Below are 45,786 nucleotides of genomic sequence, written 5' to 3'. Positions count from 1 at the left end.
ACCACCACGAGCGCGGCGGCGCCGACCGCCGGCGCCGCCGTCGTGCCCGTGACCGCGACGTCGACCGTGGGCTCGAGGGCCGTCGACACCGTCGTGCTCACCCAGGTCGGCGAGGCCGTCGCGAGCGTGAGCCCGCCGACCGCCACCACCGACCACACCGCCCGCGACCTCGCGCGCAACGGCCCACGGCCCGGCGTCGTCGCGGCGTCGCCGTCGTGCGTGGTCCGTGCTGCGTCGTCCATGTCTTCCTGTCCGTCCTGCCTGTCCGTCCTGCCGGTCCGTGCTGCTCGTCGTGCCCGTCGTGCCGGTCGTGCCGCGCTCAGAGCCCCCGGAACCGCGCGGCGAGCTGCACCGCGCGCACCGCGGCGGCCGCCTTGTTGCGCGACTCCTCGTACTCGAGCGCGGGCACGGAGTCGGCGACGATGCCGCCGCCGGCCTGCACCCACGCCCGGCCGTCGCGGATGCACGCGGTGCGGATCGCGATGGCCATGTCCATGTTGCCGCCGAAGTCGAAGTAGCCGACGGTGCCCCCGTAGATCCCGCGGGACGCGGGCTCCAGCTCGTCGATCAGGGCGATGGCCCGCGGCTTCGGCGCCCCCGAGAGGGTGCCGGCGGGGAACGTCGCGCGCAGCGTGTCGAGCGCCGTCGCCCCCGCACGCAGGCGGCCGACGACGGTGGAGCACAGGTGCATGATGTGGCTGAACCGGCGCGTGGCCATGAACTCGACCACCTCGACCGACGTCGGCTCGCAGACCTTGACGAGGTCGTTGCGCGACAGGTCGACGAGCATGAGGTGCTCGGCGCGCTCCTTGGGGTCGGCGAGCAGCTCCTCGCCGAGGGCCACGTCCTCCTCGACGGTCGCCCCGCGCGGGCGCGACCCGGCGATCGGGTACGTGGTCACGTGACCGTCGGTCACCTTCACCAGCGTCTCCGGGCTGGAGCCGACGACGGAGAAGTCGCGCCCGTCGGGGCCGGTGAGCCGGAAGTAGTACATGTACGGGCTGGGGTTGATGGTGCGCAGCGCGCGGTACACGTCCAGCGGCGCGGCCGGGCAGTCCAGGCCGAGGCGCTGGGACAGCACCACCTGGAACACCTCCCCGTCGCGGATCGCCTCCTGGCCCGCCCGCACCGCGGCCTCGAACTCGTCCCGGCTGGACCGGAACTCGAGGGCCGGCTCGGCCACCTCGTCGGCGGGCCGCAGCACGGTGGGCACCGCCGGGGCCGGGTCGGCCAGCCGCGCCTGCATCGCGTCGAGCCGGGCGACGGCGTCGGCGTGCGCCTCGTCGACCCGCTCGTCGGTGCCGTCGCCGTTGATGGCGTTGGCGATGAGCCACGCGCTGCCCGTGTGGTGGTCGACCGCCACGAGATCCGTCGCGAGGCTCAGCGCGACCTCCGGCACCCCGAGCTCGTCGGGCGCGTTCGCGGGCAGCGTGGGCTCCCAGTGGCGCACCACGTCCCAGCCGAGCGCGCCCGTGAGACCGCCCGTGAGCGGCGGCAGCCCCTCGATCGGCGGCGTGCGCAGCGCCTCGAGCGCCGCGCCGAGCACGTCGACGACGTCGCCCTCGCGCGGGATGCCGGCCGGGACGTCGCCGTGCCAGACGGCGCGCCCGTCGGACGCGGTCAGGGTGGCGCGCGAGTCGACGCCCACGAACGACCAGCGCGACCAGCCACCCGACGACTCGGCCGACTCGAGCACGAAGGTGCCCGGCCGGTCCTGCGCGAGCGTCCGGTACAGGCCGACGGGCGTGACGTCGTCCGCCAGCACCCGCCGGACCACGGGGATCACCCGGCGGTCGGTGGCCAGCGCGCGGAACGTGCCGAGACCCGGCCACGTCGCGCCCCACGCCAGGTCCTGCTCCGACGGGCCCGCCACGGGGGCGGTGCGCGGGGCGGGGTGGGGCTGCGCGACGGTGGGCGTGGTCACCGGTCCTCCTGGGGATCGTCGGGCTGGGCTGGTCGGGGCTGGTCGGGGCTGGTTCGTGCGTCGCCGGTGGCGGGGTCAGGCGGCCGGCGCGTCAGGGCCGACGACGGCCCCCAGGTCGCCGCCCGCCTCGAAGCAGGTGCGGGTGCCGGTGTGGCAGGCGGCGCCCACCTGGTGGACGCGCACGAGCAGGGCGTCGCCGTCGCAGTCCAGCGCGACGGACCGGACGAGCTGCACGTGCCCGGACGTGTCGCCCTTGCGCCAGTACTCCTCGCGCGACCGGCTCCAGAACGTCACGCGGCCCTCGGTGAGGGTGCGGCGCAGGGCCTCGTCGTCCATCCAGCCGAGCATGAGCACCTCGCCGGTGTCGTGCTGCTGCACGACGGCAGCGACGAGGCCGTGCTCGTCGCGCTTGAGCCGCTCGGCGATCGCCGGGTCGAGCGCAGGCACGGTGGCATCGGTCAGATCGGGCACCCGTGCATCTTCCCACGCCCCACGGGGCCGCGGGACGGCCGTCCGCACCCCGCGCGCACCGTCGGCACCATCGTCGCCCTCGGCACCCACGGCGGCGTCAGCGGGTCTGCGCCACCCAGCTCGCGTGCATCCGCGCGTAGACGCCACCGGCGGCCGCCAGCTCGGCGTGCCCGCCGACCTCGACCACGCGCCCGTCGTCGACCACGACGACGACGTCGCTGGCCTCCGCGGTCGAGAGCCGGTGGGCGATGGTGATGGTCGACCGGCCGGAGGTCAGCGAGTCCAGCGCCCGCGCGATCCGCACCTCGGCGGCGGGGTCGACGGCCGAGGTGGCCTCGTCCAGCACCAGCAGGTCGGGGGCCGCCAGGTAGGCGCGCGCGATGGCGACCAGCTGCCGCTCCCCCGCGCTCAGCGCCTCGCCCCGCTGCCCGACCGGCGTGTCGAGGCCCTGCGGCAGGCCGGCCACCCAGTCGGTGAGACCGAGCGCGTCCACCGCCTCGGTGACGCGCGCCCTCGCCTCGGCGGGGTCGGACGGCGGGTCCGGCCGCAGCCCGTAGGCGACGTTCTGCGCCACCGTGCCGTCGAAGAGGAAGCCCTCCTGGGGCACGAGCACGACGCGCTCGCGCAACGAGGCGAGCGTGAGGCGGCGCAGGTCGACGCCGTCGAGCAGCACCTGGCCGTCCGTCGGGTCCATGAGGCGGGCGACCAGCTTGGCGACGGTGGTCTTGCCCGAGCCCGTGCGCCCGACGACGGCGACCTTGCGGCGCGCGGGCAGCTCCAGGTCCACCCCGTGCAGCACCTCGGGCCCGTCGGGATAGGCGAACCGCACCCCGCGGAGCGTCACCGCGGCCGGGCCGCGCGGGCTCGCCGTGGCGTCGTCGGCCTCCGCGACGTCGAGGGGCGTCTCGAGCACGGCGAGCACGCGCCGCCAGCCGGCGACGGCGTTCTGCAGCTCGTTGAGGATCTCCGTGGCCTGCTGCACGGGGCCGGTGAAGAGCTGCACGAGGAACAGGAACGCGACCACCTGGCCCGCCGTCAGCCCGCCGCCGACGCCGAGCAGGGTGCCGACCACGACGACGACGGCGAGCACCAGGTTGGCGACCAGCACGCCGCTCGAGAACACCGACGAGACGAGGAGCTGGGCGCGGGCCTGGGTGGCGCGCGTCCGCTCGACGGCGGCGTCGACCCGGCGCCCGGTCCGAGCGGCCACGCCGTAGGCCCGGACCGTCTCGGCGCCCACGACGGCCTCGGAGATCGCGCCGAGCATCGCTCCGACGGCCTGCCGCACCGCCGCGTACGCGCGGTTCACCGTGCCCTGCGCACGGCGCAGCACGAGGAACAGCGGCACGAAGCACGCCCAGACCACCAGGGTGAGCTGCCACGAGTACACCGCCATGAGCACGGTGGCCACGAGCACCTGCAGCGTGGACACGAGGAGCTGGATCCCGCCCCACTGCACGAACAGCGAGATCGTGTCGACGTCGGAGGTCACGCGGGACACCAGCGCGCCGCGGCGCTCGGTGCCCTGCGCGAGCGTGGACAGGTCGTGCACGTGCCGGAACGCCTGCACCCGCAGCGCGGCCAGCCCGGCCTCGGTGCGGCGGAAGAGCCGGACGTTGACCACGGCGGTGCACAGCCCCGCGACGACGACGGCTCCCGCCGCGAGCCCGGTCAGCAGGGCCACCCGCCCGGGGTCCGGGCCTCCGGTGGCGAGGATGCCGTCGTCGATCGTGCGCTGCACCGCGACCGGCACCACGACCCGGCCCGCGGCCGCGAGCACGGCGAGCGCGAGCGTGAGCCACAGGCCGTCGACGATCTGCGGCGAGATCTGCACGCCCCGTCGGAGCGTGGCGAGGACGCCCAGCTCGCTGGCGGCGGCGATGCGCGTCGCGCTCACGGTCGTCCCTCCTGGTCCTGCTGCGTCCCCTCCTGCTGCGTCCCCTCCTGCTGCTCGACCGGGCTCGCCCCCGCGGCCGCCTCGTCCGCGAGTTCGCGCGCCCGGCGCGCGGTCTCGCGCTCGTAGGCCGTGGCCAGCGCGCGGTACCCGGGGTCGCGGGCCAGCAGGTCCGCGTGCGGCCCGACGTCCACGACGCGGCCGCCCTCGAGGTGCACGACGACGTCCGCGAGGGCCACCGACGACATGCGGTAGGCGACCATCACGACGGTCGTGCCGCCGTCCTGGGCGGCGGCGCCGGCCGACGCGAGCGAGCCGAGGATCTCCGCCTCGACCCGCGGGTCGACCGCCGACGTGGCGTCGTCGAGGACGAGCAGGCGGGGTCGCCGGACCAGCGCCCTCGCGACGGCCAGCCGCTGCCGCTGCCCGCCGGACAGGTTGGCGCCGCGCTCGCCCAGGGGCGCGTCGAGGCCCCCGGGCAGCGCGCGCACGACGTCGTCCACCCGGGCGACGCGCAGCGCCTCCCAGACCTCTTCGTCGTCGGGCGCGCCGTCGTCGCCGGGGTCGGCGAGCGTCACGTTGGCGCGGACGGTGTCCTCGAAGACGAACGTCTGCTGCGTCACGAGGGCCACCTGCGCGGGGATCTCGCCCGCCGCGAGGTCGCGGACGTCCGCGCCGTCGAGCAGCACCCGGCCGCGGCTCGGGTCGCTGAGGCGCGCGAGCAGGGACACGAGGGTCGTCTTGCCGGCCCCCGTGCTCCCCACGACGGCGACCGTGCTCCCCGGGGTGACGTCGAGGTCCACGCCGTCCAGCAGGGTGGCGGTCGTGTCGGCCGCGGGAACGTCGACCCCGACAGCCTCGAGCCGCACGGCCAGGCCGCCCGCCGCGCGAGGCAGGGCCCGGGCGCCGGGGACCAGCGTCGAGGGGGCGTCGAGGATGCCGGCGATGCGGTCGTAGCCGACCAGGGCGCGCGGCAGCTCGCCGAGCACCCATCCGAACGCGCGCACCGGCACGGCCATCACCGTGAGCAGGTAAGCCGCCATCACGACGTCGCCCGCGTCCACCGCCCCCGACGACGCGCGCCACGTGCCCACGCCCAGCACGGCCAGGGTGCCGAGGGAGGGCAGCAGCTCGATGACCGGGTCGAAGACGGCCCGCACGGTGCCGACGCGGACGTTCGCGGCCCGCAGCGCGTCGGTGCGCTCGGCGAAGCGCCGTTCCTCCCGGTCGGCGGTGCCGAGCGACGTGACGAGGAGGGCGCCCTCGAACGACTCGTGGGCGACGTCCGCGACCTCGGCGCGCAGCTGCTGCGCCCGCGTGACGGCGGGCGTCATGTGCCGCTGGAAGACGACGTTCGCGGCGATCGCGGCGGGCACGACCAGGAGGGCGGCCACCGCCAGCCACACGTCCACCGCCAGGAGCATCCCCGCGGCGACCGCGATCATCACCACGACGCCGAGGGCGAAGGGCAGGGGGTTGAAGACGCCGGTCGCGGCCTCGACGTCGGCGCTCGCCGCGGACAGCAGGCGACCCGCCGGGTGCGCGCGGTGCCAGGAGACCGGCAGGCGCAGGTACTGCCGGGAGAGCCCGCGCCGGTGGTGCGCCTGGATCGCGGCGAACCCGTAGCCGGCCCAGATGCGCCGCCCGGCGACGCCGAGGGCGAGCGTGAGGGCCACCGCGGCGAGCACGAGACCCGCCACCCAGATGCGCGAGCGCGCGTCGGGGTCGCCCGCGATCGCGGGGACGACGACGGCGTCGGTCGCCCAGCCGACGGCGCGGCTCACCGCGACGGTGGCGGCGCCGAACACCGCGGACGCGCCCACGGCCAGCACGTACAGCCGAGGCTCGGAGCGCATCCCGCGCCACACGAGCGTCGCCGAGCGGCGCAGCCGCGATCCCGTGAGGGTCGTGCGGCCGGCCCCGCCCCGGTGGTCGCGGCCGGCGCCGGAGGCGGGTCTGCCGCTCGTCAACGGCATCGACAGCCGCTCACTGCCGCACCTCGATGCCGGCCTCGGCCAGCGCCGCCTTCACCTGGCCGACCGTCAGCGTGCCGAAGTGGAAGACGCTCGCGGCGAGCACGGCGTCGGCGCCGGCCCGCGCGGCGGCGACGAAGTGCTCCGGCACCCCGGCGCCGCCGGACGCCACGAGCGGCACGTCGACCTTCTCCCGCACGGCGGCGAGCATCTCGAGGTCGAAGCCCGAGGTGGTGCCGTCGGCGTCCATGGAGTTGAGCAGGATCTCGCCCGCGCCGAGGTGCGCCGCCCGCGCAGCCCACTCGACGGCGTCGATGCCGGTGCCCCGGCGGCCGCCGTGGGTCGTGACCTCGTAGCCCGAGGCGGTGACCGTCTCCCCGGTGACGCGGCGGGCGTCCACGGACAGGGTGAGCACCTGGCGCCCGAAGCGCGCGGCGATCTCCGCGACCAGCTCGGGTCGCGCGGTGGCGGCGGTGTTGACGCCGACCTTGTCCGCACCGGCGCGCAGCAGCCGGTCGACGTCGTCCGTGGACCGCACGCCGCCGCCCACCGTGAGCGGCACGAACACCTGGTCGGCGGTGCGGCGCACCACGTCGACCATGGTGGCGCGGTCCCCCGAGGAGGCGGACACGTCGAGGAACGTCACCTCGTCGGCGCCCTCGCGGTCGTACCGGGAGGCCAGCTCCACGGGGTCGCCCGCGTCACGCAGGTTCGTGAAGTTGACCCCCTTGACCACCCGTCCGTCGTCGACGTCGAGGCACGGGATCACGCGGACCGCCACGGACATGCGGGACTCACCCTTCCTTTGCTGCTGTCGTCGCTGCTCTCGCCGGTCAGTCGCCGGTCGGCTTCTCCGGTGCGTCCTTCTCCGGGTCGCCGCCGTCGTCGCCCTTGCCCTGGCCGGTGGACTCGTCGTCGGTCACCTGGAAGTGCGCGTCCAGGATGTCCACGACGTAGACCAGGGTCTCGTCGGCGAGGTCGCTGCTGGTGCCACCGTAGCCGAGGCTGGGGGGCACCACGAGCAGCACCTGCGAGCCCACGGTCTGCTCGATGAGCCCCTGGTCGAGCCCGTCGACGAGCTGGCCGATGCCGATCGTCGCGGACTGCGGCCGCGTCCCGGCGGTCCACGTGGTGTCGAACTGCCGCCCGTCGCTCCACCGCACCGCGGTGAACCGCATCGTGACGACCTGTCCCACCTGAACCTGCGGCCCCGTGCCCCGCACGAGCGGCTGCACCTGCAGGTCGGCGGGCGGGTCGACCTTCCTCGGCACGGTCACGGTCGGCGTGCCGTCGTCGCCGCGCTCGACGGTCGGGAGCCCCTTCGCCGCGAGCACCTCGGCTCCGGCCGCGTGCGTCGGCAGCACGTCGACGACGAGGATCACGGGCACCCCGCGGTCCTCCTCGAGCAGGAGCATGCGCGCCCCCACCTTCTGGCCCCGCAGCGTCTCGTAGAGGTTGGAGCCGAGCGACTCCGGCGACATCGTGTACCACCCGGGCGCGTCGATGTATGTGCTCGAGATGACGGTGCCGTCGCGCCCGTCCTCGGCGTACATGTTCAGCAGCACGGGCTCGCCGTCCGTCACGGGTTCGCCGGACCCGGGCCACACCGTCCGCGCCCCGGCCTGCACCACGTCGTACGGCCGCTCGTACTCCAGGGAAGGCGGCTCCCCCACCGCCCCCGACACCTGCACGGGCGCGGCCGACGGCCCCGCGGACGGCCGCTTGCCCAGGTCGTCCAGGAGCGACGACCCGCAGCCGCCGAGCAGGAGCGCGCCACCGAGCAGCAGCGAGATCAGCAGGGTCAGACGGCGGAGCACCGCGTCATCTTGCCATGCGTCCCCCGCCGGAGCGCAGGCCGTCCGCTCCGCGCACCGCCGCAAGCACCACCACAAAGACGTTCCGCTGTGCGCGGCCGCGAGCCGAGAGCCCGCCGTGCCCGGCTGACCCCTTCGCGCGGACGTATCCCTCCCGAAGTGGAGGGCGCCCTGGCGCCCGTGAACGCGTCCGCGCGAAGGGATCAGCCGGTCACGGCGGCACCAGCCGAATCTGGCACCCGCTCACATCGACTCGATCAACCGATCCACGCGCTCGTCGACGCTCTTGAACGGGTCCTTGCACAGCACGGTGCGCTGCGCCTGGTCGTTGAGCTTCAGGTGCACCCAGTCCACCGTGTAGTCGCGGCGCGCCTCCTGCGCGGCGCGGACGAAGTCGCCGCGGAGCTTGGCGCGCGTGGTCGGCGGCGGCACCGCGGTGGACTCGAAGACCTCCAGGTCGGTGACGACTCGCTCCACCATCCCGCGGGCGGCGAGCAGGTTGTACAGCCCCTCGGTCCGGGAGATGTCGTGGTAGGCGAGGTCGAGCCGCGCGATGCGCGGGTCGTCGAGCGGCAGGTCGTGCTTGGCCTGGTACCGCTCGATGAGCCTGAGCTTGATCACCCAGTCGAGCTCGCGGTCCACGAGCGACAGGTCGCCGGACTCCAGCGCCCGCAGCCCGCGCTCCCACAGGTCGAGGACCTGCTTGACGACGGGGGTGGCGCCGGCGTGCGCGTCCACGTGCTCGCGCACGCGGTGGAAGTACTCCCACTGGATGTCGACGGCGGTGGCGGTGCGCCCGTTGGCGAGCTGCACGGGGTGCAGGCCGGTGCGGTCGTGGCTGATCTCGCGGATCGCGCGGATGGGGTTCTCGAGGGTGAGGTCGCGCATCGGCACGCCCGCCTCGACGAGGCGCAGCACGAGGTCGGTCGCGCCGACCTTGAGCATCGTCGTCGGCTCCGCCATCGACGAGTCGCCGACGATGACGTGCAGGCGCCGGTAGCTCTCCGCGTCGGCGTGCGGCTCGTCGCGCGTGTTGATGATCGGCCGCGACCGGGTGGTGGCGCTGGAGACGGCCTCCCAGATGTGGTCGGCACGCTGCGAGAGGCAGTAGACGGCGCCGCGCGGGGTGGCGAGGACCTTGCCCGCCCCGGTGAGCACCTGGCGGGTGATGAGGAACGGCACCAGCACCTCGGACAGGCGGGAGAAGTCGCCCTGCCGGCGCACGAGGTAGTTCTCGTGGCAGCCGTAGGAGTTGCCCGCAGAGTCGGTGTTGTTCTTGAACAGGTGCACCTTGCCGGACAGGCCCTCGTGCTCCAGCCGCTGCTGCGCGTCGGCGACCAGGCCCTCGAGGATGCGCTCGCCGCCCCGGTCGTACGCCACGAGCTGGTGCACGTCGTCGCACTCCGCCGTCGCGTACTCGGGGTGCGAGCCCACGTCGAGGTAGAGGCGCGAGCCGTTGCGCAGGAAGACGTTCGAGCTGCGCCCCCACGCCACGACCTTGCGGAACAGGTAGCGGGCCACCTCGTCCGCGGAGAGCCCGCGCCCGTCGTCCGCCGCGCACGTCACCCCGTACTCGGTCTCCAGACCGAAGATCCTGCGGTCCACGACGTCTCCCCTCGCTCGGCCCTGTCGTCCGACGTCTCAGTCGCCGGCCTGCTCGAGCAGACCGGCCAGCGTCGCGCCCTGCAGCCGGCGGAACGCCCGCCGCCGGCCCGCGCGCTCCAGCACCGCCACCTCGAGGCCGGCGGGCGCGATCTCGCGCTCCTCCCCCTCGGCGGCGACGGACCCGTCCGACCCCACCGCGCCGAGGGTGCGCACGGCGAGCGCGAGCACCTGCGGGAGGGTCATCCCCTCGTGCCAGGCGTCCGCGACCCGTGCGCCCAGCTGCTCCGCCTGGCCACCCATCACGACGTGCCCGTGCTCGTCGGCGACGGACCCGTCGTAGGACAGCCGGTAGATCTGGTCGGCGGCCGGCGTGTCGCCGACCTCCGCCACGACCAGCTCGACCTCGAGCGGCTTCGACTCGGTGGTGAACACCGTGCCGAGCGTCTGCGCGTACGCGTTGGCGAGCCCGCGCGCCGTGACGTCGGTGCGGTCGTAGGAGTACCCGCGCAGGTCGGCGTAGCGCACGCCCGCGACCCGCAGGTTCTCGAACTCGTTGTACTTGCCCACCGCGGCGAACGCGATGCGGTCGTAGATCTCCGAGATCTTGTGCAGCGCCCGCGACGGGTTCTCCGTGGCGAACGCGATGCCGCCGGAGTAGGCGAGCACGACGACGGACCGTCCGCGGGCGATGCCCTTGCGGGCGAAGTCCGCCCGGTCCTTCATCAGCTGCTCGGGCGAGACGTAGAACGGCATCGTCATGCGCGCGCACCCCCTTGGTCCCCGGTCCGGGCGCCGCCGGCGGGGCGGTCGCCGTGGGCGGCCCGGTGGGCGGCCCCGCGCTCGTCGACAATCCGTCCGACCGTCGCGGACAGGTCGTCGTCGGCCACCCGGCGGACGCCGTCGGCGGTCACCACGTGGACCACGGGCCAGATCTGGCGCACGGGGTCCGGGCCGCCGGTGGCGCTGTCGTCATCGGCCGCGTCGTAGAGCGCCTCGACCGCGACGCCGACCGCCGCGTCGGCGTCGAGCCCGGGCCGCCACAGCTTCTTCAGCGCGCCGCGGGCGAACACCGAGCCGGAGCCGACGGTGTGGTGGTCGTGCTCCTCGTACCGCCCGCCGGTGACGTCGTAGCTGAACAGCCGCCCGTACCCGCGGTCGAGGTCGTAGCCCGCGAAGAGCGGCACGACGGCGAGCCCCTGCAGGGCGAGGGGCAGGTTGCCGCGGATCATCGTGGACAGGCGGTTGGCCTTGCCGTCGAGGGAGAGCAGGGAGCCCTCGATCTTCTCGTAGTGCTCCAGCTCGAGCTGGAAGAGGCGCACGAGCTCGATCGCCACGCCCGCCGACCCCGCGATGCCGACCACCGAGTAGGCGTCGGCGGCGAAGACCTTCTCCATCTCGCGGCTGGCGATGAGGTTGCCCGCGGTGGCCCGGCGGTCGCCGGCCATGATCACGCCGCGGCCGCCGTCGTCGGTGCCGAAAGTCAGCGCGACGATGGTGGTGGCGTGCGGCGCGAGCCCGTCGGCGGGCGCGCCCGTGCCCCCGACGTCGCGACGCCCGGGCAGCAGGTCGGGCGCGTGGCCCGCGAGGAAGTCCACGAACGAGGACGAGCCGGGGCGCAGGAACGCGTCCGGCAGCCGCCCGGAGGTGTCAGCGTGGGTCATGGGCGCTCACTGACCGCCCTTCTGCACGAAGCCGCGGACGAACGACTCGGCGTTCGTCTCGAGGACCTCGTCGATCTCCTCCAGCAGGGCGTCCACCTCGGCGTCGCGCTCGGTCGCCGCCGGGGCGACCGGGGCGGGGGTGTCCGCGTCGTCGTCGGGCGTGCGGTCCTCGTGCTGCGGGTTGATCCGTTCCTGACCGGCCATGGTCCGCCTCCTTCGCTGCTGCGGGGCTCCCGACAAGGAGCTCCGGGAGAGTCTCGCGACGCCAGCCTATGCGCTGCGACCGACACCGCGCGGCGACGTCCACGCCGGTTGCGCCCAGGGCTGAACGACTCCACCCCCGCGCGACGCGAGATCGGCCCGCGGGGCGTCGTCGCCGGTCAGCCCGCTCTCAGCCCTCGCCGCGCAGGCCCTTGAGCAGCGCCGCGGCGTCGGGGCTGGCGTCCAGGAGGGCGCCGATGTGCGCGCGCGTGCCGCGCGACGGGTCGAGCATCGGCACCCGCTGCAGGGCGGCGGCCCCCGGGACGTCGAAGATCACCGAGTCCCAGCTCGCCGCGGACACCTGGTCCGCGTACCGGGCCATCACCTCGCCGCGGAACCACGCCCGCGTGTCCGCCGGCGCGTGGTGCACCGCGTCCGTCACCCGCTCCTCGTCCACGAGCCGCTCGACGGCGCCCGACGCGACGAGCCGGTGGTAGATGCCGCGCTCGGGCCGCACGTCCGTCCACTGCAGGTCCAGCGTGTGCAGCCGCGGGTGGTCCCAGCCGAGGCCGTCCCGCGACCGCATCCGCTCCAGGAGCCGCCGCTTCGCGACCCACTCCACCTCGCGCGCGCACGTGGCCGGGTCCGTGCCCAGGCGGCGGAGGACCGAGCGCCAGCGGTCCAGCACCTGTGCGGTCTCGTCCTCGCCCGACGCGTCGCCCGACGACCCGCCCGAGGAGCCGAGCGCGGCGACCGACCGGGCCACGACGTCGGCGTACGCCTCCTGGATCTCCAGCGCCGTGAGCCGGCGGCCGTCGGCGAGCTCGAGCCGTGCGGTGAGGGTGAGGTCGCGCGACACGCGCTGCACGTCCGCGACCGGGTCGGCGAGCCGCAGGGCGGCGAGCTCCTCCCGGGCGGCCACGCCGGCCTCGGCCAGCTCGTCGAGGTGCTCGAGCACCCACAGCACGAGCGAGGTGGTGCCGAGCTTGAGGAAGGTCGCGACCTCGAACAGGTTGGCGTCGCCGATGATGAGGTGCAGGCGGCGCCACCGCGTGCGGTCGGCGTGCGGCTCGTCGCGCGTGTTGACGATCGGGCGGCGCAGCGTCGTCTCGAGGCCCACCTCGGCCTCGATGTAGTCGGCGCGCTGGGAGAGCTGGAAGCCCGCCTCGGCCCCCGCCGGCCCGAGGCCCACCCGTCCGGAGCCCGCGAACACCTGCCGGGTGACGAGGAACGGCGTCAGCAGCTCGACGAGCGTGCCGAACGGCAGCGCCCGGTCCACCAGGTAGTTCTCGTGCGTGCCGTAGCTGGCGCCCTTGCCGTCCACGTTGTTCTTGTAGAGCACCACCTCGCCGCCGGGCACCTCCGCCAGCGAGCGCACGGCCGCGAGCATGACCCGCTCGCCCGCGACGTCCCACAGGACGCCGTCGCGCGGCCCGGTCACCTCGGGCGACGAGTACTCGGGGTGCGCGTGGTCCACGTAGAGGCGCGCGCCGTTGGTGAGGATGCAGTTCGCGGCGCTCGGGTCGTCGTAGTCCTCGACCGACGGCCGCTCGACCTCCTCCGGCTCCTGCCGGGCGGCGCGCGCCCGGCCGCGCCCGGCGCCGGGGGTCCCGGCCGCGGACGCCACCTGTGCCGACGCGGGGGTGCTGCCGGTCGTCCCCGGGCCGGACGCCGTCGGGCCCGACGGCGCGGGGCGCGACGGGTCGTCGGTGAGGAGCGAGGGGTGCGCCGAGGCGCGCTGGAGGTGGAACCCGCGCGCATCCTGCAGCGGGTCCTCGTCGTCGTAGTCCCAGCGGGCCGGCGGGCGGGCGCCCGCCCGCGCCACCAGGGCGCGGTACGTCATCACCACCTGCGAGCTCATGAGCATCGGGTTGGCCATCGGCCGCCCCGGTGCCAGCACGCCGTACTCGGTCTCGATCCCCATCACGCGACGAACACTCACGCCACCACCCTAGGTGGACCCGCACGAGATCGAGGTACCCGTCTCGAGGCTGGCGCACGGCGGGTCGGACTCGGGACGGATACCTCGGTCTCGTGGACGACGCGGGACTACAGGTACTGCCCCGTGCTGGTGACCGTGTCGATGGTGCGCGGCGCGCCGTCGCCGCCCTTCTTCTGGACGATCGTGCGGATGAAGACGATGCGCTCGCCCTTCTTGCCGCTAATGCGCGCCCAGTCGTCGGGGTTGGTGGTGTTCGGCAGGTCCTCGTTCTCCTTGAACTCGTCGACGCACGCCGACAGGAGGTGCTCCACCCGGATGCCGCGCTGCCCGGTGGCCAGGAAGTCCTTGATCGCCGACTTCTTCGCCCGGTCCACGACGTTCTGGATCATCGCGCCGGAGTTGAAGTCCTTGAAGTACAGGGTCTCCTTGTCGCCCGACGCGTACGTGACCTCGAGGAACTGGTTCTCCTCGTCCTCGGAGTACATCCGCTCCACCACGCTGCGGATCATCGCCCCGATGGCCTCGGTCTGGCTGCCGCCGTGCTCGGCCAGGTCGTCGGGGTGGATGGGCAGCTGGGGGGTGAGGTACTTGCCGAAGATCTCGGTGGCACCCTCGGCGTCGGGGCGCTCGATCTTGATCTTCACGTCCAGGCGGCCGGGCCGCAGGATCGCGGGGTCGATCATGTCCTCGCGGTTGGACGCGCCGATGACGATGACGTTGTCGAGCCGCTCGACGCCGTCGATCTCGGCCAGCAGCTGGGGCACGATCGTCGTCTCGACGTCGGACGACAGGCCGGTGCCGCGGGTGCGGAACAGCGACTCCATCTCGTCGAAGAACACGACCACGGGGGCGCCCTGCGTCGCCTTCTCGCGAGCCCGGGCGAAGATCAGCCGGATGTGCCGCTCCGTCTCGCCCACGTACTTGTTGAGCAGCTCCGGGCCCTTGACGTTGAGGAAGTAGCTCTTCGCGCCCGCGTCGCCGCCGGACGACGCGACCATCCCCGCGAGCGAGCTCGCGACGGCCTTGGCGATGAGCGTCTTGCCGCACCCGGGCGGGCCGTACAGGAGCACGCCCTTGGGCGGGCGCAGCCCGTGCTCGCGGAAGAGGTCGGGGTGGGAGAAGGGCAGCTCGACGGCGTCGCGGATCTGCTCGATCTGCGGCCCCAGCCCGCCGATGTCCTCGTAGGCGATGTCGGGCACCTCCTCGAGGACGAGCTCCTCGACCTCCGACTTCGGCACCACCTCGTAGACGAACCCGCTGCGCACGTCGACCGTGAGCGCGTCGCCCACCCGCAGCTCGGCGTCGGCGACCGACCCGGCGAGGCGCACGACGCGCTCCTCGTCGGCCCGCCCGACGACGAGCACCCGCTCGGCGTCGAGCACCTCCTTGACCGTCACCAGCTCGCCGGTGCGCTCGTAGCCGCCGACCTCGACCACCGTCATGGCCTCGTTGAGCTTGACCTCCTGGCCGGGCCGCAGCTCGGCGACGTCGAGGCCCGGGCTCGCCTGCACGTGCATCTTGCGGCCGGCCGACGAGATGTCGACCGAGCCGTCGTCGTGCGCGGCGAGGAACGTCGCGTACGTCCCCGGGGGCTTGGCGAGCTCGTCGATCTGGCCCTTGAGCTCGACGATCTGGTCACGGGCGGCGCGGAGCGCCTCGGCGAGCCGCTCGTTCTTGGCGGCGAGGAGGGCGAGCTGTGCGTCGTGGCTCGGTCCGGTGGGCAGCGCCGGCTGCTCCGGTCGAGGCTCCGGGCGGACAGGGTTGTCGGACATCGCATCCCCTCTCGTGCGGCCCGGGTGACCACCTCCCCGGACGGGAAGGCGCCCCCGGAGTACAGCACCCTAGACATCAACGCGGGCCTGCGGGGGTTCATTTCACGGAGCGGTCGCGAGGTTCACACGACCGAGACCTCCCGGTGACCTGCCGCGACCGGTCCCGCGCCCCGGACGCCGTCGTCCCCGGCCCGGCCGGCGTCAGCCCTGCGCGTCGTCGGGGGCGACGCCGAGGTCGCGGCGGACGCGACGGATCTTCTTGTCCGACACGGCGCGCTCGCCCAGCTCCTCCTCGGACCACTCGGCGTCCGGGGCGGGGTAGGACCCCTTGGCCGGACGTCGGGTCCGCTCGGGCGGCGTGACCCCGTCCGCGAGCCGCCGGGCCGTGACGAGGAACCCTGTGTGCCCGATCATCCGGTGCTGCGGGCGGACCGCGAGGCCCTCGAGGTGCCAGCCGCGCACCATGGACTCCCACGCCTGCGGCTCGGCGAACCGGCCGTCGGCCCGCAGGTCCTCGGCCGTGCGGGACAGCTGGGTGGCGGTGGCGACGTAGCAGATCAGCACGCCGCCCGGCACCAGCGCGCGGGCGACGGGGTCGACGTTCTCCCAGGGCGCGAGCATGTCGAGCACGACGCGGTCGACGCTGCCCGGCTCCGCCACGGTGGGCAGCACGTCCGCGAGGTCCCCGACCGACAGGCGCCACGCCGGGTGCTCGCCGCCGAAGAACGACTCGACGTTGCCGCGCGCGATCGCCGCGAAGTCCTCGCGGCGCTCGATGGAGTGCAGCTCGCCTGCGTCGCCCACGGCGCGCAGCAGCGACATGGTCAGCGCCCCGGAGCCGACGCCGGCCTCGACGACGCGCGCGCCCGGGAAGATGTCCGCCATCTGCACGATCTGCCCGGCGTCCTTGGGGTAGACGACGGCGGCGCCACGCGGCATGGACAGCACGTAGTCGCTCAGCAAGGGCCGCAGGGCGAGGTACTCGATGCCCGCCGTGTTGGTCACGACCCAGCCCTCGGGGCGGCCGATGAGGTCCTCGTGGCGGAAGTAGCCCTTGTGCGTGTGGAACGTGCCGCCGGGCTTGAGCGTGATGGTGTGCAGCCGACCCTTGGGGTCCGTGAGCTGCACCCGGTCGCCCTCGCGCAGGGGCCCGCGGCGCAGGTCCGCACCCGTGGCGCGGCCGGTCGGGTCGGCGGTCGGGCGGTTCTCGGGCACGGTGGCGTCGGCGGAGGTCACGACCGGCGAGTCTACCGGCCCGGCTCCCGGCACCTCATCGGCGAAGCGCGGCCGCGACCCGGGCGACGTCGAGCACGCCGGTCAGGCGGCCGGCGTCCACGACCGGCACCACCCGCGCCCCCGACGAGCCGCGGGCGAGGCCGTCGAGGAGGTCGTCGCCCTCGAGGTCGGGGCTCACCGCCGAGCCCGGCGGGAACGGCACGACGACGGCCTCCACCGGCGTGGTCGCGGCCTGGTCCGCGGGCACGTTCGCGACCGCGGCCGGGTCCACCCAGCCCACGGGCTCCCCGGCGGGCTCGACGACGGCCACGACGGTGCCCGGGTGCCGCGCGGCCGCGTCGGAGACGCCGGCGACCGTGGTGGTGACCGGCACCACGACGGCCGGCACCGCCAGGCCCCGAGCGGACAGGCCCGCGACCCGGGCCCTCGTCTGCGCGCCCTTGATCGCGTCCCCCGCCCCGGACCACAGGAACGCGCCGATGAGCGCCGCCCACGCGACCGTCACCCAGGACGGCCTCCGCCCCTCGAGCAACGGCCACAGCAGCGCCACGACCAGCACGCCGACCGCGACCACCCGCCCGACCCAGCCCGCCGCGAGCGTGCCCCGCGTGCGCGAGCCCGTCGCGCCCCAGACCGCGGACTCGAGGATCTGCCCACCGTCCAGCGGCAGCCCCGGCACCAGGTTGAACAACCCGACGAACGCGTTCGAGAACGCCCCGGCCAGGAGCAGGGCCGAGGCGACGGACGACACCGGCTGCACCAGGTACACGACCCAGAACGCGGCCGCCAGCACGAGGTTGGTCAGCGGGCCGACCACGGCCACGAGGGCGCCGTCGAGCGGGCGCCCGCCCGACCCCGTGTAGGCGGTGTGGCCGCCCCACAGGGTCAGCGCGACCTCGGTGACGCGGTGCCCGCGCGACCGCGCGACGAGGGCGTGCGCCACCTCGTGCAGGAACACGGACCCGAAGAGCAGCAGCACGAACGCGGCCGCGACGACGAGCACCGCCGCCGTCCCCAGCTGGGGCGCGAACCACGTCCGCACCGAGGGCGCGAACACGAGGGTGAGGACGACGGCGCCGAGGAACCACGACGGGGTGACGAGGACGGGCGCGCCCGCGATGCGGCCGACCACCCATCCCCGGGAGCGAGAGGTCACCCCGTCAGGCTATCCGGCCAGCCTGACCGTCGGCCGCTCGTCGCCGCTCGTGGGCCGCTCCTCGGAGGGCCTGTCACCGTCCGCCCATAGGGTGGCGCGCATGACCACGACCGCCGCTCCCGACCCGTCCCTGACGGTGCCGCGGGTCCCGGCGCTGTCCCCCTCGCGCGCGGCCGACTTCATGCGCTGCCCCCTGCTGTTCCGGTTCCGCGTGGTCGACCGGCTGCCCGAGCCCCCGGCCTCCGCCGCCGCACGGGGCACGCTGGTGCACGCGGTGCTCGAGCGGCTCTACGACGCGCCGCGCGGGGAGCGCACGCCGGAGGCGGCGGCCGCCCTGCTGCCGGTCGAGTGGGATCGCCTCGTCGAGGCGGAGCCGCGGTACGCGACGCTGTTCGACGAGGGCGGCGACGCGGCCGGCACCACGCCGTCGGAGTGGCTCGGCCGGGCGCGGCGGCTCGTCGGCACCTACTTCACGCTGGAGGACCCGAACCGGTTGGAGCCCGCGTCCCGCGAGCTGCGAGTCGAGACGTCGCTCGACGACGGGCCGGTGCTGCGCGGGATCGTCGACCGGCTCGACGTGGCGCCCGACGGCGCGCTGCGGGTGGTCGACTACAAGACGGGCCGCGCGCCCGGGCCGGGCTTCGAGGGCTCCGCCCTGTTCCAGATGCGGTTCTACGGCCTGGTGCTCTGGCGCGAGCGCGGCGAGGTGCCGCGCATGCTGCAGCTGCTCTACCTGGGCGACGGCCAGGTGCTGCGTGCCGAGCCGGCCGAGCGGGAGCTCGAGGCCACGGAGACCAAGGTGCGCGCGCTGTGGTCCGCGATCCAGGACGCCGCCCGGACCGGCGACTGGCGGCCCCGCCGCGGACGCCTGTGCGGGTTCTGCGCCCACCAGGCGCTGTGCCCCGCGTTCGGCGGCACGCCGCCCGTGATCCCGGCCGACGCGCTGCGCGAACGGCTCGGGGTGGACGCCGAGGCGGTCAGAGCGTGAGGTCCACGACCTCACCCGCGCCGATGCGTGCGAGCGTCGCCACGTCGACCTTCTCGAGCGAGGCGGCGCGGCTGAGCCCGTCCAGGTGCGGCACGGGCACGACCGCCTCGACGCCCAGGGTCGCGACGCCGGCCGCGCGCGCCGAGGCGATGCCGGTGGGCGAGTCCTCGATCGCCACGCAGGCGCCCGCGTCGACGCCGAGTCGCTCCGCCGCGACCAGGTAGGGCTCGGGGTCCGGCTTGCCGCGGGTGACCTGGTCGCCGGTGACGAGCGTCGCGAACGCGCCGGCGGGACCGCGCGAGACGACCTCCTCGGCGAGGGCGCCGTAGCTCATCGTCACCAGCGCGCACGGCACGCCCGCCTCGGCGAGGGTCGTGAGGAGCTCCAGCGCGCCCGGCTGCCACGGCACCCGCTCGCGCACCTGCTCGACGACCTGCCCGAGCAGGCGGTCGACGATCGCGTCCACCGGCAGGTCGACCCCTCCCTGGTCGCGCAGGATCGTCGCGGAGACGGTCAGCGCGTTCCCGACGAGCTGCAGCGCCTGCTCGTGCGTCCAGGTGCCGCCGTGCTCCGCGACCAGCTCCTGCTCGGCCCGGATCCAGTACGGCTCGGTGTCCACGAGGGTGCCGTCCATGTCCCACAGGACGGCCGCGGGCAGGGTCGGGGAGTCGGTCTGCGGGGCGGGGGCGAGGGTCTCGGGCACCCGTCCATCGTACGGACCTCGCACCGCGACCCGACCCGTCGGGCCGCGTGAGACGGGACACCCGGACGGGCCGCGCCGCAGCCCACGCTGTATACGCTGGACGGATGACGACCGAGCCGGAGACCACCGGGCGCCACGCCGCACGGCAGACCGTGATGATCGCCGCGTTCGAGGGGTGGAACGACGCCGGCAGCGCCGCCACCGCCGCCCTCAGCCACCTCGCCCACGTGTGGGACGCCCGTCAGGTCCGCGAGCTCGACCCCGAGGACTACCACGACTTCCAGGTGAACCGGCCCGTCATCGAGACCGGGCCGGACGGGGAGCGCTCGATCACCTGGCCGACCACCACGGTGTCGGTCGCGGACCTGCCGGACCGCACGGTGGTGCTCGTGCACGGCATCGAGCCGTCGTTCCGATGGCGCTCCTACTGCGCCGAGCTGCTGGACCTTGCGGCCGAGCTCGGCGTCCGCACCGTCGTGACCCTCGGCGCCCTGCTGGCCGACGTGCCGCACACCCGCCCCATCCCGATGACCGCGACGACGGAGAGCTCGGGCCTGCAGGCGGTGCTGGACGTCGAGCCCAGCACCTACGAGGGCCCGACGGGCATCGTGGGCGTGCTGCAGCACGAGGCCGACCGGCGCGGGTTCCAGGCGGTGTCCCTGTGGGCCGCCGTGCCCCACTACGTGGCCAACCCGCCGTCGCCCAAGGCCACGCTCGCGATCCTCACCCGTGTCGAGGAGCTCGTCGCCGCCCCGGTGCCGCTCGGCGACCTGCCGGAGGACGCCGAGGCCTGGCAGCACGGCGTCGACGAGCTCGCGTCGGACGACGCCGAGATCGCCGAGTACGTGCAGCAGCTCGAGGAGGCGAAGGACACCGCGGACCTGCCCGAGGCGTCGGGCGAGGCCATCGCGCGGGAGTTCGAGCGCTACCTGCGACGGCGCGACGTCGGCGGCGACAAGGGCACCGACAAGGGTGGGGAGAAGGGCCCCGACAAGGGCTGACGCCCCGGCGTCCCCGTCAGAGGCGGACGCCGAGCAGCGCGTTCACCGCGCGCGCCAGCACGCCGGGCGCGCCCTCGTGGTCGTCGGTCGTGTCGCGGCCGGGCGCGAGCGCGGCGTCGGCCCAGGCGTCCACGGCGGCGAGCGCGGCAGGGCCGTCGAGGTCGTCCGCGAGCGCCGCGCGCAGGGCGGCCAGCGCCGCGGACGCGTCGGGGCCGCCGTTGCCGGAGACGGCGGCGCGCCACCGGTCGAGCCGGGCGACGCCGGCCTCGAGGTCGCCGTCGGTCCACTCCCACTCCGTGCGGTAGTGGTGCGCCAGGAGTGCGAGGCGGATCGCCATCGGGTCGACGCCCGCGCGGCGCAGCGCGGAGACGAACACGAGGTTCCCGCGCGACTTGCTCATCTTCTCGCCCTGGTAGGCGACCAGCCCGGCGTGCACGTGCACGCCCGCCCCGCCGCCGCCCAGCAGCCGGTCGTGCGAGGTGGACATCTCGTGGTGTGGGAAGAGGAGGTCCGCTCCCCCGCCCTGCAGGTCGAACGGCAGGCCCAGCCCGTCGCGGGCGATGACCGCGCACTCGACGTGCCAGCCGGGCCGCCCGGTGCCGAGCGACGCGCCGTCCCACGCCGGCTCGCCCACGCGCTCGCGCCGCCACAGCAGCGGGTCCAGCGGGTTCTTCTTGCCCTCGCGATCGGGGTCGCCGCCGCGCTCGGCGAACAGGGCCCCCATGACCTCCGGGTCGAGGCGGGACACCTGGCCGAAGTCCGGGTCGGCGGACAGGTCGGCGTACACGTCGCCGAGACAGGGGTCGTCCCCGCCGGCGCCCGGCTCGACGGGAACCCGGTAGGCCGCGCCCTCCTCGAGCAGCCGCTCGACGGCGGCCACGACGGCGGGCACGGACTCGACGGCGCCGGTCCACGTGGCGGGCGGCACCATGCCGAGCGCGGTCATGTCCTCGCGGAAGAGCGCGACCTGGTCGGCGGCGAGGTCGCGCCAGTCGACACCGGTGGCGTTGGCGCGCTCCAGCAGCGGGTCGTCCACGTCGGTGACGTTCGAGACGAACGTCACGTCCTTGCCCGCGTCGAGCCACGCCCGGTGCAGCAGGTCGAAGGCCAGGTAGGTGTTCGCGTGCCCCAGGTGGGTCGCGTCGTACGGGGTGATCCCGCAGACGTAGTAGCGGGCGGTGCCGCCCGGGGCCGGGTCCACGAGCCGCCCGGTCGTGCTGTCGTGCACCCGGACGGGGGTGCGGCGGCCGTCGGCCGGTTCGGGGAGCTCGGGGATCTGCGGGGCGGGCCAGGAACGCACGGCCCCAGGCTACCGGGCCTCGCGGCAGGTCAGCCCCACGGCCGGGTCGCACCGCGCCGCGCCGCACGTCCGTCAGACGACGATCCCGCCGTTCGCGGTGAGCACGCCGGTCAGCAGCAGGACCACGACCACGGCGGCGAGGCCGAGGCGGTACCAGACGAACGGCATGAACGAGTGCGTGGTGATGAGCTTGAGGAACCCGATGATCACGACGTACCCGACGACGAACGCGACGAGCGTCGCGACGAGGGTCGCGCCGGCGCCCGGCGACCCGGGGGCCGGGTCCTCCCCCACGGACTTGGCGAGCTGGTAGAAGCCCGACATCAGCACCGCGGGGATGGCCAGCAGGAACGAGTAGTCCGCGGCGGCCTTGCGGGTGAAGCCCATGAGGAGCCCGGCGGTGATGGTGCCCCCGGAGCGCGACACGCCCGGGATGAGCGCGAGCGCCTGCGCGAAGCCGAAGGCGATCGCGCGCTTCGGGGTGAGCTCGTCGAGCCGGCGGGTGCGCCGGCCGACCTTGTCCGCCCAGCCGAGCAGCAGGCCGAACACGACGAGCGTCGTCACGGTGATCCAGAGATTGCGCAGGTAGGTCTCGATCTGGTCCTGGAAGAGGAGGCCGAGCACGCCGATCGGGATCGAGCCGAGCGCGATGTACCAGGCCATGCGGGCCTGGTCGTCGTGCGCGCCCATCCGCGAGCGCCAGTCGCTGCCGTGCGTGCCCACGAGGGACTTCCACCAGGCGACGCAGATGTCGCGGATCGTGCGGCGGTAGTAGAGCAGCACCGCGGCCTCGGTGCCGATCTGGGTGATCGCGGTGAACGCGGCTCCGGGATCCGTCCCGCCGAGCAGCTCGCCCACGATGCGCAGGTGCGCGCTCGAGGAGATCGGCAGGAACTCGGTCAGGCCCTGGACCAGGCCGAGCAGGATCGCTTCCCAGGCATTCACGGGCGGTCACACTACCCGGAGCTGCAGGGTTTGCCGGTAGCCTGACCCGCCATGGAGCGTCGTCAGGTGGGCCGCACGGGCCTGCGCGTGTCCGAGCTCGGCCTGGGGACGATGACCTGGGGTCGCGACACCGACGACCTGGACGCCGCGGAGCAGCTGCGCGACTTCGTCGACGCGGGCGGCACGCTCGTCGACACCGCCGCGACGTACGGCGACGGCGACGCGGAGCGCGTCATCGGGTCCCTGCTGGACGGCAAGGTCGCGCGCGACGACGTGGTGCTGTGCACCAAGGGCGGGGTGCGCGCGGGCCGGTCGGGCGCCCGCGTCGACGCCTCGCGGGCGGGCCTGCTCGCCGACCTCGACGCGTCGCTGGGGCGTCTCGGCACCGACCACGTCGACCTGTTCCTCGTGGCCTGCCCCGACCCGGCGACGCCGCTCGCCGAGACGGTCTCGGCGCTGCGGCTCGCGGTGTCCTCCGGCCGGGCGCGGTACGTGGGCCTGTCCAACCATCCGGGCTGGGCGTCCGCGCGGGCCGCGACCCTGCTCGAGGCGGACGGCACCGGGCTCAGCGCCCTCGAGCTCGAGTACTCGCTGCTGCAGCGCGGCGCGGAGCGCGACGTCGCCCCCGCCGCCGACGTGCTCGGGCTCGGGCTGCTGGCCTGGTCACCGCTCGGTCGCGGCGTGCTCACCGGCAAGTACCGGCGGTCGATCCCGGCGGACTCGCGCGCGGCGTCGGCGCACCTCGCCGCGTTCGTCGACCCGTACCTGGACGGCGCCGCGTCGTCGGTCGTGGAGGCGGTGGCCACCGCCGCCGACGGGCTCGGGCGTGCGCCGCTCGAGGTGGCTCTCGCCTGGCTGCTGGCCCGCGACGCGGTCGCGAGCGCGATCGTCGGGGCGCGGACGCCGGCCCAGCTGCGGGCCTCCCTCGCCGCCACCGACCTCGACCTGCCGGGCGAGGTCCACGCCGCGCTCGACGACGTGTCCGCCCCCGAGATCGGCTACCCCGAGCGTTGGTAGGCCTGCCCCGGGGCGTCGGCCGGGCGGTCGGCGGGCGTCCCCGCTAGGTCGGGTCCCTCGAGGTCGGTGTCCAGCTCGGCGTCGAGGTCGTCGTCCCCCTCGTCGTCATCGTCCTCGTCGTCCTCGTCGTCGTCCGCGTCGTCGTCCCCGTCGTCGAGGAAGAAGGGCGTGACCTCGGAGTAGACCTGGGCCAGCGCGTCCTCGTAGACCTCGAACGCGTCGGCCAGGACCTCGTAGGCGTCGTCGACCGCGGGGTCGTCGTCACCCCGGCGGGTCGACACCGCGTGGTAGTGGGCCTCCAGCGCGGCGACGAAGCGGTCCAGCGCGGCACGCGGGTCTGCGGTCATGCTCTGACCGTAGCGCCCCACGGGGCACAATGGGCAGACGAAAACCGCCCGCCAGCACTTCGGGAGGACAGCGGATGGCTTCGATCCCGTCGACGTCGCAGGCAGACGCGCGCCCCGGCGCGACGTCCGCCTGGCGCAAGCACGGACAGTACGAGTACCGCGTGCTGACCATCGACCGGGGCACCAGCGTCCCGGACGCGCGCAAGATGCTCACCGACGAGGCCGAGTACGGCCGGTGGGAGCTCGCGCGCACGCGCCTGTACATGGGCGGCGAGCGCCGGGTGTGGTTGCGCCGCAAGATCATCAAGGTCAGCGCCACGTTCTGACGGGTCGACCATCCCGAGCAGACGTCCCGAGCAGGCCTTGCCCAGCAGACATGGTCGACACGTTCCGCAAGTCGCGCCCGCACGCGCCGCCGGGGTTCTTCGCCACCGAGGCGGCGGGGTTGCGCTGGCTCGCCGTGCCGGGCGGCCCACGGGTCGCCCGGGTGCAGGGGCACGGACCGGAGCACCTCGACCTGGAGCGGGTCGACCCGGTCCGCCCCACGCCCGACGCCGCGCGCGACCTGGGCCGACGCCTCGCCGTCCTGCACGGGGCGGGCGCCGCCGGGTTCGGCGTCCTCCCGCCCGGCGCGGAGCGCGGGTACTTCGGCCCGCTCGACGACCCGCTGCCGCTGGCCGCGGGCGCCTGGGGCGACTGGCCCGCGTTCTACGCGCACGCCCGGCTCCGTCCCGTCGTGGCGCAGGGCCGCGAGCGCGGCGTGCTCACCACGGAGGACGCGGCCGCCGTCGAGCGGGTGTGCGGCCGCCTCGGCGTCCTCGCGGGCCCCGCGGCGCGGGAGGCGCCCGCCCGCGTGCACGGCGACCTGTGGTCCGGGAACGTGCTGTGGTCGCGGGGACCGGGCGGCTCGGCCGAGGCGGTCCTCATCGACCCTGCCGCCCACGGCGGGCACCGCGAGGCCGACCTCGCGATGCTCGCGCTCTTCGGCGCGCCGCACCTGGACGAGGTCCTCGCGGGCTACGAGTCCGCGTGGCCGCTCGCCCCCGGGTGGCGGGAGCGGCTGCCACTGCACCAGCTGTACCCGCTCGCCGTGCACGCCGTGCTCTTCGGCAGCGGGTACGTCGAGCAGACCCGCAGCCTGCTCGCCCGCCTGGGCGGCTGACGACGGCGGCCGGCGCGGCCGGGTCAGCAGTCGCGCAGGAGCCGGTCCAGCACGCGCGTGCCGAAGCGCAGCGAGTCGACCGGCACGCGCTCGTCGACCCCGTGGAACATCCCGGAGAAGTCGAGGTCGGCGGGCAGGCGCAGCGGGGCGAACCCGTAGCCGGTGATGCCGAGGCGGGACAGGGACTTGTTGTCGGTGCCGCCCGACAGCGTGTACGGCAGCACCGCGGCCCCCGGGTCCTCCGCGAGGAGCGAGGCGACCATCGAGTCCACGAGGTCGCCCGAGAACGGCACCTCGAGTGCGGTGTCCTGGTGGATCGGCTCGACCCGCACGGTGGGCCCGGCCAGCTCGCGCACCGTCGCCATCCCCTCCTCCTCGTGCCCGGGCAGGAGGCGCACGTCGACGGTGGCCTCGGCGCGGCCGGGGATGACGTTCACCTTGTAGCCCGCGTCCAGCTGTGTCGGGTTGGACGTGTGCCGCACCGTGGCGCCCACGAACCTCGCCGCCGGGCCCAGCGCCGCGACGAGCGCGTCCACGGCGGCCGGGTCCTCGCCGTCGAACGGGAGGCCCGTGAGGTCGGACACCCCGCGCAGCAGCCTCTCCACGGTCGGGGTGAGCGTGTACGGCCACGGGTGCTGCCCGATCCGCGCGACCGCCGCGGCGAGCTCGGTCACGGCGTTCTCGGCGTTGACCTGGGAGCCGTGCCCGGCGCGCCCGTCGGCGACGAGCCGCAGCCACGCGAGGCCCTTCTCCGCCGTCTGCAGCAGGTAGGCGCGCCGCCCGTCGACCTCCACCGAGAAGCCGCCCACCTCGCTGATCGCCTCGGTGGCGCCCTCGAAGAGCTCGGGCCGGTGCCGCACGGCCCACTGCGCGCCGCGCACGCCGCCCGCCTCCTCGTCGGCGAAGAACGCGACCACGACGTCCCGCGCGGGGCGCCGGCCCTCGCGGACCATCTGGCGCACGACGGCGAGGATCATCGCGTCCATGTCCTTCATGTCGACGGCGCCGCGCCCCCACAGGAGGCCGTCGATCTCCTCGCCGCCGAACGGGTCGACCGACCAGTCGGCGGCCGCGGCGGGCACCACGTCGGTGTGCCCGTGCAGCACGAGCGCGGGCCGGCCCGGGTCGGCGCCCTCGAGCCGCGTCACGACCGACGTGCGGCCGGGCTCCGACTCGAACAGCTCCACCTCGAGCCCCACCTCGGTGAGCAGCCCCGCGACGAGCTCCGCCGCGCGCCGCTCCCCCGGCCCCTCGCCGTCGCCGTAGTTGGACGTGTCGATCCGCAGCAGGTCGCGGCAGATGCCCACGACCTCCTGCTCGGCGGTGGGGTGCGGGGCGGCGGGCGTCGTGGGCGGGGTGCTCGGGCGCGGGGCGAGGGGCTGGGACGTCACCCGCACACCGTACCGGCGCCCGCGGGCGGGACGTCGAGCCGGGGTGACGTCGTCCGCGGTCTGGACCACCGTCCGTGCCGGCCCGGTCGTGCCCGACGGCGTGGACGATCCCGGGACGCTCGCCGGGCGGCTACGACCGCCGCTCGGTGAGCGTCCCGTCCGCGGCCAGCACCAGCTCGGCGTCGAGGCCGAGTCGGCCCAGGAACGACCGGTCGTGGCTCACCACCAGCAGCGCGCCGCGGTACGCGGCCAGGGCCTGCACGAGCTGGTCCGTGCTGGCGATGTCGAGGTTGTTGGTCGGCTCGTCGAGCACGAGCAGCTGTGCGGGCGGGTCGGCGAGCAGCAGCCGCGCCAGGGCCACGCGGAACCGCTCGCCGCCGGACAGCGTCGCGACCGGCCGGCCGACCTGGTCGCCGCGCACGAGGAACCGCGCGAGCCGGTTGCGCAGCTCCCCGGGCGCCACGTCCGGCGCGCCGGCGCGGACCGCGTCGAGCACGGTCTGGTCGTCGTCGAGCACGTCGAGCCGCTGCGGCAGGTAGGCGACCCGCTCGGTGAGCGCCTCGGCGTCCGCGCCCGTCCCGTCGCCGGAGGCGGAGCCCGCCCCGGCGAGCCGCTCCAGCAGGGTCGTCTTGCCGACGCCGTTGGGACCGGTCAGCGCCACCCGCTCCGGCCCGGCGAGCACGACCTCGCGCCCGTCCGTGCCGCGCAGGACCGCGAGGCGCCGGCCCGCGGGCACGTCCGGGTCGGGCAGGTCGACGACCATCCGGGCGTCGTCGCGCACCGCGAGCTCGGCGGCCTCGACGGCCGCCCGGGCGTCGGCCTCCTTCCCGGCGGCCTGGCCGCGCCGGGCGGCCTGCGACTTCTCGGCGGAGTTGCGCCGGTCGTTGATCTGCGCCTTGACGTAGCGCCGTTCGGCGACGTCCGTGCGGCCGCGGCGCTCGGAGTGTGCGATGCGCTCCTCGGCCTTGATCCGCTCCCGCTTCTCGCGGCGCAGCACCTGCTCCGCGTCCCGCAGGGCGGCGCGCGCCGCCTCCTGCTGCGCGGCCAGGTGCGCCTCGAACTGCGCGTAGGTGCCGCCGTAGGTGGTGAGGGAGCCGGTGCGCAGCTCCGCGGTCTCGTCGACGAGCTCGAGCAGCTCCCGGTCGTGCGAGACGACGACGAGCGCGCCGCGCCACGTGCGCACGATCTCGTGCAGCCGCTCGCGGGCGGCGCCGTCGAGATTGTTGGTCGGCTCGTCCAGGAGCGCCACGTCCGCGCCGCGCAGGCGCACCCCGGTGACGGCGACGAGCATCGCCTCGCCGCCCGAGAGGGTGCCGACCGGGCGGTCGAGCACGCCGTCGCCGGACGGCAGCCCCGTGCCGGCGAGCTCGGCGTGGGCCCGCTCCTCGACGTCCCAGCCGTCGCCGACGACGTCGAACAGCGCGGCGAGCCGGTCCTCGGGCACGGTGCCGTCGGTGATCGCGCGCACGGCGTCGACGACGTCGCGCACGCCCAGCAGGTCCGCGACCGTGGCGTCCGTGTCGAGGGTGAGGCGCTGCGGCAGGTAGTCCGCCACGCCCGAGACGCCGATCGTGCCGGACGTCGGCCGCAGCCGGCCCGCGACGAGGCGCAGCAGGGTGGACTTGCCCGCGCCGTTGAGGCCGACGAGGCCGGTACGGCCGCGGGAGAAGGCGCCGGACACGCCGGCGATCGGGGTGGCCCCGTCGGGCCAGGAGAAGGTGACGTCGCGCAGGACGACGGAGGGGTGGGGAGCAGGCACGGAGGACTCCAGCGGGTGCGGGGGTACGGCGGACGGCGGGTGCGTCGACGCCGCTCCCCCGGGCCGTTCGTGCGGCCGGCGGGGAGCCTCGGGGTCGACGCGTCAGGCGGTCGTCCGGATGCCCGTCATCGCCGTGCTGCGCCTCTCGTCCTGGAGCCGTCCCCTCTCACGCGCGGCGGGAGCCGCGGGGACGGCGACGACGATGTCACGTCGCCGTGCCCCACGGCAACCGGAAACGCCGCAGGCCGCGGGTCGGGTCAGGCCGCCGTGGCCTCGGCCGGCCACGGCTCGCTCGGCTCGCGCGGGTCGCCGGGCACGTACGACGCGACCCACGAGTCCTGCAGCACGCCGCGCTGCGCGCCGAAGCGGCGCAGCAGCCCCTCGTAGCGGAAGCCGAGCTTCCACGCGACGCGGCGCGACGCCCAGTTGCCGACGTTCGCGCGCCAGCGCACCACGCCGAGGCCGAGACCCTCCGGGTCGACGGCCCAGTCGACGACGAGCCGCGACGCCTCCGTCGTCAGGCCGCGTCCGCGCGCGTCCGGGGCGCACCAGAAGCCCAGCTCGCCGGCCGGCTGCACGCCGGGGCCGCCCTCCCGCGACACCCCCACCATGCCCAGCACCGGGCCGTCGACGTCGCCGGGCTCGCGCACCGCCCAGGTGAAGTCCTTCTCCTGTGCCCAGCCGTCGGCGACGAAGGTCCCGACGAAGCCCGCCGCGTCGTCCCGCGTGTACGGCGAGGGCACCGTGGTCCACCGCGCGATGGCGGGGTCGGCGCAGACCTCGGCGATGCGGTCGACGTCGGCGGCGGTGGGGACGGACAGGCGGACGCGGTCGGTGGCGAGGACGAACGGCTCCATCGCGGCATCGTGGCACGCCGCGCCGCGTGCTTCACGCTATTTGTCCGGGGTCTCCTCGGGCCGGTCGGCCGGCCCGTGGTCGCCGGGCGCGGCGTCGGCGCGGGGCCTGTCGACGACGGGCGCGACGGCGAGCGGCCGCTCCCTCGGCCCGGGCGGCTCGTCCTCCAGCTCCGGGTGCGGCCGGTCCCCGCGCAGGGTCGAGAAGACCGTCCACGCGACCGCCATGAGCGGGACCGCGATGATCGCGCCGAGGATGCCGGCCAGCACGGTGCCGGCGGTGACGCCGAGGCCGATGACCAGCGGGTGCAGGGCCACCTGCTTGCCCATGATGAGCGGCTGCAGCACGTGCCCCTCGAGCTGCCCGATGAGCGCGATGCCGATCGTGACGATGAGCGCGGTGACGATGCCGTTGGCCGCGAGCGCGACGACGGCCGCGATGATCATCGCCAGCGGCGCACCGATCAGCGGGATGAAGGCGCCGATGAAGACCAGCACGGCCAGCGGGGCCGCGAGCGGCACCCCGAGGATGGTCAGCAGGACGAACGCCAGGACGCCGTCGACGAAGGCGATGATCACGGTGCCGCGCGCGTAGCCCGAGAAGCTGTACCAGCCGGCGCCCGCCGCGGCCTGCCACCGGTTGCGGTGCTGCTCCGGGATCTGGCCGAGGAACCAGTGCCACATCTTGCCGCCGGACGCGACGAAGAAGACCGTGCAGAAGATCGCGAGGGCGAAGACGGCGAAGCCCTCGAACACCGAGCCCGCGCTCTGCGCGGCCTGGCTGACGAGCGAGTCGGCGTTGTCGGTGAGCCACTGCCGGCCCTGGTCGATCCACTCGTTGATCTGGTCGACCGTGACCGACAGGCCGAACGGCCCGCTCTCGAGGTACTGGAGGATCTGCTGCACGCCGGTGTCGAACTGGCCGGCGAGCTGCTCCCACTGCCCCGCCACCGACGCGACCACGTACGTGATGAGGCCCCCCAGCACCAGGAACGCGCTGAGGATCGCGAGCGCGGTGGCCAGCGGGCGCGGCATGACCTTGCCGTAGAAGTCCGCGACAGGGTTGAGCACCGAGGCGAACACCAGCCCCAGGAAGACGGCCACGAAGACCAGCTGCACCTGCACCGTCGCCCAGAACACGAGCGCGACCGCCGCGGTCAGGGCGATGAGCCGCCACGACCAGCCGGCCGACGTCCGCAGCCAGGCCGGCACGTTCTCCGTCGCCCGTTTCGCCACCCGTGGACCCCTCTCGTCGGCGTGTCACCCAGTGTGCCGCAGGACCTGGCACGACGCCGGGACACGGCGCGTGTCGCCGGCGCGGGTAGGATGAGCGTCAGACTTCCGGCGCGAGAGCGCCGGCGGGATCCGAATGAGACAGCGGATCGAGACGCCCCGTCGCTCCACACGGCGGGGCGTCTTGCTGTCCGGCGGCGCCCGGGCTCAGACGACCGTCTCGGTCACGGCGCCGTCCGGCGAGATCAGGACGAGGCGCGCGTCGGTCCGGGCCATGAGCCCGAGCAGGCCGGGCTGACGGGTCTCCACCACGATCACCGCGCCGCCCGACGGCGTGGTGCGCGCCACGGCGACCTCGACGACGCGCTCGACGCGGTGGCGTTCCGCGCCCGTGCCCGCGTCGAGCAGCACCAGCCGGGACGACGGGTCCTCGACGTCCGCGCCCACCAGCGCGGCGATCACGCCGCTGCCGGGTGCGAGCGGCGTCGCCGCCGAGCGCGGCCGCCCGACGTCGCACACGTCGGGCACGACCAGGCCCGACGCCGAGCTCGTGAGCACGCCGGCGCGGTGCACGCCCAAGGGGTAGACCGCGCCCCGCGGCTCGCCGTCGACCCGGAGCTGCCGCTGCGGCGTGCCCGCGGGCCTGCCCACCGGTGCCAGGAGCTCGTACGTGACCCCGCCGAGGGTGACGCCGGTGGCGGGTTCGACGCTCGGGTCCGACGCGGCGTCGGCCGACCCGACGTAGCAGCCCCACCGCTCGGCCTGGCGGGGCGTGAGCGGGGCCGCCGTCGTCCCGTCCAGCGGGACGGCGCGCACCAGGTCGGGACGCTCCTCGGGGAACCCGTCGTGCACCGAGACGTAGACGACCCCCTCGGTCGGGTCCACCGCGTCGCCGTCCTGCCACCAGTTCAGCTCGCCGTGCGGCAGGTCGAGCCCGGCGACGTCGTCGCCCTCGGCCACGACCGACCCGTGGCGCAGGTCCAGGACCCGCAGCCGCTGGTCGTCCCAGACGACGACGTGCTCGTCGCCCGCGCCCAGCGGGCGGGGCCGCCACCCAGCCGCACGGCGCCAGAGCCGCTCCCCGGTCGCGGTGTCGTACGCGGCCACCTCGGACTCGCCGAGGGTGTCGTAGGCGACGACGGCGACGTCGTGCCCGTCGAGCGTGCCGAATGCGATCGACGGGCGCGGCCACACGAGGTCGCCCCCGAGCCCGCCGCGGAACGGGCCGAACACCAGGAACGCGACGCCCGCGCCCAGCGCGAGCACGCCCAGCGTGGCCAGCAGGCCCCGCGCGTTCACCACGCGCTCGCGCGTCAGCACGACCTCCTCGACCGGCTTCACGATGCCCTCACCGCCACAGCCCCTGCGTACCCAGCACGGTGCGCACGCCGCCGACGACGAGCATCTCGAGACGGTCCTCGGCCCCCGGGTCGGGCGCGCGGGTCTCGACGACGACGCCCGACGGCGACACCGCGCACGGTCCGGACACCTCCTCGCACGGGTGGTCCGGGTCGTACCCGGTGGCGACGTCGTGGAGCTCCCGCCCGTCGGGCGCGGCGGCCTGCGGCGAGGTGTCGAGCACCAGCGACCAGCGCTCGCGCACCTCGGCGTCGACGGGGGCTGCGGCGTCCGTCCCCACGGGGAGGCCCACCACCTCCCCGTCCGCGGTGAGCGCGACGACCTGGTCCGTCGCGGCGTCGTACCCGTAGGCACCCTGCGACTCGAGCACCGGGGAGCCCAGCCCGGCGATCCCGTCGGGCCCGGCCACCCGGGCGCCGTCCGCGGCGTCGAGGATCACGAGGCCGCCCGCCACCATGACGTAGACCCGGCCGCCGCCCACGGCGAGGGGCGCCGTCGGGCCCTGCGGCCACCAGCGGTCGACGCTCACGTCCCAGAGCGGCTCGCCCGTCGCCGTCGAGACGGCGGTCGCGCGGCGGTCGTAGCCGGACCGGATCCAGTGCGGCAGCGCGAGCGGGTTGCGGTCCCCCTGCCGCTCGTAGGTGACGAGGGCGACCTCGGCCCCGTCCACCTCGCCGAACACGATCCGCTCGTCGACCCTGCTGGCCAACGGGTTGCTGAGCATCGCCCAGGTCAGCAGCCCGTAGAACAGCGCGATCGAGCTGCCCACCAGCGCCAGCGGCACCAGCACGTCCTTGGTGCGCCACCAGCGCGGGCGGTCGCCTCGACGTGTCGTCATCGGTCCCTCCTCACTCCTGGGTCGTCGGCCCGTCGGTGCGGGCCGGACCGCGGGTCAGAATGGCGTCGGCGTCTCGTACGAGAGGAGCTCGCCGAGCGGCTCGGGCTCGCGGTCGCCGCCGAGGGCGGCCGCGAGGTCGGGGAGCACGGCGCGGTCCCGCTCGGAGTGCCCGTCGAAGCAGATCGTCTCGCCGTCCCGGAAGGTCACCCACAGCTGTGGCCGGTCCCGCAGCTCCCCCTCCCACGCCTCCTGCCAGACCACGTAGCGCGCCTGCGCGTTCTCGTACGGCCAGGAGTAGCTGCCGCCGCGGTGGCGGATCGCGACGGCACCGCGCTCGAACAGGTGGACCGTCGCGTGCGGGTGGCTGAACGACGCCAGCAGCCCCGGGATCCCCAGCCACAGCGCGAGGCCGAGGAAGGCGAGCCCGGCGGCAGCGGACGCGATCGTCCCGACCACCGACCCGGCCGTGCTCGGCCCCGCTCCCGGGCTGCTCCACGGCGAGGCGGCCCACGCCATCGCGAGGAACGGCACGGGCGCGACGACGAGCGCGACGAGGGCCACGTTCATGGCACGGTCGTGCGACCGGTTCACCGGGTACGCGGCCCGGTGCTCGCCGAACCCGCGCTGCCCGGCGATGGCCAGCGCCGTCCGGCTCGGGGCGGTGTGCGACGTCATGGCCCGACGCTAGGGGGCCCCCGGTGGCCTCCCGGTCACGGCTTTCGCGTCACCTGTGACCGGGAGGGTCGCGCCCCGGTCCTAGCGTCGGCGAGTCGGTGACGCACCGAGAGGCGGACCGACCGACGAACCACGCGAGAGAGGACACCGGTCATGGGACTGTTCGGCAGGAGGAAGTCCGACGAGGAGCGCGTCGAGGACGCGATGCGGACGGCCGAGAGGATCGGCCAGGGCCGCGGCCTCACGGGCGGGCTGACGCGGCTCGTCATCGGCGCCGAGAACGCCGGCAAGATCCGGGACGCGGTGGAGGCCACCCGCACCGGTCAGGCGGCGATGGCGGGACCGGCGGTGGTGCCGGCGGGCTCGGACCTCCGCACGGCGACGGTCGTCGCGATCAGCGACACGGGGCAGACGGTCAACGGCAACCCGATCGTGATCCTCGAGCTCGGGCTGGAGGGTCGGTCGGTCACGCTGCGCACCATGGTGTCGCGCCTGCAGGTCCCGCGTGCCGGGGGCACCGTGCACGTGATGCGCAACCCGGCCGACGGCGCGCTGCTGTACGGGGGCCTCGCGTCCTGACCGGACCGGGCCGGCCGCGGCGGGCTCCCGCGCGAGCAGCGCCGTTAGGGTTTCGCTGTGACTGCGCAGACGGTACCGCGGGCCCGGGTGCTCGCCGAGGCGTGGCGCGAGCTCGGGGACGGCGTGGCTCCGCTGAGCAACGCGGCGGGTCTGCCCCTGGCGCGCACGACGAAGCTGGTCCTGGACCCGCTGGTCGTGCGCCCCGTGCAGCGGGCGCACCTGGGGCGGGCCCTGCTCGACGCCCCGGCCGCCCGGGACCTGCGGGAGCTGGTCCTGGCGGCGGGCGACGACCTGCGGGCGGCGGCCGCCTGGTTCGTGCTCATGAAGCAGGAGCGCCGGGCGCGCGGCATCACGACGGGCAACCCGCAGGACCTGTACTTCCAGCGCGCGTACGAGCTCGCGCACCGGCACGGGTACCCGGGGCAGGACGCTGCGACGGTGGCCGGCACGGAGGTCGACGACGTGCACGACGACGACCGCGTGACGGCCGCCGACCTCAAGGAGTACCTGACGACGCCGACCGTGGCCGACGCGGTGCGGCGCGTGATCGACGAGGCGTGGGAGCAGCGCGTGCCCGCCCCGGCGGCGGAGCCCGGCGCAGGGCCGGGCCCCGGCGAGCGGGTCACCGCGCTGCTCGAGGTCTGCGCCGTGGACGGGCGGGCCGAGCTCGCCGCCCTCGTCGCGGCCCAGGACGGTGCGGCGGCCGGGGCGAGGCTGCACACGCCGGGTGCCGCCCGAGCCCTGGGCATGTCGGAGCACGCCACCCCGCGTCCGCCCCAGGTGGGCGCGCACGCGTCGAAGTCCGCGCTGCCGGCGCCGTTCGACCGGTCGGTGCTCGAGCGGCTGTTCGGCGCGATCGCGGCCCTTCAGGTGGACGGGTCGGCGAGCCTGCACGAGGTCGTGACGACCGAGGCCCGGCGCAGCGCCGCGCCGTGGCAGCTGTCCGAGGAGGCGGACCGCGTGGTGATGACGGCGGGCGCCGCGGCCGGGCTGCTCGACGGCGGCACCGACGCCGCCCGCCGCCTCGAGGGCCGCTGGCGGCGCGAGGCGTTCGTCCGGCAGGCGCTGCGCCTGCCCGACGGCTCCGGCCCGGCCGACGGCGTCCGCGAGGCGTTCCTGCGTCGGCTGTGGGTCCGGCTGCAGGGGCGCGAGCTGCGCGGGGCGCCCCTGGCCGCCGACGGCGTGTGGGACCTGCTCGACGGTGCCATGCGTTCGGTGGTGCTCGACCGGCGCGACCGCCTCAAGGCGGGACTGGCCCGGACGGGCGCGAACCGGTCCGCACCGAACCGGTCCGCCCCGAACCCGCGCGGCTCCACCCCGCAGCCGCACCCGGCGCAGGGCGGCGTCGCGTGATCGCCCCGTGGCGCACCGCCGTCTTCGAGGGGGCGGGCGCCCTGCTGTGGTGGGACCTCGGCACCGGTGCGAGCGGCGTCGACGTGTGGGACGCGCCGCGTGCCGCCGCGTGGCTGGACGCGGTGCCGCGCCAGACGCTGCGACGTGCCGCCCTCGACGCGTGGCGCGAGGCCTGGTGGCCGGCGTCGCGCGTCGCCGGCGTCCCGCCCCTCGACCCGCGGGTGCTCGCGGCCCGGCGGGCGACGACCCTCGCGGCGCTCGACGGGGTCACCGACGACGACACGGCGGTCGAGCGCGTGCTGCGGGAGCTCGCCGCGCAGGTCGCGCGCCTCGGTCCGCTGGAGCACGCGGCGCCGCCCGCCGGCGCGGGGGACGAGCCGGCGGCGCTGGCCGAGCAGGTCCGGGAGCTGGCCGACGACTACGGTGTGGCCCTCGACGCGACGGTGGCTCCCCCCGAGCCGGCGCAGGAGGACTACGCGCTGGCCGCGCGCGGTGGGCCCGCCGACGGCGGCGCCCCGCTCCTCGAGGGCAGCGACCCCGTGGACCCGGGTGCCGTCCCGCAGGGCGTCGTGGACCCGTGGGCGCGGGTCACGTGGCGGGTGCGGCTGTCGATGACCCTCGAGGTCACCGTGCCCGCCGCGCCGGGGGCCGGCACCCGGCTCCCGGTCGCGCCGTCCGCGGTCGCGCTCCCGGCGGAGGGCGACGCCGCGCAGGTCGCGCCGGACGACGGGGCGGGACGGCTCCTGGTGCCGCTGCAGCTCCGGGGCGACGTCTGGCGCGGCGAGGCCCCCGTCGGCCCGACGGTCCTGACGCGGCGTCCGCGGCTCGGGCTGCGGGTGCCCGGCTTCACCCCCGTCCCGGGCGTGGACGCGGCGCAGCTGGTCGCGATCGCGCGCGAGGTGGGGCCGTGAGCGACGACGTGAACGCGCTGGCCGCGCGGATGACCGAGGCGTACGAGCGCGGCGGCTACGCGGCCGCCGAGCCGTACGCCGAGCGGATCCTCGCGAAGGTCGACCGCTGGTACCTGCGCTCCCACCCCGACGCGCTGTATCTGCGCGCCCACGTCCGGCACGCGCTGTCCCAGGCCGCGAACGACCGGGGCGACCACGCGGCCGCCCGCCGGCACGTCGCCGACGGGCTCAAGGCGGCGGCCGCCGTGGCCCGGCTGCGCGACGGCCGCGCCGCGTTCGAGACCGTCATGCTGCTCATGGCGCGTGCCGAGCTGCACCTGGGCGCGGGCGACGGCGCGGCGGCGGTCGCCGACTACGACGCCGCCCTCGAGGTCGACGACCCGCTGGGCCACCCGATGTGGGCCGAGGCGCAGGTCCACCTGCGCCTCGGGCGCGGCTGGACGCGGCAGCACGCCGGCGAGCTCGACCTGGCCGAGGCCGACGTCCGCGCGGGCCTCGACCTCGCCTCGGAGCACGAGCCCCGGCTCGTGTCGCTGTGCCTGGACCGCCTCGCGATGATCCGCCGCCTGGCCGGTGCGACGGGCGCCGCGGAGCATCACGTCCTGGCCGCCGAGGCGGTCGCCGCCACCCAGCCCCTGGACGCCGCCCGCCGTGGCGAGCGCGCCCGCCACGCGGCGTCGCTGGCCCTGGAGAAGGGCGACGCCGACAGCGCCGAACGGCACCTCGACGAGGCGGAGCAGGCGTTCGGTGAGGTGGGGAACCGGCGCCAGGCGGCGGGCCTCGCCGCCGCACGCGCCGAGGTGCTGCGCCTGCGCCACGACACCGACGGCGCGATCCGCGAGGCCCGTCGCGCCGCCGAACGCTGTCGCGCCGACGGCGAGCAGGTCGGCGAGGTGGAGGCGTTCACGGTGCTGGGCCTCGCGCTCGACGACGCCGGACGGCCCGAGGACGCCCTCGCGGCGCACGACCGCGCCCGGGCCCTCGTGACGGAGCCGGTCGAGCTGGTCCGTGTCGACGTGCGCCGCGCGGTGGCCGCGTACAACGCCTTCGTGCGCCGCGCGAACGAGCTCCGTGCGGGCGGCACGGGCGACGGCGCCAGCGGCGGCACCGAAACCGCCGCGGCGCTGGAACGGGCCGTCGACATCGCCGTCCCGTGCGCGCTGGCCGCCGACGCGATCCGTTTCGGCATGCCCGCCGGCGACTTCCGCGAGTCGTGGACGGCCCGGGTGGCACGGCCGGTGGTCGACTCCGCGCTGCAGATGCTCACCGTGGCCGGCCGCGCCGACGAGATCCTCGACCTGCTGGAGCACGTCGCCGGGAGTGCCGCGCTCGAGCCCCTCGACGGCGGCGCGGGCGACGCAGGGGACGCGGGGACCGGGCCGGGCGACGGCCGGCTCGACCTGCTCGCCACCCCGCCGCGCGTGCGGTCGATGCCCGACGACGACAGCCCGCTGGAGTGGGCGGCGCGCGCCGTCCGGGACCGGTACGGGTTCGACGCCCGCTCGCCGGAGGTGGTGGACGCATGGTGAGCCTGACCGTCCCGGGAGTGCAGGACGTCGCCGAGGACGCCGGTCCGCGGCCGACCGTCCAGGTCAAGTACGTGGACACGAACGAGGGCGGGCTCTGGGTCACCTGGCGCTGGGAGCACGCGCTGGACCGGCCGCGCCTCTGGGGCGTCCAGCCGCCCCAGGTCGCGGGCGCGCTCGCCGCGCTCCGGCCTGCGGTGCCCGAGCCGGTGGGCGGCGAGTCCGTGCGCGACGCGATGCTGCGCTCGTGGCGCGTGCTGGGCGACGTCGACCGGGAGAAGGAGGTGGCGTGGGCACTGGCCGGCGCGCTGCTCCCGCAGCCCCTGGGCGCGGAGCTCAACCACTTCCTCGAGAGGGGCCTGCGCCCGCACCTGCGCATCCAGGCGTCGGCCGCGCTCGCCGCCGTCCCGTGGGAGGCGCTGCGCGTCGACGAGGGCGAGCGCGTCGTGCACCTCGCCGACGTGTCGATGCTGCTCCCGGCGTCGGTCCGCAACGCGCGGTCCCGCACCGTCACGCCGCCGCGCCCCGGCGGCCCCGTGGTCGCGACGGTGAACCCGGTGGTGCCGGGCGCCCTCGACGGGCTCGGGCCGGTGACGCGCCGGTCCGAGCCGCTCGTGGAGCAGATGCTGGCCGGTCTCGGGGACCGGCTCCGAGGTTCGACACCCGAAGGCCCGGTCCGCTCGCTGGTGAACCGCGATCAGCTCCGAGCACTGCTGGCCGACGCGGGCCGCTTCCTGTACGTGGGGCACGTCACCGGCGGCCCGTACGGGCTCGCGTCGAGCCTGCACCTCACCGACGGGCCCGAGGCGCAGGGCCGGGCGGCGCTCGTCGGGGGCACGCACCGTCCCCTGCAGGCGGCCGACGTCGCGCTCGAGGGCTGGGTGGTGCCGTCGCGCGTCGCGCTCGTCGCCTGCGCGTCGGGCGGCGACGCCGGCTACGCGGACCCGGCGGGCCTGGTGGCGGCGTTCGCGTCGCGCGGCGCCGAGCACGTCACGGCGGCCCGGTGGACCCTGCCCACGGACGTGGGCATCGAGATGCTCGCGGCGTCGTCGGGACCCGGCTCGACAGGGACCTCCGCGCCCTGCGAGAACCTCGCCCGCGCCGTCGTCGCCGTGGACACCGCGCACGAGGCCGACGACCCCGTCGCGGCCCTGGGCGCCTGGCAGCGCGAGCAGGCCGACGCGTGGGAGCGCACCGGCGATCCCGCGTACTCCCCCGTCGTCTGGGCGGCCCTCACGACCGCGTGGGGCTGACGCCGGCGCACCGCCACGGACGCACGAAGGGCCCCTCACCCGCAGGTGAGGGGCCCTTCGTGATCTGTGGTGTCCGGAGGGGGACTTGAACCCCCACGCCCGATAAAGGGCACTAGCACCTCAAGCTAGCGCGTCTGCCATTCCGCCACCCGGACGAGTGGACCTCGACAGCGCCTCGGCGCCGTCTCGGTGCGGGGAAAAACATAGCACGGCGGGGGCGGGCTCTCGCAAACCGCGACAGCCGCGCGCTGGTCACGGGCCCGCGCGTCGGTGCCGCCGTGTAGCGTCCTGCCCGGCCCGGACCAACCGGTCAAGGGTGAGGAACGGGACGAGCGGCGGCGAACCGGCCGTCGAGGACGGGAGCGCCGCAGGTCATGATGGGTGGGCACCACGCCGCGTCGGGAGCGGCCGCCTGGGTCGCGGTCACGTCGACGGCGCCGTTCGCGTTCGGCTGGCACCCGGTCTCCGAGGTCGGGGTGATGACCGGCGCGCTGGTCTGCGCGGGCGCCGCGCTGCTGCCCGACGCCGACCACCACAGCGGCACCATCGCGCACTCGCTGCCGCCCGTCTCCGAGGGCGTGACCAAGCTCGTCGCGGCCGTCTCCGGCGGCCACCGCAACGGCACCCATTCCTTCCTCGGCATCGCCGTCTTCACTGCGATCGCCTGGGCGATGGGCATGGTGTCGATCACCACCGAGCAGCTCGGCACGGTCCTGGTCGGGCCGGGGATCATGGCCGTGCTGCTCATCTCGTTCGCGCTGCGCGCGTGGAAGGTGACCGGCGGGCGCCGCTGGTGGAACTGGACGCTGTCCGTGCTCCTGGCCGGCTGCGTGGCCGTCTTCGCGCCCGAGGAGTGGAACTGGATGCCCTGGGCCGTGGCCCTCGGGTGCGCCGTGCACGTGCTCGGCGACCTGCTCACCACCCGCGGCGTGCCCCTGCTGTGGCCGCTGAAGTTCCGCTCGCCGTACTGGGTGCGCCGCTACCGCGTGCTGCCGTTCGACGACGTGTGGCGCGACGGCGGCAACCTCTCGCTGCCGGTCCTCGGCGATGCCGGTTCCTGGCGGGAGTGGGTCGTCATGACGCCGGTCAGCCTCTACGCCGTCGTCGGCGTCGCCTGGGCGGCCCTGGGACAGATGGGCTTCGACACGCAGCCGGTGTGGGACCAGGTCACGGCCTGGGCGGGCACGATCGGCGGCTGACCGACGCGCCCCGGCGTCACCGCGCCAGGGCGGCGCGCAGCCGGCGGTCCTCCTCCGCGGCCCCCGGCAGCTCCAGGCGCGGGTCGTCGACGGTGCGGCCGGCCAGCACGGCGTCGAGGTAGCGGCGGTCCGCGTCGAGGCGGCCCGCCGGGTCCGCCGTCGGCGTCCCGTGACCGGGCACGACGACGGCGCACCGGGCCGCGAACCCCGCGAGCAGGTCCAGCCCGGCGAGGTAGCGCTCGACGTCGCGCACCGCGGCCGGTCCGTCCGCGGCGTCGCCTGTGACCTCGCTCGTGATCTCGTCGAACGGGAGCGGGAGCTCGACGTCGCTGAGCACGTCGCCCGCCACGAGCACGCGGCTGCGCGGCAGCCAGAGCGCGCCGTGCCCGGGCGCGTGGCCGTCGTGCACCACGAGCTCGGTGGGTGGCAGGACGCCGTCCGGGTCGGGGACGCCGCGCTCGGCCGCCGGGACCGGGGCGACGCGCCCGAGGAGGTCGAGCACCTCGGCCGGGTGCGCGGCTCCCCCGTACCGCGCGACGTCGGCGCGCGCCTCCGCCAGCAGCCGCGGACGCTCCCGCCGCGCGACACGCGCTGCCCGCGCCGTCGCCCAGCGCGGCACGTCGAGGCCGAGACGCGGGTGCCACAGCAGGTGGTCGTGATGGGCGTGCGTCGCGAACCCGGCGGCGAGCCGCCCGCCCCGGGCGCCCACCTCGTCGGCGGCCGCCACGAGCTCGTCGGGCTCCCAGGCCGGGTCGACCAGGAGCGCCGGGCGCCGGCCGTCGACAGCCGCGCCCCCGGGCGCGAGCACCAGGGTGGTGGTGGTCTGCAGCCGCCGGGCGGTGCGGACCAGGACGTCCTCGACCCCGCGCGACCCACCGGCCACCGGCACGAACCCCATGCCCGCACCCTACGGACACGACCTCCGGGTGCGGGCCGGGGACTTAATCCGTGGACCGCCGCGGCGCCCGTCTGCCATGCTCCCCGCAGGCGGCACGCGATCGGCGCGGGCCCGCACGCGAAGGAGGGCAGATCGATGGACGACGTCGTCGCGCGCGCCCTCCCGGAGACCTCCCGGCGGGCGGACACCACCCGATCCTGAGGGGCCGTGCTCGAGCTCCTCGACCTGAGCAGGAGTCTCGCGTGCACCAGCACACCCCTTCCCTTTCGTCCCCCTTCACCGCCTTCTCGGCCGACGCGGGCGGCGACCTCCCCGTGGAGCCCGGCCCCGACCAGCGGTGGTCCACCTGGACCTCCGTCACCAAGGGCCAGCGCGGCCCCGAGCCCCGCCCCGACTGGGTGGTCACCGCCGACGCCGCGCTCGACACCGAGCTCGGCGTGCTCAAGACCGGCAAGGAGGCGGACGTCTTCCTCGTCGAGCGCGCCGTGCCCGACGACCCGACCCGTCGCAGCCTGCTGGCCGCCAAGCGGTACCGCGGCCGCGACCACCGCCAGTTCCACCGCGACGGCGAGTACACCGACGGGCGGCGCGTGCGCCGCACCCGCGACCAGCGCGCCGTCGAGGACCGCAAGTCCTCGTGGGGCCGGGCCGTCGCCGCGACCCAGTGGGCGGACGCCGAGTTCCTCGCCCTGTCCCGGCTGTGGGACGCCGGCGCGCCCGTGCCCTACCCCGTGCAGATCGACGGCACCGAGCTGCTGCTCGAGTTCGTCGGGCGGGAGTCGGCGGACGGCACGGTCGAGGCCGCGCCGCGCCTCGCCCGCACCCGGCCCGACAAGACGCTCCTCGCGGACTGGTTCGAGCAGCTGCGGCACGGGATGGGCGTCATCGCGCGCCTCGGGTGGGCGCACGGCGACCTGTCGCCGTACAACATCCTCGTCGACGGCCTCGGCGGGGACGGCACGCCCGACGACGGCGGGCGCCTCGTGATCATCGACCTGCCCCAGGTCGTGGACCTCGTGGCCAACCCGTTCGGCGCAGACCTGCTGCACCGCGACTGCCGGAACGTGTGCACCTGGTTCGCGTCCCGCGGTCTCGAGGTCGATCCCGACGAGCTGTTCGCGGACGTCTTCGCGCAGGCCTGGTGAGGCCCCTGAGCGCCGACGATGCCACCGGGCTACCGTGATCGGATGGCGGATCCGACGGGCTCGTACGACGGCGAGGCGCTCGCCTCCTTCCTCGCGGACCTGGGCCTGGTGCTCGGCGCGGAGGACCTCGAGGCGGTCACCGACCGCTACGACCTGCCCGCCCTGCTCGTCGGCCAGGAGGGCTCGACCGTCCTCGCGTCCCCCGAGGACGTGCTCGACGTGTCGAGGCAGCGCCCGGCGGCCTCGCGGGTGCGCGAGGCCGTCGCGGTGCTGCCCGAGCTGGTGGCCGTCGAGGAGGCCGGCTGGGCGCTGCTCTGGATCGAGGTCCGCTGGTCCTACCGGGACGAGCTCGCAGCCGAGATCGCCGAGGAGCGGTGCCGCTACCTGCTGCGGCGCGGCCGCGGGACCTTCGAGGTCTGCGTCGTCGCGCCCCTGGACTGACTCCCCGCCCCTTCCCTCGAGCGTCCGCGCATGGTTGTATATAAGCGTCCGCTTATATCAAGGAGGTCCGCCATGACCATCACCATCGACCCGGTCGCCACCGCGGGGCTCGTGGCGCGGGAGATCCGCGCCGGCGAGCGTGACGGGGTGCCCACGAAGATCGCCGTCGCCCGGCGCGCCTACGCCACGGACCGCGACGACCTGTGGGACGCCGTCACCTCCGCCGCACGCATCCCCCGCTGGTTCCTGCCCGTCAGCGGTGACCTGAGCGTCGGCGGGCGCTATCAGCTCGAGGGGAACGCCGGGGGCACCGTCGAGCGCTGCGACGCCCCCGCGAGCTTCGCCGTCACCTGGGAGTTCGGCGGCTCCGTCTCGTGGCTGACCGTCGCCCTGACGGAGGACGGCGACAGCAGCGTCCTCGAGCTCGTGCACGAGGCCGTCGTCCCCCAGGAGCTGTGGGACCAGTACGGCCCCGGCGCCACCGGCGTCGGCTGGGACCTGGGGCTCGTCGGGCTGGGGCTGCACCTCGCGGACCCGTCCGGCGCGGTCGACCCGAAGGCGGCGGAGGCCTGGTCGCTCTCGCCCGAGGGCGTCGAGTTCTCCCGGCTCGCCGCCGCCGGCTGGGCCGACGCCGCGATCGCCGCGGGGGACGACCCGGGCGCCGCCCGCGCCGCGGCCGAGCGCACCGTCGCCTTCTACACCACGGTGCCGGAGGCCTGATGCCGGGCGCCGCGGCGTCGGCAGGAGCGACAGCCGAGACCCCGGGACGCGAGCCGGCCGCGCCGCGGGGCCCCTTCGAGGCCCTGGGCGACCCCGTCCGGCGTCGCCTGCTCGAGCTGCTCGCCGCCGGCGAGCGGCCCGCGGGCGTGCTCGTCGACGCGCTGCGCGCGGAGACCCGCATCTCGCAGCCGGCCGTCTCGCAGCACCTGCGGGTGCTGCGGGACGCGCGCCTCGTCACCGTGCGCGCCGAGGGGACGCGCCGCCTCTACGCCGTCGACGACGCCGGGCTCGACGTCGTGCGCCTGTGGCTGGCCCGCTTCGGCGACCCGTTCGCCCAGCCTCTCGACGCCCTCGAGACCGAGGTCGCCCGCGGTCGACGCGCGCGGCGTCGCGCGACCGGCGCGGACGGCGCGGCCGGCGCCGCGAGCGCCGCCGGCTGACCCCCGTCCGGTCAGGCGGTCGCGGCCCCGTCCGGCCCGGCCGCCGGGAGCGCCGCCCGGTGGCGCGGCTCGCGGTACGCCTTGGGCAGCTTGAGGTGGCGCTCGGCCATGATGCCGCGCAGCACGTCCGGGGCGTCCGTGATGAGGCCGTCCACCCCCAGGTCCAGCAGGGTCTCGATCGTGGCGGGGTCGTCCACGGTCCAGGGCACCACCCGCATGCCCGCGTCGTGGGCGGCGTCGACCAGCTCCGCCGTGGTGAAGGGCACGTACCCCGGGTCCTCGACGCCGCCGCCCTGCGGGTCGCCGTGCACGGGCGAGACGGCGTCCGCGCCGAACGACGCGGCCGCGGCGACGAAGCGCTCCTGGAGCGAGCCGTCGAAGTCGTCGATGTCGAGGCCCCCGAGCCACGGGGAGGCCCCCGGCTGCCCCTGCTGCAGGAACTGCTGGCCGTTGGTGAGGGCCACGAGCGGCAGCCGCGGCTCGACCTCGCTCATCCGCATCAGCGCGCCCCAGTCGAAGCTCTGGATCGTCACCTGGTCGACCAGCCGCGCGCGGCGCACCTCCCGCGCGACGACCTGCACGAACTCCTCGCGGGGCGCGGTCTGCTCGGGGGCGCCCGCCTCGACCTTGGTCTCGACGTTCAGCGTGACCTGGCGTGCCCGGTAGTCGTGCACGAGGCCGAAGACCTCCGACAGCAGCGGGATGCGCTCGCCCGGGTGCAGCTCCTGCCCCGGGAACTGCGGCTGGCGCAGGGAGCCGCAGTCGATCGTGCGGACCTGGGCGAGCGTGAGGTCCTTGACGTACGTGGTGCCGGGCACGTACGGGTACTCCGGGTCCCCGGGGAACGCGGGTGCGGTGTCCACGCACTTGGCGGGGCTGAGGTCGCGGTCGTGGGTCACCACGGCGTGCCCGTCGGCGGTGATCTGCACGTCCAGCTCGAGGGTGCTCACCCCGAGCTCGAGGGCGTTCGCGAACGCGGGCAGCGTGTTCTCCACGGTCATCGCCACGCCGCCCCGGTGGGCCTGCAGGTCGAAGGCGCGCGGGTTCCCGTGCCCGGGGCCCTGTCCATGCACCTGTCCCTGTCCCTGTCCATGGCCCTGGCCCGCGACGGCGGTCGCTGCCCCCGGGACGAGGAGGGCGGCGGCGGCGAGGGCGCTGACGACGGCGGGGGCGACGGCTCGGCGGAGGCGCATGCGTCGAGCCTGCGCGCCCCGGGTGACCCGCCGGTGGACGCGTGTCGGCGTGGCGCCGACGGGCCGGTGAACTCACCGGGGGCGGCCGGCAGGTCCCGAGGGCGTCACCGGAAGTCCCGGGACCGGGTGGCCACGGGCAGCCGCAGCGGCGCGAGGTGCTCCGCGAGCAGGTTGACCGCCCCGTCGGCGCTCTCGACCCTGCCGCGGACCACCATCGCGGGGGCGCCGCGCGCCACCGTCCGGAAGCGGCGCCACAGCCCCGCCGTGCAGATGACGTTGAGCAGCCCCGTCTCGTCCTCCAGCGACAGGAACGTCACGCCGCCCGCCGTGCCCGGGCGCTGCCGGTGCGTCACGACGCCGCCCACCGCGACCCGGCGGCCCGGCTCGGTGGCGCACACCCCGGCGACGGTGAGCACCCCCGCCTTCTCCAGTCCCTCGCGCACGTGCTCCAGCGGCGACGTCGAGCCGGGCGTGATGCCGGTGGCCCAGGCGTCGGCGACGTCCGTCTCGACCGGCGTCATGCCCGGCAGCGTCGGGGCGTCGACCCCGACGGACACGCCCGGCAGGGTGCCCGGCCCCTCCTGGCCGAGCGCCCCCGCGGCCCACAGCGCCTCGCGGCGCCCGGCGCCCAGGCCCTCGGTGGCGCCCGCGGTGGCGAGCGCCTCCAGCTGGGCGGTGCTAAGGCCGACCCGGCGGGCCAGGTCGCGCAGGTCGCGGAACGGGCCGTGCTCGGTCCGCTCGGCGACCATCTGCTCGGCCAGGTCGTCGCCGATGCCGCGCACCGCGCTCAGCCCGAGCCGCACCGCGAGCGCCGGGTCGGGCGCCGGCCCGAAGCCGCCGTCCTCGCGGGATGGGTTCGGGGAGTCGTCGAGCGAGAGCCGAGGGAGCGCAGCGACCGAATCATTCG

The 45,786-nt window shown here is 75.7% G+C and carries 43 protein-coding genes, 1 tRNA gene and 1 pseudogene; 15 read left to right on the top strand and 30 right to left on the bottom strand.

Features of this window, described 5'->3' with window-relative positions; genetic code table 11:
• The 15 genes and pseudogenes from ACFUVW_RS04490 to ACFUVW_RS04420 form a co-directional block, all read right to left on the bottom strand.
• Positions 1–242 (bottom strand): annotated as a pseudogene (locus ACFUVW_RS04490) (hypothetical protein); the annotation flags it as partial.
• A gap of 77 nt (positions 243–319) precedes the next feature.
• Positions 320–1,873 (bottom strand): anthranilate synthase component I, encoded by a 1,554-nt coding sequence (locus ACFUVW_RS04485; RefSeq protein ID WP_430570154.1) that lies wholly within the window; start codon positions 1,871–1,873, stop codon positions 320–322.
• Between the two features lie 126 nt (positions 1,874–1,999).
• The gene (hisI, locus tag ACFUVW_RS04480; protein ID WP_430570151.1) at positions 2,000–2,395 is read right to left on the bottom strand and encodes a phosphoribosyl-AMP cyclohydrolase; all 396 of its coding nucleotides are present in this window, start codon (positions 2,393–2,395) and stop codon (positions 2,000–2,002) included.
• A gap of 97 nt (positions 2,396–2,492) precedes the next feature.
• Positions 2,493–4,292 carry an ABC transporter ATP-binding protein gene (locus ACFUVW_RS04475; protein ID WP_430570150.1) on the bottom strand — a complete coding sequence of 600 codons (1,800 nt, stop codon included), beginning with the start codon at positions 4,290–4,292 and terminating at the stop codon, positions 2,493–2,495.
• The gene (locus tag ACFUVW_RS04470) at positions 4,289–6,145 is read right to left on the bottom strand and encodes an ABC transporter ATP-binding protein (protein ID WP_430570153.1); all 1,857 of its coding nucleotides are present in this window, start codon (positions 6,143–6,145) and stop codon (positions 4,289–4,291) included. Before ACFUVW_RS04470 ends, ACFUVW_RS04475 begins: the two co-directional genes overlap by 4 nt.
• Before the next feature lie 130 nt (positions 6,146–6,275).
• Complete coding sequence (gene hisF, locus ACFUVW_RS04465) at positions 6,276–7,049, bottom strand: imidazole glycerol phosphate synthase subunit HisF (protein ID WP_430570149.1); 774 nt, start codon at positions 7,047–7,049, stop codon at positions 6,276–6,278.
• Between the two features lie 46 nt (positions 7,050–7,095).
• Positions 7,096–8,079, bottom strand: coding sequence for an FKBP-type peptidyl-prolyl cis-trans isomerase (locus ACFUVW_RS04460; protein ID WP_430570148.1), 984 nt, complete (start codon positions 8,077–8,079; stop codon positions 7,096–7,098).
• A gap of 240 nt (positions 8,080–8,319) precedes the next feature.
• Complete coding sequence (pafA, locus tag ACFUVW_RS04455) at positions 8,320–9,681, bottom strand: Pup--protein ligase (RefSeq protein ID WP_430570147.1); 1,362 nt, start codon at positions 9,679–9,681, stop codon at positions 8,320–8,322.
• A gap of 36 nt (positions 9,682–9,717) precedes the next feature.
• Positions 9,718–10,440: a proteasome subunit alpha gene (gene prcA / locus ACFUVW_RS04450; protein ID WP_430570146.1), complete on the bottom strand. Its 723-nt coding sequence runs from the start codon at positions 10,438–10,440 to the stop codon at positions 9,718–9,720.
• A complete protein-coding gene (gene prcB / locus ACFUVW_RS04445) occupies positions 10,437–11,342 on the bottom strand; it encodes a proteasome subunit beta (protein WP_430570145.1) in 906 nt (301 codons plus the stop codon). The genes prcA and prcB overlap by 4 nt, the downstream gene beginning before the upstream one ends.
• A gap of 6 nt (positions 11,343–11,348) precedes the next feature.
• Entirely contained in the window at positions 11,349–11,546 is a 198-nt protein-coding gene (locus ACFUVW_RS04440) for a ubiquitin-like protein Pup (protein WP_079575068.1), read from the bottom strand.
• 187 nt (positions 11,547–11,733) lie between these two features.
• Complete coding sequence (dop, locus tag ACFUVW_RS04435) at positions 11,734–13,467, bottom strand: depupylase/deamidase Dop (RefSeq protein WP_430570152.1); 1,734 nt, start codon at positions 13,465–13,467, stop codon at positions 11,734–11,736.
• Between the two features lie 125 nt (positions 13,468–13,592).
• On the bottom strand, positions 13,593–15,257 hold the full coding sequence (gene arc / locus ACFUVW_RS04430) for a proteasome ATPase (RefSeq protein WP_430570144.1): 1,665 nt from the start codon (positions 15,255–15,257) through the stop codon (positions 13,593–13,595).
• Positions 15,258–15,458: 201 nt separating this feature from the next.
• Positions 15,459–16,493 carry a tRNA (adenine-N1)-methyltransferase gene (locus ACFUVW_RS04425; RefSeq protein ID WP_430546182.1) on the bottom strand — a complete coding sequence of 345 codons (1,035 nt, stop codon included), beginning with the start codon at positions 16,491–16,493 and terminating at the stop codon, positions 15,459–15,461.
• A gap of 34 nt (positions 16,494–16,527) precedes the next feature.
• Entirely contained in the window at positions 16,528–17,649 is a 1,122-nt protein-coding gene (locus ACFUVW_RS04420) for a site-2 protease family protein (protein WP_430570143.1), read from the bottom strand.
• Positions 17,650–17,749: 100 nt separating this feature from the next.
• Between ACFUVW_RS04420 and ACFUVW_RS04415 the strand changes: the two genes are divergently transcribed.
• Positions 17,750–18,637: a RecB family exonuclease gene (locus tag ACFUVW_RS04415; RefSeq protein ID WP_430570142.1), complete on the top strand. Its 888-nt coding sequence runs from the start codon at positions 17,750–17,752 to the stop codon at positions 18,635–18,637.
• Here the strand turns inward: ACFUVW_RS04415 and ACFUVW_RS04410 are convergent.
• Entirely contained in the window at positions 18,627–19,340 is a 714-nt protein-coding gene (locus ACFUVW_RS04410; RefSeq protein WP_430570141.1) for an HAD family hydrolase, read from the bottom strand. The two genes, ACFUVW_RS04415 and ACFUVW_RS04410, sit on opposite strands and share 11 nt — an antisense overlap.
• Before the next feature lie 104 nt (positions 19,341–19,444).
• On the opposite strand from ACFUVW_RS04410, the gene ACFUVW_RS04405 reads away from it, so the two are divergent.
• Complete coding sequence (locus tag ACFUVW_RS04405) at positions 19,445–20,341, top strand: PAC2 family protein (RefSeq protein ID WP_430570140.1); 897 nt, start codon at positions 19,445–19,447, stop codon at positions 20,339–20,341.
• A 16-nt stretch (positions 20,342–20,357) separates the two neighbouring features.
• Here ACFUVW_RS04405 and mshC read toward each other — a convergent pair whose 3' ends face one another.
• Positions 20,358–21,641, bottom strand: coding sequence for a cysteine--1-D-myo-inosityl 2-amino-2-deoxy-alpha-D-glucopyranoside ligase (mshC, locus tag ACFUVW_RS04400; protein ID WP_430570139.1), 1,284 nt, complete (start codon positions 21,639–21,641; stop codon positions 20,358–20,360).
• Between the two features lie 72 nt (positions 21,642–21,713).
• A complete protein-coding gene (locus tag ACFUVW_RS04395) occupies positions 21,714–22,586 on the bottom strand; it encodes an undecaprenyl-diphosphate phosphatase (protein WP_430570138.1) in 873 nt (290 codons plus the stop codon).
• Positions 22,587–22,637: 51 nt separating this feature from the next.
• Between ACFUVW_RS04395 and ACFUVW_RS04390 the strand changes: the two genes are divergently transcribed.
• The gene (locus ACFUVW_RS04390) at positions 22,638–23,603 is read left to right on the top strand and encodes an aldo/keto reductase (RefSeq protein WP_430570137.1); all 966 of its coding nucleotides are present in this window, start codon (positions 22,638–22,640) and stop codon (positions 23,601–23,603) included.
• Here the strand turns inward: ACFUVW_RS04390 and ACFUVW_RS04385 are convergent.
• Positions 23,585–23,950, bottom strand: coding sequence for a primosomal protein (locus tag ACFUVW_RS04385; RefSeq protein WP_430570136.1), 366 nt, complete (start codon positions 23,948–23,950; stop codon positions 23,585–23,587). The genes ACFUVW_RS04390 and ACFUVW_RS04385 overlap by 19 nt on opposite strands.
• Before the next feature lie 74 nt (positions 23,951–24,024).
• Between ACFUVW_RS04385 and ACFUVW_RS04380 the strand changes: the two genes are divergently transcribed.
• Both ACFUVW_RS04380 and ACFUVW_RS04375 read left to right on the top strand, forming a co-directional pair.
• The gene (locus ACFUVW_RS04380) at positions 24,025–24,276 is read left to right on the top strand and encodes a DUF5703 family protein (RefSeq protein ID WP_430570135.1); all 252 of its coding nucleotides are present in this window, start codon (positions 24,025–24,027) and stop codon (positions 24,274–24,276) included.
• Between the two features lie 50 nt (positions 24,277–24,326).
• Positions 24,327–25,112, top strand: a complete 786-nt coding sequence (locus ACFUVW_RS04375) for a fructosamine kinase family protein (protein WP_430570134.1) — start codon at positions 24,327–24,329, stop codon at positions 25,110–25,112.
• Between the two features lie 23 nt (positions 25,113–25,135).
• On the opposite strand, the gene ACFUVW_RS04370 is transcribed toward ACFUVW_RS04375, so the two are convergent.
• The 7 genes from ACFUVW_RS04370 to ACFUVW_RS04340 all read right to left on the bottom strand — a co-directional run bounded on the left by ACFUVW_RS04370 (position 25,136) and on the right by ACFUVW_RS04340 (position 33,221).
• Positions 25,136–26,503, bottom strand: a complete 1,368-nt coding sequence (locus ACFUVW_RS04370) for a M20/M25/M40 family metallo-hydrolase (RefSeq protein ID WP_430570133.1) — start codon at positions 26,501–26,503, stop codon at positions 25,136–25,138.
• Between the two features lie 130 nt (positions 26,504–26,633).
• Positions 26,634–28,262: an ABC-F family ATP-binding cassette domain-containing protein gene (locus ACFUVW_RS04365; protein ID WP_430570132.1), complete on the bottom strand. Its 1,629-nt coding sequence runs from the start codon at positions 28,260–28,262 to the stop codon at positions 26,634–26,636.
• 257 nt (positions 28,263–28,519) lie between these two features.
• Positions 28,520–29,119 carry a GNAT family N-acetyltransferase gene (locus ACFUVW_RS04360; RefSeq protein WP_430570131.1) on the bottom strand — a complete coding sequence of 200 codons (600 nt, stop codon included), beginning with the start codon at positions 29,117–29,119 and terminating at the stop codon, positions 28,520–28,522.
• Between the two features lie 36 nt (positions 29,120–29,155).
• Positions 29,156–30,352: an AI-2E family transporter gene (locus tag ACFUVW_RS04355; protein WP_430570130.1), complete on the bottom strand. Its 1,197-nt coding sequence runs from the start codon at positions 30,350–30,352 to the stop codon at positions 29,156–29,158.
• A gap of 204 nt (positions 30,353–30,556) precedes the next feature.
• Positions 30,557–31,690 (bottom strand): hypothetical protein, encoded by a 1,134-nt coding sequence (locus tag ACFUVW_RS04350; protein ID WP_430570129.1) that lies wholly within the window; start codon positions 31,688–31,690, stop codon positions 30,557–30,559.
• A gap of 7 nt (positions 31,691–31,697) precedes the next feature.
• Positions 31,698–32,546, bottom strand: coding sequence for a PA2928 family protein (locus tag ACFUVW_RS04345; protein ID WP_430570128.1), 849 nt, complete (start codon positions 32,544–32,546; stop codon positions 31,698–31,700).
• Between the two features lie 54 nt (positions 32,547–32,600).
• Positions 32,601–33,221 (bottom strand): hypothetical protein, encoded by a 621-nt coding sequence (locus tag ACFUVW_RS04340; RefSeq protein WP_430570127.1) that lies wholly within the window; start codon positions 33,219–33,221, stop codon positions 32,601–32,603.
• Between the two features lie 153 nt (positions 33,222–33,374).
• On the opposite strand from ACFUVW_RS04340, the gene ACFUVW_RS04335 reads away from it, so the two are divergent.
• The 5 genes from ACFUVW_RS04335 to ACFUVW_RS04315 are packed head-to-tail and all read left to right on the top strand — an operon-like array spanning position 33,375 to position 38,843.
• Entirely contained in the window at positions 33,375–33,800 is a 426-nt protein-coding gene (locus ACFUVW_RS04335; protein ID WP_430570126.1) for a hypothetical protein, read from the top strand.
• Between the two features lie 57 nt (positions 33,801–33,857).
• On the top strand, positions 33,858–35,153 hold the full coding sequence (locus tag ACFUVW_RS04330) for a hypothetical protein (RefSeq protein WP_430570125.1): 1,296 nt from the start codon (positions 33,858–33,860) through the stop codon (positions 35,151–35,153).
• Positions 35,150–36,064 (top strand): hypothetical protein, encoded by a 915-nt coding sequence (locus tag ACFUVW_RS04325; RefSeq protein WP_430570124.1) that lies wholly within the window; start codon positions 35,150–35,152, stop codon positions 36,062–36,064. Before ACFUVW_RS04330 ends, ACFUVW_RS04325 begins: the two co-directional genes overlap by 4 nt.
• Positions 36,061–37,593 (top strand): hypothetical protein, encoded by a 1,533-nt coding sequence (locus tag ACFUVW_RS04320; protein WP_430570123.1) that lies wholly within the window; start codon positions 36,061–36,063, stop codon positions 37,591–37,593. The genes ACFUVW_RS04325 and ACFUVW_RS04320 overlap by 4 nt, the downstream gene beginning before the upstream one ends.
• On the top strand, positions 37,587–38,843 hold the full coding sequence (locus tag ACFUVW_RS04315) for a CHAT domain-containing protein (RefSeq protein ID WP_430570122.1): 1,257 nt from the start codon (positions 37,587–37,589) through the stop codon (positions 38,841–38,843). Before ACFUVW_RS04320 ends, ACFUVW_RS04315 begins: the two co-directional genes overlap by 7 nt.
• A 67-nt stretch (positions 38,844–38,910) precedes the next feature.
• Here the strand turns inward: ACFUVW_RS04315 and ACFUVW_RS04310 are convergent.
• Positions 38,911–38,998 (bottom strand) — tRNA-Leu (locus tag ACFUVW_RS04310).
• A 219-nt stretch (positions 38,999–39,217) separates the two neighbouring features.
• On the opposite strand from ACFUVW_RS04310, the gene ACFUVW_RS04305 reads away from it, so the two are divergent.
• Entirely contained in the window at positions 39,218–40,042 is an 825-nt protein-coding gene (locus ACFUVW_RS04305; protein ID WP_430570121.1) for a metal-dependent hydrolase, read from the top strand.
• A 16-nt stretch (positions 40,043–40,058) separates the two neighbouring features.
• On the opposite strand, the gene ACFUVW_RS04300 is transcribed toward ACFUVW_RS04305, so the two are convergent.
• Entirely contained in the window at positions 40,059–40,940 is an 882-nt protein-coding gene (locus ACFUVW_RS04300) for an MBL fold metallo-hydrolase (protein ID WP_430570120.1), read from the bottom strand.
• A gap of 242 nt (positions 40,941–41,182) precedes the next feature.
• On the opposite strand from ACFUVW_RS04300, the gene ACFUVW_RS04295 reads away from it, so the two are divergent.
• The 4 genes from ACFUVW_RS04295 to ACFUVW_RS04280 all read left to right on the top strand — a co-directional run bounded on the left by ACFUVW_RS04295 (position 41,183) and on the right by ACFUVW_RS04280 (position 43,686).
• Complete coding sequence (locus ACFUVW_RS04295) at positions 41,183–42,085, top strand: serine protein kinase RIO (RefSeq protein ID WP_430570119.1); 903 nt, start codon at positions 41,183–41,185, stop codon at positions 42,083–42,085.
• Between the two features lie 42 nt (positions 42,086–42,127).
• Positions 42,128–42,526, top strand: a complete 399-nt coding sequence (locus ACFUVW_RS04290) for a hypothetical protein (protein ID WP_430570118.1) — start codon at positions 42,128–42,130, stop codon at positions 42,524–42,526.
• 72 nt (positions 42,527–42,598) lie between these two features.
• A complete protein-coding gene (locus ACFUVW_RS04285; protein ID WP_430570117.1) occupies positions 42,599–43,246 on the top strand; it encodes an SRPBCC domain-containing protein in 648 nt (215 codons plus the stop codon).
• On the top strand, positions 43,246–43,686 hold the full coding sequence (locus ACFUVW_RS04280; RefSeq protein ID WP_430570116.1) for an ArsR/SmtB family transcription factor: 441 nt from the start codon (positions 43,246–43,248) through the stop codon (positions 43,684–43,686). Before ACFUVW_RS04285 ends, ACFUVW_RS04280 begins: the two co-directional genes overlap by 1 nt.
• Before the next feature lie 11 nt (positions 43,687–43,697).
• Here the strand turns inward: ACFUVW_RS04280 and ACFUVW_RS04275 are convergent, their stop codons facing one another.
• Positions 43,698–44,879, bottom strand: coding sequence for a glycerophosphodiester phosphodiesterase family protein (locus ACFUVW_RS04275; protein WP_430570115.1), 1,182 nt, complete (start codon positions 44,877–44,879; stop codon positions 43,698–43,700).
• 104 nt (positions 44,880–44,983) lie between these two features.
• Positions 44,984–45,786: helix-hairpin-helix domain-containing protein (locus ACFUVW_RS04270; protein WP_430570114.1), on the bottom strand; the 803-nt coding region annotated here is incomplete at its 5' end.

The organism is Isoptericola sp. NPDC057391, from assembly GCF_042668085.1.
In the GTDB taxonomy this organism is placed as follows: domain Bacteria; phylum Actinomycetota; class Actinomycetes; order Actinomycetales; family Cellulomonadaceae; genus Isoptericola.
The sequence above is the reverse complement of the archived record's forward strand: the minus strand, read 5'-3'. Positions and strand labels throughout refer to the sequence as shown.

Bases quoted from the DNA above. Each gene is read 5' to 3' on its own strand.
- ACFUVW_RS04380 (WP_430570135.1), top strand. From the start codon at position 24,025: ATGGCTTCGATCCCGTCGACGTCGCAGGCAGACGCGCGCCCCGGCGCG.
- ACFUVW_RS04345 (WP_430570128.1), bottom strand. From the start codon at position 32,546: ATGACGACACGTCGAGGCGACCGCCCGCGCTGGTGGCGCACCAAGGAC.
- ACFUVW_RS04375 (WP_430570134.1), top strand. From the start codon at position 24,327: ATGGTCGACACGTTCCGCAAGTCGCGCCCGCACGCGCCGCCGGGGTTC.
- ACFUVW_RS04440 (WP_079575068.1), bottom strand. From the start codon at position 11,546: ATGGCCGGTCAGGAACGGATCAACCCGCAGCACGAGGACCGCACGCCC.
- ACFUVW_RS04290 (WP_430570118.1), top strand. From the start codon at position 42,128: ATGGCGGATCCGACGGGCTCGTACGACGGCGAGGCGCTCGCCTCCTTC.
- ACFUVW_RS04305 (WP_430570121.1), top strand. From the start codon at position 39,218: ATGATGGGTGGGCACCACGCCGCGTCGGGAGCGGCCGCCTGGGTCGCG.
- dop (WP_430570152.1), bottom strand. From the start codon at position 13,467: ATGGGGATCGAGACCGAGTACGGCGTGCTGGCACCGGGGCGGCCGATG.
- ACFUVW_RS04340 (WP_430570127.1), bottom strand. From the start codon at position 33,221: ATGACGTCGCACACCGCCCCGAGCCGGACGGCGCTGGCCATCGCCGGG.
- ACFUVW_RS04470 (WP_430570153.1), bottom strand. From the start codon at position 6,145: ATGCGCTCCGAGCCTCGGCTGTACGTGCTGGCCGTGGGCGCGTCCGCG.
- ACFUVW_RS04385 (WP_430570136.1), bottom strand. From the start codon at position 23,950: ATGACCGCAGACCCGCGTGCCGCGCTGGACCGCTTCGTCGCCGCGCTG.
- ACFUVW_RS04390 (WP_430570137.1), top strand. From the start codon at position 22,638: ATGGAGCGTCGTCAGGTGGGCCGCACGGGCCTGCGCGTGTCCGAGCTC.
- ACFUVW_RS04285 (WP_430570117.1), top strand. From the start codon at position 42,599: ATGACCATCACCATCGACCCGGTCGCCACCGCGGGGCTCGTGGCGCGG.
- ACFUVW_RS04280 (WP_430570116.1), top strand. From the start codon at position 43,246: ATGCCGGGCGCCGCGGCGTCGGCAGGAGCGACAGCCGAGACCCCGGGA.
- ACFUVW_RS04335 (WP_430570126.1), top strand. From the start codon at position 33,375: ATGGGACTGTTCGGCAGGAGGAAGTCCGACGAGGAGCGCGTCGAGGAC.
- ACFUVW_RS04415 (WP_430570142.1), top strand. From the start codon at position 17,750: ATGACCACGACCGCCGCTCCCGACCCGTCCCTGACGGTGCCGCGGGTC.
- ACFUVW_RS04275 (WP_430570115.1), bottom strand. From the start codon at position 44,879: ATGCGCCTCCGCCGAGCCGTCGCCCCCGCCGTCGTCAGCGCCCTCGCC.
- ACFUVW_RS04405 (WP_430570140.1), top strand. From the start codon at position 19,445: ATGACGACCGAGCCGGAGACCACCGGGCGCCACGCCGCACGGCAGACC.
- ACFUVW_RS04360 (WP_430570131.1), bottom strand. From the start codon at position 29,119: ATGGAGCCGTTCGTCCTCGCCACCGACCGCGTCCGCCTGTCCGTCCCC.
- ACFUVW_RS04315 (WP_430570122.1), top strand. From the start codon at position 37,587: ATGGTGAGCCTGACCGTCCCGGGAGTGCAGGACGTCGCCGAGGACGCC.
- arc (WP_430570144.1), bottom strand. From the start codon at position 15,257: ATGTCCGACAACCCTGTCCGCCCGGAGCCTCGACCGGAGCAGCCGGCG.
- prcA (WP_430570146.1), bottom strand. From the start codon at position 10,440: ATGACGATGCCGTTCTACGTCTCGCCCGAGCAGCTGATGAAGGACCGG.
- prcB (WP_430570145.1), bottom strand. From the start codon at position 11,342: ATGACCCACGCTGACACCTCCGGGCGGCTGCCGGACGCGTTCCTGCGC.
- ACFUVW_RS04300 (WP_430570120.1), bottom strand. From the start codon at position 40,940: ATGGGGTTCGTGCCGGTGGCCGGTGGGTCGCGCGGGGTCGAGGACGTC.
- hisF (WP_430570149.1), bottom strand. From the start codon at position 7,049: ATGTCCGTGGCGGTCCGCGTGATCCCGTGCCTCGACGTCGACGACGGA.